55 protein-coding genes and 1 pseudogene (2 of these 56 only partly in view) are annotated in these 54,282 nt (G+C 62.6%); 31 read left to right on the top strand and 25 right to left on the bottom strand.

What is annotated here, in order from left to right:
- The 4 genes in view from ACJ8HH_RS02530 to ACJ8HH_RS02545 are tightly spaced (at most 16 nt apart) and all read left to right on the top strand, a layout consistent with a single transcriptional unit that may run on beyond the window.
- A protein-coding gene (locus ACJ8HH_RS02530) for a MarR family winged helix-turn-helix transcriptional regulator (protein WP_060451397.1) crosses the window boundary here: on the top strand, positions 1-450 show its 3' portion. It extends 75 nt beyond the left edge of the window; 450 of the gene's 525 nt are visible here — the last part of the coding sequence; its start codon lies off the left edge, out of view; its stop codon occupies positions 448-450.
- Positions 447-1,778 carry a c-type cytochrome gene (locus ACJ8HH_RS02535; RefSeq protein WP_060451398.1) on the top strand — a complete coding sequence of 444 codons (1,332 nt, stop codon included), beginning with the start codon at positions 447-449 and terminating at the stop codon, positions 1,776-1,778. The genes ACJ8HH_RS02530 and ACJ8HH_RS02535 overlap by 4 nt, the downstream gene beginning before the upstream one ends.
- 16 nt (positions 1,779-1,794) lie before the next feature.
- Positions 1,795-2,247 (top strand): (2Fe-2S)-binding protein, encoded by a 453-nt coding sequence (locus ACJ8HH_RS02540; RefSeq protein WP_033653460.1) that lies wholly within the window; start codon positions 1,795-1,797, stop codon positions 2,245-2,247.
- A gap of 2 nt (positions 2,248-2,249) precedes the next feature.
- Positions 2,250-4,493, top strand: coding sequence for a xanthine dehydrogenase family protein molybdopterin-binding subunit (locus ACJ8HH_RS02545; protein ID WP_060451399.1), 2,244 nt, complete (start codon positions 2,250-2,252; stop codon positions 4,491-4,493).
- A gap of 39 nt (positions 4,494-4,532) precedes the next feature.
- On the opposite strand, the gene ACJ8HH_RS02550 is transcribed toward ACJ8HH_RS02545, so the two are convergent.
- The 6 genes from ACJ8HH_RS02550 to lsrK all read right to left on the bottom strand — a co-directional run bounded on the left by ACJ8HH_RS02550 (position 4,533) and on the right by lsrK (position 10,084).
- The gene (locus ACJ8HH_RS02550; protein WP_060387426.1) at positions 4,533-4,835 is read right to left on the bottom strand and encodes a hypothetical protein; all 303 of its coding nucleotides are present in this window, start codon (positions 4,833-4,835) and stop codon (positions 4,533-4,535) included.
- Positions 4,832-5,467, bottom strand: coding sequence for an AAA family ATPase (locus ACJ8HH_RS02555; RefSeq protein WP_033637564.1), 636 nt, complete (start codon positions 5,465-5,467; stop codon positions 4,832-4,834). The genes ACJ8HH_RS02550 and ACJ8HH_RS02555 overlap by 4 nt, the downstream gene beginning before the upstream one ends.
- 271 nt (positions 5,468-5,738) lie before the next feature.
- Positions 5,739-6,080 (bottom strand): HNH nuclease YajD, encoded by a 342-nt coding sequence (gene yajD, locus ACJ8HH_RS02560; RefSeq protein ID WP_016928619.1) that lies wholly within the window; start codon positions 6,078-6,080, stop codon positions 5,739-5,741.
- A 79-nt stretch (positions 6,081-6,159) separates the two neighbouring features.
- Positions 6,160-7,053 carry a LysR family transcriptional regulator gene (locus ACJ8HH_RS02565; RefSeq protein ID WP_033637565.1) on the bottom strand — a complete coding sequence of 298 codons (894 nt, stop codon included), beginning with the start codon at positions 7,051-7,053 and terminating at the stop codon, positions 6,160-6,162.
- Between the two features lie 59 nt (positions 7,054-7,112).
- Positions 7,113-8,297 carry an MFS transporter gene (locus tag ACJ8HH_RS02570; protein ID WP_033637566.1) on the bottom strand — a complete coding sequence of 395 codons (1,185 nt, stop codon included), beginning with the start codon at positions 8,295-8,297 and terminating at the stop codon, positions 7,113-7,115.
- Between the two features lie 221 nt (positions 8,298-8,518).
- Positions 8,519-10,084, bottom strand: coding sequence for an autoinducer-2 kinase (gene lsrK / locus ACJ8HH_RS02575; RefSeq protein WP_033637567.1), 1,566 nt, complete (start codon positions 10,082-10,084; stop codon positions 8,519-8,521).
- 193 nt (positions 10,085-10,277) lie between these two features.
- Between lsrK and lsrG the strand changes: the two genes are divergently transcribed.
- The 3 genes from lsrG (at position 10,278) to ACJ8HH_RS02590 (ending at position 12,237) form a co-directional block, all read left to right on the top strand.
- Positions 10,278-10,571: a (4S)-4-hydroxy-5-phosphonooxypentane-2,3-dione isomerase gene (lsrG, locus tag ACJ8HH_RS02580; protein ID WP_043146917.1), complete on the top strand. Its 294-nt coding sequence runs from the start codon at positions 10,278-10,280 to the stop codon at positions 10,569-10,571.
- A gap of 86 nt (positions 10,572-10,657) precedes the next feature.
- Positions 10,658-11,563, top strand: a complete 906-nt coding sequence (locus ACJ8HH_RS02585) for an EamA family transporter (RefSeq protein ID WP_033647025.1) — start codon at positions 10,658-10,660, stop codon at positions 11,561-11,563.
- 83 nt (positions 11,564-11,646) lie between these two features.
- The gene (locus tag ACJ8HH_RS02590; RefSeq protein WP_033638700.1) at positions 11,647-12,237 is read left to right on the top strand and encodes a LysE family translocator; all 591 of its coding nucleotides are present in this window, start codon (positions 11,647-11,649) and stop codon (positions 12,235-12,237) included.
- On the opposite strand, the gene ACJ8HH_RS02595 is transcribed toward ACJ8HH_RS02590, so the two are convergent.
- The gene (locus tag ACJ8HH_RS02595; RefSeq protein WP_060451400.1) at positions 12,213-13,040 is read right to left on the bottom strand and encodes a helix-turn-helix transcriptional regulator; all 828 of its coding nucleotides are present in this window, start codon (positions 13,038-13,040) and stop codon (positions 12,213-12,215) included. The two genes, ACJ8HH_RS02590 and ACJ8HH_RS02595, sit on opposite strands and share 25 nt — an antisense overlap.
- Before the next feature lie 69 nt (positions 13,041-13,109).
- Between ACJ8HH_RS02595 and ACJ8HH_RS02600 the strand changes: the two genes are divergently transcribed.
- Positions 13,110-13,328, top strand: a complete 219-nt coding sequence (locus ACJ8HH_RS02600; RefSeq protein ID WP_015377079.1) for a DUF7661 family protein — start codon at positions 13,110-13,112, stop codon at positions 13,326-13,328.
- 9 nt (positions 13,329-13,337) lie between these two features.
- Here the strand turns inward: ACJ8HH_RS02600 and ACJ8HH_RS02605 are convergent, their stop codons facing one another.
- The 5 genes from ACJ8HH_RS02605 to ACJ8HH_RS02625 form a co-directional block, all read right to left on the bottom strand.
- Positions 13,338-14,186 (bottom strand): PA4780 family RIO1-like protein kinase, encoded by an 849-nt coding sequence (locus ACJ8HH_RS02605; RefSeq protein WP_033637570.1) that lies wholly within the window; start codon positions 14,184-14,186, stop codon positions 13,338-13,340.
- Positions 14,187-14,306: 120 nt separating this feature from the next.
- Complete coding sequence (amyA, locus tag ACJ8HH_RS02610; protein ID WP_033647018.1) at positions 14,307-15,797, bottom strand: alpha-amylase; 1,491 nt, start codon at positions 15,795-15,797, stop codon at positions 14,307-14,309.
- A 118-nt stretch (positions 15,798-15,915) separates the two neighbouring features.
- On the bottom strand, positions 15,916-16,572 hold the full coding sequence (locus ACJ8HH_RS02615) for a DUF799 domain-containing protein (protein WP_060451401.1): 657 nt from the start codon (positions 16,570-16,572) through the stop codon (positions 15,916-15,918).
- On the bottom strand, positions 16,569-16,925 hold the full coding sequence (locus tag ACJ8HH_RS02620; protein ID WP_033637573.1) for a DUF4810 domain-containing protein: 357 nt from the start codon (positions 16,923-16,925) through the stop codon (positions 16,569-16,571). The genes ACJ8HH_RS02615 and ACJ8HH_RS02620 overlap by 4 nt, the downstream gene beginning before the upstream one ends.
- 18 nt (positions 16,926-16,943) lie before the next feature.
- On the bottom strand, positions 16,944-17,615 hold the full coding sequence (locus ACJ8HH_RS02625) for a CsgG/HfaB family protein (RefSeq protein WP_033647014.1): 672 nt from the start codon (positions 17,613-17,615) through the stop codon (positions 16,944-16,946).
- A 481-nt stretch (positions 17,616-18,096) separates the two neighbouring features.
- Between ACJ8HH_RS02625 and ACJ8HH_RS02630 the strand changes: the two genes are divergently transcribed.
- Both ACJ8HH_RS02630 and ACJ8HH_RS02635 read left to right on the top strand, forming a co-directional pair.
- Positions 18,097-19,002 (top strand): bifunctional helix-turn-helix transcriptional regulator/GNAT family N-acetyltransferase, encoded by a 906-nt coding sequence (locus ACJ8HH_RS02630; RefSeq protein WP_079656317.1) that lies wholly within the window; start codon positions 18,097-18,099, stop codon positions 19,000-19,002.
- An 84-nt stretch (positions 19,003-19,086) separates the two neighbouring features.
- Positions 19,087-20,385: an SLC13 family permease gene (locus tag ACJ8HH_RS02635; RefSeq protein ID WP_060451402.1), complete on the top strand. Its 1,299-nt coding sequence runs from the start codon at positions 19,087-19,089 to the stop codon at positions 20,383-20,385.
- On the opposite strand, the gene dapF is transcribed toward ACJ8HH_RS02635, so the two are convergent.
- From dapF to bhsA (ACJ8HH_RS02650), 3 genes are all read right to left on the bottom strand, one after another.
- Positions 20,360-21,235 carry a diaminopimelate epimerase gene (dapF, locus tag ACJ8HH_RS02640; protein WP_060451403.1) on the bottom strand — a complete coding sequence of 292 codons (876 nt, stop codon included), beginning with the start codon at positions 21,233-21,235 and terminating at the stop codon, positions 20,360-20,362. The two genes, ACJ8HH_RS02635 and dapF, sit on opposite strands and share 26 nt — an antisense overlap.
- A 113-nt stretch (positions 21,236-21,348) precedes the next feature.
- The gene (bhsA, locus tag ACJ8HH_RS02645; RefSeq protein ID WP_060451404.1) at positions 21,349-21,606 is read right to left on the bottom strand and encodes a multiple stress resistance protein BhsA; all 258 of its coding nucleotides are present in this window, start codon (positions 21,604-21,606) and stop codon (positions 21,349-21,351) included.
- A gap of 193 nt (positions 21,607-21,799) precedes the next feature.
- Positions 21,800-22,057 (bottom strand): multiple stress resistance protein BhsA, encoded by a 258-nt coding sequence (gene bhsA, locus ACJ8HH_RS02650; protein WP_033637578.1) that lies wholly within the window; start codon positions 22,055-22,057, stop codon positions 21,800-21,802.
- Between the two features lie 176 nt (positions 22,058-22,233).
- Here bhsA (ACJ8HH_RS02650) and ACJ8HH_RS02655 point away from each other — a divergent pair, with 176 nt between their 5' ends.
- Positions 22,234-22,878 carry a TetR/AcrR family transcriptional regulator gene (locus ACJ8HH_RS02655; protein WP_033637579.1) on the top strand — a complete coding sequence of 215 codons (645 nt, stop codon included), beginning with the start codon at positions 22,234-22,236 and terminating at the stop codon, positions 22,876-22,878.
- 35 nt (positions 22,879-22,913) lie between these two features.
- Here the strand turns inward: ACJ8HH_RS02655 and ACJ8HH_RS02660 are convergent, their stop codons facing one another.
- From ACJ8HH_RS02660 to ACJ8HH_RS02675, 4 genes are all read right to left on the bottom strand, one after another.
- Positions 22,914-23,732: a MetQ/NlpA family ABC transporter substrate-binding protein gene (locus ACJ8HH_RS02660; protein ID WP_060428277.1), complete on the bottom strand. Its 819-nt coding sequence runs from the start codon at positions 23,730-23,732 to the stop codon at positions 22,914-22,916.
- 19 nt (positions 23,733-23,751) lie between these two features.
- On the bottom strand, positions 23,752-24,420 hold the full coding sequence (locus tag ACJ8HH_RS02665) for a methionine ABC transporter permease (protein ID WP_033653452.1): 669 nt from the start codon (positions 24,418-24,420) through the stop codon (positions 23,752-23,754).
- Positions 24,413-25,438 (bottom strand): methionine ABC transporter ATP-binding protein, encoded by a 1,026-nt coding sequence (locus ACJ8HH_RS02670; protein ID WP_033653451.1) that lies wholly within the window; start codon positions 25,436-25,438, stop codon positions 24,413-24,415. The genes ACJ8HH_RS02665 and ACJ8HH_RS02670 overlap by 8 nt, the downstream gene beginning before the upstream one ends.
- A gap of 265 nt (positions 25,439-25,703) precedes the next feature.
- Positions 25,704-26,147, bottom strand: coding sequence for an acetyltransferase (locus ACJ8HH_RS02675; protein WP_015377088.1), 444 nt, complete (start codon positions 26,145-26,147; stop codon positions 25,704-25,706).
- Between the two features lie 241 nt (positions 26,148-26,388).
- Between ACJ8HH_RS02675 and ACJ8HH_RS02680 the strand changes: the two genes are divergently transcribed.
- The 3 genes from ACJ8HH_RS02680 (at position 26,389) to ACJ8HH_RS02690 (ending at position 29,085) form a co-directional block, all read left to right on the top strand.
- Positions 26,389-27,261 (top strand): oxygenase MpaB family protein, encoded by an 873-nt coding sequence (locus ACJ8HH_RS02680; RefSeq protein WP_197766147.1) that lies wholly within the window; start codon positions 26,389-26,391, stop codon positions 27,259-27,261.
- 163 nt (positions 27,262-27,424) lie between these two features.
- Positions 27,425-28,528, top strand: coding sequence for a suppressor of fused domain protein (locus ACJ8HH_RS02685; RefSeq protein ID WP_038880072.1), 1,104 nt, complete (start codon positions 27,425-27,427; stop codon positions 28,526-28,528).
- A 29-nt stretch (positions 28,529-28,557) separates the two neighbouring features.
- Positions 28,558-29,085, top strand: coding sequence for a cysteine hydrolase family protein (locus ACJ8HH_RS02690; protein WP_049201024.1), 528 nt, complete (start codon positions 28,558-28,560; stop codon positions 29,083-29,085).
- Between the two features lie 33 nt (positions 29,086-29,118).
- On the opposite strand, the gene ACJ8HH_RS02695 is transcribed toward ACJ8HH_RS02690, so the two are convergent.
- Positions 29,119-29,994 carry an NAD(P)-binding domain-containing protein gene (locus ACJ8HH_RS02695; RefSeq protein ID WP_197766148.1) on the bottom strand — a complete coding sequence of 292 codons (876 nt, stop codon included), beginning with the start codon at positions 29,992-29,994 and terminating at the stop codon, positions 29,119-29,121.
- Positions 29,995-30,273: 279 nt separating this feature from the next.
- On the opposite strand from ACJ8HH_RS02695, the gene trpS reads away from it, so the two are divergent.
- From trpS to urtE, 15 genes are all read left to right on the top strand, one after another.
- Positions 30,274-31,281 (top strand): tryptophan--tRNA ligase, encoded by a 1,008-nt coding sequence (trpS, locus tag ACJ8HH_RS02700; protein ID WP_033646992.1) that lies wholly within the window; start codon positions 30,274-30,276, stop codon positions 31,279-31,281.
- A 117-nt stretch (positions 31,282-31,398) separates the two neighbouring features.
- A complete protein-coding gene (gene phnC, locus ACJ8HH_RS02705) occupies positions 31,399-32,232 on the top strand; it encodes a phosphonate ABC transporter ATP-binding protein (protein WP_060418331.1) in 834 nt (277 codons plus the stop codon).
- A 41-nt stretch (positions 32,233-32,273) separates the two neighbouring features.
- Positions 32,274-33,206: a phosphonate ABC transporter substrate-binding protein gene (phnD, locus tag ACJ8HH_RS02710; RefSeq protein ID WP_025302014.1), complete on the top strand. Its 933-nt coding sequence runs from the start codon at positions 32,274-32,276 to the stop codon at positions 33,204-33,206.
- Between the two features lie 78 nt (positions 33,207-33,284).
- Positions 33,285-34,148, top strand: coding sequence for a phosphonate ABC transporter, permease protein PhnE (gene phnE / locus ACJ8HH_RS02715; RefSeq protein WP_033637590.1), 864 nt, complete (start codon positions 33,285-33,287; stop codon positions 34,146-34,148).
- Positions 34,145-35,044, top strand: coding sequence for a phosphonate ABC transporter, permease protein PhnE (phnE, locus tag ACJ8HH_RS02720; protein WP_033637591.1), 900 nt, complete (start codon positions 34,145-34,147; stop codon positions 35,042-35,044). The genes phnE (ACJ8HH_RS02715) and phnE (ACJ8HH_RS02720) overlap by 4 nt, the downstream gene beginning before the upstream one ends.
- Before the next feature lie 108 nt (positions 35,045-35,152).
- The gene (locus tag ACJ8HH_RS02725; RefSeq protein ID WP_060451406.1) at positions 35,153-35,617 is read left to right on the top strand and encodes a DUF1456 family protein; all 465 of its coding nucleotides are present in this window, start codon (positions 35,153-35,155) and stop codon (positions 35,615-35,617) included.
- A gap of 177 nt (positions 35,618-35,794) precedes the next feature.
- Positions 35,795-38,362: a putative mucin/carbohydrate-binding domain-containing protein gene (locus ACJ8HH_RS02730; RefSeq protein WP_197766149.1), complete on the top strand. Its 2,568-nt coding sequence runs from the start codon at positions 35,795-35,797 to the stop codon at positions 38,360-38,362.
- 223 nt (positions 38,363-38,585) lie between these two features.
- Positions 38,586-40,415, top strand: coding sequence for an allophanate hydrolase (atzF, locus tag ACJ8HH_RS02735; RefSeq protein WP_197766150.1), 1,830 nt, complete (start codon positions 38,586-38,588; stop codon positions 40,413-40,415).
- A 2-nt stretch (positions 40,416-40,417) separates the two neighbouring features.
- A complete protein-coding gene (uca, locus tag ACJ8HH_RS02740; protein WP_197766151.1) occupies positions 40,418-44,038 on the top strand; it encodes an urea carboxylase in 3,621 nt (1,206 codons plus the stop codon).
- Between the two features lie 14 nt (positions 44,039-44,052).
- On the top strand, positions 44,053-44,763 hold the full coding sequence (locus tag ACJ8HH_RS02745) for a GntR family transcriptional regulator (RefSeq protein ID WP_033646979.1): 711 nt from the start codon (positions 44,053-44,055) through the stop codon (positions 44,761-44,763).
- Between the two features lie 35 nt (positions 44,764-44,798).
- Positions 44,799-46,067 carry an urea ABC transporter substrate-binding protein gene (urtA, locus tag ACJ8HH_RS02750; protein ID WP_033646977.1) on the top strand — a complete coding sequence of 423 codons (1,269 nt, stop codon included), beginning with the start codon at positions 44,799-44,801 and terminating at the stop codon, positions 46,065-46,067.
- A 56-nt stretch (positions 46,068-46,123) separates the two neighbouring features.
- Entirely contained in the window at positions 46,124-47,704 is a 1,581-nt protein-coding gene (gene urtB, locus ACJ8HH_RS02755; RefSeq protein ID WP_060451409.1) for an urea ABC transporter permease subunit UrtB, read from the top strand.
- A complete protein-coding gene (gene urtC / locus ACJ8HH_RS02760; RefSeq protein WP_033637598.1) occupies positions 47,704-48,780 on the top strand; it encodes an urea ABC transporter permease subunit UrtC in 1,077 nt (358 codons plus the stop codon). Before urtB ends, urtC begins: the two co-directional genes overlap by 1 nt.
- Positions 48,777-49,583: an urea ABC transporter ATP-binding protein UrtD gene (gene urtD, locus ACJ8HH_RS02765; protein WP_033646969.1), complete on the top strand. Its 807-nt coding sequence runs from the start codon at positions 48,777-48,779 to the stop codon at positions 49,581-49,583. Before urtC ends, urtD begins: the two co-directional genes overlap by 4 nt.
- A gap of 12 nt (positions 49,584-49,595) precedes the next feature.
- Positions 49,596-50,294 (top strand): urea ABC transporter ATP-binding subunit UrtE, encoded by a 699-nt coding sequence (urtE, locus tag ACJ8HH_RS02770; protein WP_033653440.1) that lies wholly within the window; start codon positions 49,596-49,598, stop codon positions 50,292-50,294.
- Positions 50,295-50,301: 7 nt separating this feature from the next.
- On the opposite strand, the gene ACJ8HH_RS02775 is transcribed toward urtE, so the two are convergent.
- Entirely contained in the window at positions 50,302-50,535 is a 234-nt protein-coding gene (locus tag ACJ8HH_RS02775) for a type II toxin-antitoxin system RelE/ParE family toxin (RefSeq protein ID WP_306463662.1), read from the bottom strand.
- 48 nt (positions 50,536-50,583) lie between these two features.
- The gene (locus tag ACJ8HH_RS02780) at positions 50,584-50,847 is read right to left on the bottom strand and encodes a type II toxin-antitoxin system ParD family antitoxin (RefSeq protein WP_033646967.1); all 264 of its coding nucleotides are present in this window, start codon (positions 50,845-50,847) and stop codon (positions 50,584-50,586) included.
- Positions 50,848-50,982: 135 nt separating this feature from the next.
- Here ACJ8HH_RS02780 and ACJ8HH_RS02785 point away from each other — a divergent pair, with 135 nt between their 5' ends.
- Entirely contained in the window at positions 50,983-51,495 is a 513-nt protein-coding gene (locus tag ACJ8HH_RS02785; protein ID WP_033646962.1) for a DUF2165 family protein, read from the top strand.
- Between the two features lie 22 nt (positions 51,496-51,517).
- On the opposite strand, the gene ACJ8HH_RS02790 is transcribed toward ACJ8HH_RS02785, so the two are convergent.
- The 3 genes and pseudogenes from ACJ8HH_RS02790 to ACJ8HH_RS02800 all read right to left on the bottom strand — a co-directional run.
- Positions 51,518-52,030 carry a GNAT family N-acetyltransferase gene (locus ACJ8HH_RS02790; protein ID WP_033646959.1) on the bottom strand — a complete coding sequence of 171 codons (513 nt, stop codon included), beginning with the start codon at positions 52,028-52,030 and terminating at the stop codon, positions 51,518-51,520.
- Between the two features lie 41 nt (positions 52,031-52,071).
- A complete protein-coding gene (locus tag ACJ8HH_RS02795; protein ID WP_043146941.1) occupies positions 52,072-53,289 on the bottom strand; it encodes an FAD-dependent oxidoreductase in 1,218 nt (405 codons plus the stop codon).
- Positions 53,290-53,366: 77 nt separating this feature from the next.
- Positions 53,367-53,507 (bottom strand): annotated as a pseudogene (locus tag ACJ8HH_RS02800) (DUF4865 family protein); the annotation flags it as partial.
- Between the two features lie 123 nt (positions 53,508-53,630).
- Between ACJ8HH_RS02800 and ACJ8HH_RS02805 the strand changes: the two are divergent.
- Positions 53,631-54,282, top strand: the 5' portion of a protein-coding gene (locus tag ACJ8HH_RS02805) for a LysR substrate-binding domain-containing protein (RefSeq protein ID WP_033646956.1). 218 nt of this gene lie beyond the right edge of the window; 652 of the gene's 870 nt are visible here — the first part of the coding sequence; its start codon is at positions 53,631-53,633; its stop codon lies off the right edge, out of view.

A 54,282-nucleotide genomic window follows, 5' to 3' on the forward strand; every position in this document is an offset into this window, starting at 1 on the left:
ATGGACCAGTCGGTAAAAATGACCAATCTGACGCGCCCGCACTGGCTGGCGCTGAGCGCGATTGCCGATTTGGGTGATGGCTGCACCCTGAAAGACGTTTCCCAGCATTTGAACGCCGAAGTCTCGACGATGTCGCGTGCGTTACTGTTTTTGGAAAAAAATCGGCTGATCGCTCGCGATGCCCTGTCTGAAGATAAGCGCGCTAAAGGCGTGAGAATGACCGTGGCCGGGCAGGAGATGCTGGCGCAGTTGGATCACTCCAGCCAACAGGCACGGCAAAAGCTGCTCAACGGCATTTCGGCCGGCGATCTGGAGGCTTTTTACCGCGTATTGTTTGGCATCAAACATAACGCGATAGCGATGCTCGAACAGGAAAATCTATTGCCGGACGAGTTTGCGCTGTTGGCGGAGGAGCGCGCGGGAGCGATGAAGCCGGAAGGTGAAGCGTGAACGGCCGCTGGCGGAGAGCACAACAGCTGTGCGTTATCGCGTTGGGGATCTTCTCCTGCCCGGTCTTCGCCAGCCAAAATGACCAACAGGTCATCGCACGCGGAAAATACCTGGCGATCGCCGCAGATTGCGCGGCTTGTCACCGCGGCAGCGCCCAACAGGACGCCCCCTACGTCGGCGGTTATGCCATCGCTTCGCCGATGGGCGATATCATCGCCAGCAATATCACGCCCGCCAAAGGAACCGGCATTGGCGACTACAGTGAGCCAGAGTTTCGCCGCGCGTTAACGCAGGGCATCCGGCGAGACGGCCAACCCTTGTATCCCGCCATGCCCTATACCGCTTATCGGGGGCTGAGCGATGACGATCTGCACGCGCTGTATCGTTATTTCATGGCCGGCGTCGCCCCGGTCGATCGCGCGGTGCCTGAGACCCAACTGGCGTTCCCTTTTTCCTGGCGTTATGCGATCCACGGCTGGAACTGGCTGTTTCTGAAAAAAACGCCCGTCGATGAAGACGTGAAAAAAGCGCGTGGTCGCTATCTGGTGGATGTTTTGGGGCATTGCTCGGCGTGCCACAGCCCGCGCAACGCGATGATGGCCGAACGCGACGATCGCTATCTGGCGGGCGGGGAGGCCGGCGGTTGGATCGCGCCGAATATCACCTCGGATCCCGTCAGCGGCATCGGCGGCTGGAGCAGGGAAGAGTTGGTGCAGTATTTGCGTACCGGGCGCAATGACAAAGCCCAGGCCGCCGGCGGCATGGCGGAGGCGGTGGAGCACAGCCTGCGTTTCCTGAGCGACGACGATCTCGACGCCATCGCCGACTGGCTTAAACAGACGCCGCCGATCGCCACCGCGCAAGGAACGAAAGCGGCCTATGCCTATCAGGGAGGCGGTGAAGGCCGTGCCGCCGGGCAGGCGCTGTATGCCGCTGCCTGCGCCAGTTGCCATCGCCTGGGCGGCGAAGGCGCCTACGACGGCCATTTCCCTTCTTTGACAAACAATTCCACCGTAGGCAGCGAGCAGGCCAATAACCTGATCATGGTGATGCTGCATGGCGTGCAGCGCCAGGGAGAGACGCTGCAAACCTGGATGCCGGGATTCGCCGACAGCCTGGATGACCGGCAACTGGCCGAGCTGGGCAATTACGTATTGCAGCAATTCGGCAATCCGGCGGTCAGGATAACGCCGCAGCAAGTGGCTCAGCTGCGGGCTGGCGGTGAGAAACCGTGGTTGATCGCGTCACTGCCTTATGTGTTTTGGGGCGGGGTATTGCTGGCATTGATCGTCATCGGGGCGTGGGTGAAACGTCGGGTGAAGCGTTGAGCGAGGAGAGAGTGGCATGAAGTTCAATCTGAACGGCCAGGCGGTCGAATTTAACGGCGAGCCGGATACGCCGCTGCTGTGGGTGATCCGGGAACATTTTAAGTTAACCGGCACCAAGTTCGGCTGCGGTATCGGCGCCTGCGGCGCCTGTACGGTACATGTCGACGGTAAGGCAGTGCGTTCATGTTGCTATCCGCTGCAATTGGTACGCGATCGGCAGGTGACCACCATCGAAGGATTGTCCACCGATCGCAGTCATCCGGTGCAGCAGGCCTGGATTGCAGAGGATGTGCCGCAGTGCGGCTACTGCCAATCGGGCATGATCATGGCGGTCAGCGCGCTGTTGGCGGAGCACCCGAAGCCGGACGACCGGCAGATAGATACCGGCCTGACCAATCTGTGCCGCTGCGCCACTTATCACCGTATCCGCGCGGCGGTGCACCGCGCCGCCGACAAGGGAGAACCCTAAGCATGGTGATCACCCGCAGAACCTTGCTAAAAGGCAGCGCGTTGGCGGTGGCCGCCATGCTGTTGCCGATATCGACGCGCAGCCTGGCAGCCGTGGTTTCGCAGGATGCGGCGCCGCCCGACGGTCAGTACGAATTGAACGATTGGATCTGGATCGATAGCGGCGGCCGCATCGTCATCGGCGTGTCGCAATGTGAGGTCGGGCAGGGGATTTACACCGGCCTGGCCGAAGTGGTGGCGGCGGAAATGGATGCCGATTGGGCGCAGGTGACGGTGAAGTTCGTCACCGGCCGCGATGCCTACCGCCAGGTTGCCGGGGGCGAGGCTTTCGCGCAGTTTGTCGCCGCTTCAACCTCCATGACCAAATTTTATCAGCGCACCCGGCTGGCCGGCGCGCAGGCGAGAGACTTTTTTCTGCGGGCCGGTGCGCGACATCTCGCACTTTCACCGCGGCAGTGCCGTACGGAGAAAGGTTGGGTGATTGAGGAGGGCGGGCAGCGCAAGGTCGCCTATGGCGATCTGGTGTGCTATGCCGCCGAGCTGCCGTTGGATCCGCAGCCTGCTTTAAAGAGCGAAGCGCAAGAGCAAGAGAGTTTCATCGGCAAGCCGCTGTTGCGGGTCGATACGTCGGAGAAAGTGGACGGCAGCGCGATTTACGGTATCGATATTGACCTGCCGGAGATGCTGATCGGCGTCCCCTGGATGGTGCCCGATCTCAGCGGAAAGCTGGTCGCCGTGCGTAATGAACGGCAGATCCGGGCCATGCCGGGCGTAGTGGAGCTGGTGCTGACCCGGCAGTGGTCGATGAACAACATGGTCGGATTGGATCACGATATGTCGCTCAATACGGTGATCGTGGTGGCGGCGAGCTACTGGCAGGCCAAAAAGGCGGCGGATTTGCTGGAGGTCGACTGGCTGCCGGGCGCAGGGCAAGCGCTGACCGATAGCGCGATTGCGGCGGAGAATCTGGCGATGCTGGATGGCGATACCTTGGTGTCGGCGGTCGATCGCGGCGAGGCGCCGGCGTTGATTCGTGGCGCTGAACAAGATTCGCGCTTGCATGAGGCGCGTTACGGCGCGCCTTATGTGGCGCATGCCACCCTGGAGCCATGCAACGCCACCAGCCATTATGAAGAGGGCCGTATCGAAACCTGGGGCCCTTTCCAGGGGCAGGACATGGTGCGCAACGTTCTGGCGAAAATGTTCGGGCTGAAGCCGACGGATGTGGTGGTGAATACGACCTACCTGGGGGGCAGCTTTGGGCGCAAATATCTGCCGGATGCCGTAATGCATGCTACCGCCGCCTCCCGGGCGGTGGGGAAACCGGTCAAGGTGATCTATCCGCGCGAGATCGACATGCGGCATGAATATTATCGTCCGGCCTGCATCAGCCATTATCGGGCGCTGCTGGATGAAAACGGCTACCCGCAGGCGCTGTGGGCGCGCTATGCCGGGCAGTCGCTATTCTGGCAAATGCGGCGCGAAACGGTACACGAGGCCGGGGGATGGGATGAAAGTATGGTGGAGTGCGTTTACAGCACGCCGTATCGCATCCCTCATCTGAAGGTGGAGGCCGGCATCGTCGAACAGCCGATTTCCCTGAGCTATCTGCGTGGCGTCGGCAGCGTCGCCAGCCTGTTCTTTTTGGAAAGCTTTATCAGCGAACTCAGCCATAAGGCCAAGCGGGACGAGTATCAGTATCGGCGGTATCTGCTGCAGGGCAACCCAGAGGCGTTGCGCGTACTGGAGGCTACCGCGGCGGCGGCGGGTTGGCAGCGCGAACCGCCGCCGGGCGTTTATCGCGGGATGTCGTGCAATATTTGGCTCGGCCGCAATAACGCTTTCACCACTTACGTCGGTTTGGTGGTTGAAATCGCCATTCAGGAAGGGCGGCTGCGGGTGCTCCGCGCGGTATGTGCGATTGACTGCGGCAAGGTGATAAACCCGAACCTGGTGCGCGCCAACGTAGAGGGCGGCATCGGCTTTGCGCTGACCACCTGTCTGCACAGCGAACTGCACTTTGAACGGGGCGGCGTGGTGGAAGGGAATTTCGATCTTTATCCACTGCTGGCGATCGCCGAAATGCCCAAAGTGGAAGTGGTGGTGCTCGACAGCGCGCGTGCGCCGCAGGGATGCGGAGAAGTGTCGACTGCGGTGGTCGCTCCGGCGATAGCCAGCGCGCTGCATAAGGCCACCGGCAAAACCTATCGTACGATGCCGTTCCCACGCGAGTTCTCCTCGGTGTAACGGCTCGCCGGCGATGGCCAGCCGGCGGCTGCCGCGCGGTCAGAGCTTCTTCAGCAGCGCCAGCAGCTGCGCTTCGCTTTTCTCCGCCAGCCCGTCGATGGCCAGCTTGATGATGTCGGAGCGGGTAATGCGCACGATGCCGCTGCGCGCCGCCTGGACGATCACTTCATCGATGGCTTCAATGTGGCTGTCCGTCAGGCTGACGGAAATCGCCTTATAGGTGCGCTTGCGGCCGGCCGGTTTGGCTTCCGGCGCGGGCGCCGCGACCGGCAGCGTGTGCGAGGTGGCGCTGTTGATGAATTCGTCTTCCGACATGCGGTGGGTGGGGGCGCGCTTCTTCACAGGATCACCTCTTTCACCAGGCATTCAATTTCGCTCTGCGCCTTTTCGTTGTTCGCCTCATGCACGGTGATGGCTTCGCCCCAGGCGTCGCGGTAAATCTTGCGGTCGCACAGGCGGTGGCTCACCAGGGTGAACTCCGGGTATTCGCTCAGCACCTGCGCCGCTTCGTTGGCTTCATTGATGAAGATGTTGGTCGGGCACATGTTCAGCACGATGTAGCCTTTGACCTTCTCGTTGTATTCCTGCGCGGTGGAGAACATCTCCGACAGATAGCCGATGGTGTCGAGATCCATCTGCGAAGGGCGCAGTGGCGAGAGGAACAGATCGGCGGCCAGCAGCCCGGAGCGCAGTTCGGCGCTGTCGCGGCCGGCGGTGTCGACGATCACGTAGTCGTAATGGCGATCCAGTTCCAGCAGCGTTTCCTTGATTTTGCCCGACGCGGCCACCACCGGAATGTGCGGCAGCCCCTCAACGTTCTGACGGTCGTTGTACCAAGTCATGATCGATTTCTGGTCGTCGGCATCGACGATGATCGCCGTCTTGCCTTGCTTAAGAATCAGATACCCGGCGATATTCACCGCTTTCGTCGATTTGCCGACGCCGCCTTTTTGCGAGCCAATCAGGACAATCATGCTGCCATCTCTCAAGTTATTAAGCTGATAACTTATTAAGTTAATGTGCTTATTAGGTTGATAATCAAACAGGTTAACAAGAACAACTCGCGAACAATATGCACCAACTGCGGCGGCTTGCCAAGCCAGTATGTCGTTAACTGCGCAGCTTATTTTGCGCTGGATGGCCCGGATGGGTAAGTAGGAATTCTCTGGGAAGTGGCGGAACGGAAGAGGGAGTTGTTAATTTAATAGCTTAATAAGTTAGTGGCTCATTAAGCTGTCGGTGGCGTTACTTCTTCATCATCGCCTTCAGGTTGGCGAACGGGTTATGGGTGGCGACGCCGACATCTTTCTGCGCGTCTTCACCGGCCACCACCGTCGAACCGTATTGATCGGCCTCGGTGTATTTCGAGTGCTCGTGGTCGTGGCAGTACAGGCACAGCATTTCCCAGTTGCTGCCGTCTTCGGGGTTGTTGCTGTGATCGTGATCGATGTGGTGCACCGTCAGTTCGCGCAGGTTGGAATAAACGAACTCGCGCGAGCAGCGCCCGCATACCCAGGGGAACAGTTTCAGCGCTTTTTCGCGATAGCCGGTTTCCAGCTTCGCATAGTTTTTGGGGATATAGGCCATGGTGGTCGTCCGTCGTGAATCACTATGCGGCAAATAATACCACACTGCGTGCGGCGACAACGTGCGGCTCATCCTGTCGCTAGCGAAATGTCTCCACCGCCCAGTCGATAAACGCCCGCAGCTTGCCGCTGAGGTGGCGATTGGACGGGTACACCACGTACATCTGCTCCGGCGGCGGCTGCCAGTCGTGCAGCAGGCTGACCAGCTCGCCGCGCTCGAGGTGCGGCTGCGCCATAAACCGATAGATTTGGATGATGCCCAATCCGGCCAGGCTCGCCGCCAGCAGCGCGTTGCCTTCGTTAATGCTGACCGGGTAGCGCTGTTGAATGGCGATCTCTTTGCCGCGTTCGACATAGCGTTGCGGATGGATGCGGTCGTTGACCGGATGGCGGTAGTGCACCATCGGAAAACCCTGTTCCAGATCGCACGGGTGGCGTGGGGCGCCGTGGCGCGCCAGATAAGCCGGGGTGGCGCAGCTGACCCAGTCCAGATCGAACAGACGCCGGGCGATCAGGCTGGAGTCGGCCAACGGGCCGCTGCGGATCACGCAGTCCGCGCTGTCGCTGATCAGATCGATAACGCGATCGCCGATGCTGAGATCGATCTGGATTTGCGGGTAGCGTTCCAAAAAGCCTGGCAGCGCCGGCAACAGCAGCTGGCGGGCGGTGCCGCTGCCGGTATCGATGCGCAGCACGCCCTGCGGAGAATTCTGTGACTCGGTCAGACAGCCCTCCATCTGCTCCAAATCCGCCAGCCATTTCACCGTATTCTGGTAATAGCATTCGCCTTCGCGGGTGACCGACACGCTGCGGGTGGTGCGCTGGAACAGCTTGGTCTGCAGGTGATCCTCCAGATTCTGGATCAGCTTGGTGACCGTCGCTTTCGGCATGCCCAGCGAATCGGCGGCGCGGGTAAAACCGCCGGTTTCCACCACGCGGTTAAATACCCGGATAGCGAGCAAATGATGGTCCATAGGTTCCCAACGTCATGCCCCGGCAGTGGCCGGGGCATGTTTCTGCAGATAGATAATGATTAACACTGTTTAGCGCCAATTGCGCCGGAGCGCAAGCTGAGGCCGAACACCAGCGTGGCGGAGAGGATCAGCGCGCCGCCGAACAGCATGGCGCTGCTGACGCCCTGCCAGTCCACCACCTCGCCGCCCAGCAGTGCGCCGGAGGCCAGTGCGATCTGGATGACGCACACCAGCAGCGCCTGGCCGGCTTCCGGCGCCTGCGGCACCGCGGCGAACATCCAGTTGGTGGCGCATACCGGCACGGCGCCGAACGCCAACCCCCAGACCAACACCATCAGCGTGGCGCCGGCGAGGCCGCTGAGCAGCGGCGAAACGATCAGAATACCCGCCAGCATGGCGGCGATCAGGATAAAGGTGGCGCGCAGGCTGTGTTCCGCCAGGCGCTCGCCGAGGAAGGTGCCCAGCAGGCCGATGGCGCCATAGGCCAGCAGCTGCAGCGAGATCGCCGATGGGCTGAGCACGAACACCTGTTGCAGCAGAGGGCGCAGATAGGTATAGGCGGCGAAGTGGCCGATGAACAGCAGCACGATGGCAATCAGGCCGATGCGCGCCATCGGCAGGCGCAGCGGCAGCACCAGATCGCGCGGCGTAACCGGCCGGGAAGGCGGTACCGACGTGAGTAAACGCAGCTGCGCCAACAGTACGCCGACCGCCAGCGCCGCCCCGCCGAAGAAGGCGGCGCGCCAGCCGAACAGATCGCCGATCAGCGCCCCCGCCGGCACGCCGCACACCGCGCCGACCGAGATGCCGCTGAGGATCAGCGCGGTGGCGCGGCCCTGGCTGGCTTCCGGCACCAGATGGCGGCCGTAGTTGGCGGCGAACGACCAGAAACCGCCGACGCAGACTCCCAGCAGCACGCGGCCCAACAGCATCATCGGGAAGTTGACCGCCAGCGCCGCCACCAGGTTGGACACCATCAGCAGCAACGACAGTCCCAGCATCAGCAGGCGTCTGTCCAGCCGGCCGGAAGCCAGGCTCAACACCGGTGCGGCCACCGCCGCCACGATGCCGGGCATGGTGACCATCAGCCCGGCGGTGCCGGTGCTGACGCCGAGCGAAGGGGCGATGTTGGTCAGCAGGCCGATCGGCAGAAACTCGGTGGTGACCATGACAAAACAGGCGACCGTCAGCGAGAAGATCGCCGGCCACGGGGATGATGCAGGTTTATCTTTATTATTCAGCATAATGCCGCTCGTCTTGGGTGAATGCGCAGGCCGCGCTCGGGGCGCGGTGTGACCGAAGTCACAATCTACGGCAGGCCGAAGCCGCGGATAAATCCGTTTGCGGTGGTTACACTGTTTCTGAGGGGAAACAATCGCCGGCGGCGAGTGAAAACGCGGCTTGCGCCGCGCTACGGGGGAAAGGAATAAAACGGCATAAGGTTATGACCGAATGCCGCTTGCGTTTAAAGCCCCGGCGCTTTCCACAGCGAGGTGGTCAGGCCGTTATCCACCAGCGTCAGCTGATCGGCGTAAACCTGCCGCCAGGTTTCTTTCTGTTCCTGATACAGCGCATGGTGGGTCATGTCGGGTTGATGCTCGCGCTCCCAGCGCACCAGGCGTTCGCCGGTTTCGGCCAGCGACTCGAACAGCCCGGCGCCGACGCCGGCGGCGATCGCGCAGCCCAGCGCGGTGGCTTCTTTCACCACCGGCACCCGCACCGTCAACCCGGTGACGTCGCTGAGGATCTGGCTCCACAGCTTGCCCTTGGCGCCGCCGCCGGCGAACACCAGCGAGCGCGCCTGCACGCCGGAGAAGGCGGCGATCTGCTCCAGGTTGCAGGCGGAGACGATGGCGGCGTTCTCCTCCAGCGCGCGGAACAGCGTCTGTTTATTGCAGCGCTCCGGGTCGATCGACATATTGATGAACGACGGCGCCGCGTGATACCAGGTTTTGAAATGCATGGCGTCGGAGAAAATCGGCATCACGCCGTAGGCGCCCGGCGGTACCCTGGCCGCCATCTCTTCCAGCAGGCTGTAGGCATCGACCCCCAGCCGCTCCGCCAGCAATTTTTCCTCCGCGCAGAAGGCGTCGCGGAACCAGCGCATGGTCAGGCCGGTAAAGAAGCTGATGGATTCCGCCTGCGCCATGCCGGGAATGACGTGGGGGTTGATGCGGATGTTCATTTCCGGATCGATGGCCGGCTCCGGCAGGTTGACGATCTGCTGCCAGAAGGTGCCGCCGAGCACCGCCGTCTGCCCGGCGCGCACGATGCCAAGCCCCAGGCTGCCGAGCTGCACGTCGCCGCCGCCCATCACCACCGGGGTGCCGCGCAGCAGCCCGCTCTCCTGCGCCGCCTGTTCGGTGACGCGCCCCAGCACGCTGCCGGTTTCTTTCACCGGCGACAAAATATCGGCGCGCAGCCCGGCCATGTCGAGCAGCGCCGGCCGCCAGTCGCGGCTGGTCAGATCCAGCATGCCGGTGGTGCCGGCGTTGGAAGGATCGACCGCCAGCTCGCCGCTGAGCATGTTGGCCAGCCAGTCGCTGATCATGGTCAGCGTCGCCGCCTGGCGGTAGATGTCCGGCCGATGGTGCGCCAGCCACAGCAGACGCGGCATGGCACTCAGCGCCAGCGTCTGGCCGGAGTATTGATACACCTCGCGTTCGAAGCCGTGGTTATGCAACTCTTTCAGCTCGCTGACTTCGTGGCTGGCGCGCGCGTCGACGTTGGCGCAGGCCCAGATCGGCACGCCGTTGCGGTCGTACAGAACGATGCCTTCACGCATCGAGCAGCAGGCCACCGCGCGTATCGCCTGCGCCGTCAGCCCGGCGCGCTGCAAGGCCTGGCGAATGCACTGGCAGGCCAGCTGCCAGTTGCGGCTGAGGTCAAACTCCATCGAGCCGGGCACGCCCGGCACCGCCAGGTGTTGCCACTCCGCCTGGCCGTGCGCGATCTGATTGCCCGCCAGATCGAAGATCACCGCGCGAATACTGCCCGTTCCTGCGTCCAGCGCCATCAAGTAGTTATCCATAGCCTATGCTCTCAGGGGGAGGAGTGTTAACTATAGATGCCGCCGCCATACCCCGCCGGGGGAGGAGTGGGCGTCGCCGATGCGATTTGTGAGCCAGGCGGCAAAATTGCCGTTGCGGCAGGGCAATCGACGGGAATAAACCTATGGTTGGAAAGCGCCATGCTACGGCGCGCCGTTCAAACAAGGAGCTGTCATGCACGTCACATTGGTTGAGATCAACGTTAAACAAGACAAAATCGACGAATTTATCGATGTTTTCCGCGCCAATCATCGGGGGGCAATCGAAGAGCCGGGCAACCTGCGCTTCGACGTGCTGCAGGACGAACAGATTCCGACGCGGTTTTACATCTACGAAGCCTATCGCGACGAGCAGGCGGTGGCGGCGCACAAGCAGACCCCGCACTACCTGCAGTGCGTGGAGAAGCTGGAAGCGCTGATGACCGGCCCGCGCAAGAAGACCACCTTTATCGGCCTGATGCCGGAATAATCGCCGGCGTTTGCCGGTGTCCATACGCCTGGTTTGGTTGTAACCTGCAAGCTAAAGCGATTTTCAATGGGATAAGCGGGGCGAGGATGACATTGCGCGATCGGCTGTTGGCGCTGTTGGTGGTGGTGATCTGGGGCGTGAATTTCGTCGTGATCAAGTTCGGTTTACAGGGCATGCCGCCGTTTCTGCTGGCCGGGATGCGTTTTTTGCTGGTGGCGTTGCCGGCGATCTTCTTTATCCCGCGCCCGACGATCCCGTGGAAATGGCTGCTGCTGTACGGCATGACCATGAGCTTCGCGCAGTTTGCCTTCCTGTTTGTCGCCATCAAGGTGGGCATGCCGGCGGGGCTGGCTTCGCTGGTGTTGCAGGCGCAGGTGTTCTTCACCCTGCTGTTGGGTGTCGTGCTGATGGGCGAAAAGCTGCGCGTCAACCATTTCGTCGGCATCGCTATCGCCAGCGGCGGCATGCTGGTGCTGGCGCAGGCCAGCCTGCATAAGCCGGGCAGCGGCGCGGTCCCCCTGGCGGGCCTGCTGCTGACGCTGGCGGCGGCGTTTTCCTGGGCGCTGGGCAACCTGACCAACAAGAAGATCCTGGCCGGTTTCCCGCAGCGCAACATTTTGTCGCTGGTGGTGTGGAGCGCGCCGATCCCGGTCGTGCCGTTCCTGGCCTGCAGCTGGCTGTTCGACGGCCCGCAGGCGGTGCTGAGCAGCCTGGGCCATGTGCAGGTCGGCACCTGGCTGGCGGTTGCCTACCTGGCGTTTGCCGCCACGCTGTTCGGCTATTCGGTGTGGGGCAGCCTGCTGGGGCGCTATGAAACCTGGCGCGTTGCGCCGCTGACGCTGCTGGTGCCGCTGGTCGGGCTGTTCGCCGCCTGGCTGCTGCTGGACGAAGCGCTGTCGCCGGCGCAGTTCGGCGGCGCATTGCTGGTGCTGGGCGGCATGGCGGTCAACACCTTCGGGCTGCCGCGCCGCCGGGCGGCGATCGCGCGTTAAACCGAACAGGGCAATTCTGTTCAATACCTTGTCGACGGCGGTCGGCATTCTGGCGCCTGTGAATACTTTCTCAGGTGACCATCATGAATATCTACCTTTCCATGGCCGCGTTTGCGCTGGCGGCCTCCATCACCCCCGGCCCGGTCAACATCGTCGCATTGAGCGCCGGGGCGCAATTCGGCTTTGGCGCGGCCCAGCGCCACGTGTTCGGCGCCACGCTGGGGTTTACCCTGTTGCTGGTGCTGCTGGGATTGGGCATGCACCAGCTGCTGATCCTGTGGCCGGCGCTGACCCGCTTGATTCAGTGGGCCGGCGTGGCTTTCCTGCTGTTTATGGCCTATCGGCTGGCGTTTGACGACGGCAGGTTGGGCAGCGGCGCGGCGCGGGCGCCTTCCTGCCGCTACGGCGCGCTGATGCAATGGCTGAACCCCAAGGCGTGGCTGGCGTCGGTGGCCAGCCTCGGCGCTTTTGTCGGCGACGGCGACATCCGGCTGCTGTGGCAGTTCGCCGGGCTCTACTTCGTGATTTGCTATGCCTCGGTGGCCTGCTGGGCCTATGTCGGCGCGATGCTGCGCGGCCTGCTCAGGCAGGCGCGCAACGTGCGGCGTTTCAACCGCGCAATGGCGGCGTTGCTGGCGGCCAGCGCCTGCTATCTGCTGGCGGAGGGTTTTTGATACTGCCCCGGCGTGGCGGCCAGCAGCTGTTTGAAGGTGCGCTGGAAGTGCGCCTGATCGGCAAAGCCGCTTTCGCTGGCGGCCGCGGCGATCGGCAGGCCGCTTTTCAACAGCCGATGGCCGTGCTGCACGCGGCGGTTAACCAGATAGGCGTGCGGCGTCATGCCGTAGCGCTGGCGGAAGGCGCGGATCAGGTAAGAAGGGGACAGCGCGGCGGCGCGGCAAATGTCGTCCAGCGTCAGCGGCCGGGTGCAGTGCGCGTCAATAAACGCCGCCGCCGCTTCCAGTCGGGTATGCGGCAGTGTCTCCGGTTGGCGGGCATCGCCCAGCCCGAGCTGCAGGGCGCTGAAATACTCCACCATGGCGATCTGTTTTTCCAGCGCGCTGCACAGCGGATCCGTCAGCAGCGCATAAAGCCGGTTCAGGCCGTGGAACAGCGCCGGATCGCGGCTCAGCGGCTGACTGAACGGAACAAAACGGTCGCCGTCGCCGCCGAGCAGCTCCTGCTGCAGCGCGCCGAGCCAAGCGAGATCGAGATAGAACATGATGTACGACCAACGCCGATCGGCGATGGGGTTGCAGGCATGCGCCTGCTGCGGGTTGATGACAACCAAATCGCCGGCGCTGACCTGCATGCGCCGCTCGCCGTTGACATAGGTGCTGACGCCGCCGGTGATGGCGCCGATGGAAAAGAATTCGTGGCTGTGCAGGCTGTAGCACACCTGACGGCCATCCGCGATGGCGCGGGCTTCGACGAACGGCAACTGCGGATCGCGCCAGAACTGCGGCGTTTTTTCACTCATACGCTTTCCTTTTCACTGCGGCGGCATCACAGTGTTATAGCCTGAAAGCGACGAGAGGGGGAATGGCGGATGATGATTTTTAACGTATTCGGCCGTCTGCTGGGCGTGAAGCGCATCGGGGACGAATGGCGGCTGTTCCGCGTGACGCTGCCGGAGCGCAAGTATGCCCCCAGCTACGATATCGTGCTGCCGGCCGACCTGCGCGAAGAGGAGATCGCCGGCTATCTGGGGGATATTTATCACGAGGCGGCGACGCCGCAGCGGCCGGAGGTGTTTCGCGTCGAATAGCGCGGCGCGTTACTCTTCCGCGTTGCGCGCCATCATGCGGCGTTGATGCTCCTCGCCGGCGGCCTGGATCTCTTCCAGCACCGAGCCGACGTCGGCGCGTTTCAGGGTTTCGCTGAACCGGCCGCTGAGGACGCTGTCCGGCGTCAGGTTGCCTTCCTGATACAGCGCCCAAATCTCTTTGGCGTATTGGCTATCGCGCAGCTCCGGCGCGAACTGGCCGTAATACTCCGCCAGATTGCCGATATCGCGCTCGAACATGCTTTTGGCGTGGTTGTTGGCGGCGGCGTCCACCACCTGCGGCAGATCGATGATCACCGGCCCGTCTTTATCCATCAGCACGTTGAATTCCGACAGGTCGCCGTGGACCAGGCCGGCGCACAGCATGCGCACCGCGTAGTTCATCATCAGGGCGTGATCGGCGCGCGCCTGTTCCGGCGTCAGGATGACATCGCTCAGGCGCGGTGCCACCAGGCCTTCTTCGTCGGTGATCAGCTCCATCAGTAGCACGCCGTCCAGGCAGATATCCGGCTGCGGCACCCGCACCCCGGCCTTGGCCAGCAGATACAGCGCGTCCACTTCGGTGTTTTGCCAGGCTTCTTCCTGCTGCTGGCGGCCGAACTTGGAGCCTTTGCTCATGGCGCGCGCGTCGCGGCTGTTGCGCACCTTGCGCCCTTCCTGATAGTGAACGGCCTGCTTGAAGTTGCGCTTCTCGGCCTCTTTGTACACTTTGGCGCAGCGGATCTCATCGCCGCAGCGCACGATAAACACGTCGGCTTCTTTGCCGCTTTTCAACCGGCGGATGACGTCGTCGATTAATCCGTCATCAACCAGCGGCTGGAGTCGTTTTGGAATTTTCATGCAGCCTTGTACCCTATTTAGGCTCCGGTGTGAATGGCTTGCGCAGTTGATAGCGTAAGTTAGACCCGAAAGGCAAACATTAGTTTTGCCGCCGCTGCATCATTGCGCGGCGGCGGGCGCTTACAGGCTGGCGGCCGGCACCCAGACGCTGACGCTGCCGGCGTTGACCGGGAAATGGGCGCTGCCCTGGTCGTCGGTGGTGATTTCCTCCTGACGGTTGCCGAGGAAATCGCGCCAGGCGGTGTGCGCCAGATCGGCGCCCAGCGCGACCGTCTTGCCGCTTTCGCCGCCGTTGGTCAGCACCACCACGCAGCCGGGGGCCTCGGCGGTGCCGGCGCGGCTGAAGGCCACGCAGTGGCTGTCGTCGAAGTAGTCGGTTTGCGGGCCGTTGGCGAAACGCTGGCGGGCGGCGATCAGCTTCTCCAGCTCCGGGATCGCCGGCATATCAATCTGGTACTCGCCGCCGTCGCGCCCCTTGTCGCGGTAGCTGGCGCCATACAGGTCGGGATAAAACACGCAGGGCACGCCCTGTTCGCGCAGCAGGATCAGCGCGTAGGCCAGCGGTTTGAACCAGGGTTCCACCGGCGCTTCCAGCGACTGCAGCGGCTGGGTGTCGTGGTTGGCGACCAGCGTCACCGCGTGGGCCGGATCGGCGGCGGTCAGGGTATCGGTGAAGATTTGCGCCATGTCGAAGCCGTCGCCCTGTTTCGACGCCTGATGAAACTTCAGGTGCAGCGCCACGTCGAACAGCATCACCTTGCCGTCCACCAACTCGATGTATTGCTGCAGCGCGCTCAGATCGTGCGACCAGTATTCGGCAACGATCAGCAGGTCGCGCTGCGCGCTGTCGCGCACGTGATCCGCCCACTCTTTGAAGAACCAGGCGGGAATGTGTTTGGCGGCGTCCAGGCGGAAGCCGTCGCACGGCAGGCTTTCCAACAGCCAGCGCGCCCAGTATTTGAGCTCCTCCGTCACGGCGGTATTGCGGAACTCCACGTCGGCGCCCATCAGATAGTCGTAGTTGCCCTTTTCGTCGTCGACCTGATCGTTCCAGCCGTCGTCGCCATAGTCGTTGGCGATTTTGAACACCCCTTTGTCGTCCGGCTGCTCAACGTAGTCGACGCCGCTGAAGCATTTGTAATCCCAGATAAACTCGGAATGCACACCCTGGCGGCCGGGGAAGGTGAAGCGGGTGTAGGCCAGCGCGTCGAAGCCCTGGTCGTCGATGTCGTTGCGGTTGTTGGCGTCCACCTTGAACACGTGTACCTGTTCTTTCTCGTCCGCGCCGAGCTTGTGGTTGAACACCACGTCGTAGAGCACCCCCACGCCGTGTTCGCGCAGCGTATTGGCGGCGTGTTCGAGCGCCGCCTTGTCGCCGTATTTGGTGGCCACGCTGCCTTTCTGGTCAAACTCGCCGAGATCGAACAGATCGTAAGTATCGTAGCCGACGGAGTAGCCGCCGGAAGCGCCCTTGCAGGCGGGCGGCAGCCACAGATCGGTGATGCCCAGTTCGGCGAGGTGCGGCGCGCGCTCGGCGGCCTCCTGCCACAGTTTGCCGCCGTCGGGGTAGTACCAGTGGAAGAATTGCAGCAGGGTGGTTTTTTTCGTCATGAGCCAGCGTCCCGGTTAGCCAGAAGGAGAGGAGCAGTTGCCGTTAAAGCATGGGCTACTTTTGGCAAAAGGGACAAGTTTGGCATAGGCGGCCCGAGAAGGCCGCCCGAGAGACGGCTTAACGCTGGCTGGCGTAATGAGGTGAGCGTGGGCCATAAAGAATGGCGCCGTTCTGACCTGTCGCCGATAGCAGGCGGGTGTTGGCGATGGCGCCAACATCAAATCCTTTGTCGCTGATGGTATCGGCGATTTGCGAAATCGCGGCGCTGATCACCATGCCCAGCAGGCCACCGGAGTTGTTGTTGCCTTCGTTGCTGGATGCGGTGGCGGTGCCGGCCCACAGCTGTTTGCCGTTGCGCAGATCGACCAGGCGAGCGACTACGGTAACGCGGGTTTCGCTGCTGATCACCATGTAGCTGGTGCCGTATTGCGTGACATCCAGGTACAGCACGGTGTCGGCGCCGAAAATCTGGTGCAGTTTTTTCGGACTGACGGCGCGGATGTCGTTGGCGTTGGTTAGGCCGTTTTGCAGGAAGGTTTCCTCCACTACAGCGACCGGCAACACATAGTAACCGGCCTCGGCCAGCGGCAAGGTGGCGCTGGCGAGCACGCTGTGGCTGGCTTTGACGTCCGGCGACTGGTTAACCGGCGGCAAGACCAGGATCGACTTCGGCTTGCTCTCATGGAACGCCGCATAGTCATAAGGCGTCTGCTTGGCACAGCCGCTAAGCAACAGGGTGGCGGCAACGGCGAGGAAAGTGAGTACACGTTTCATTTAAAGCTCCCTTTATCCCTGGCCATCAGGAAATTCATAAACGGCGCCGACTCCGGGAACAGCGTTTTTTCCGTGTTGAATTCATTCATGGCTTGTCCGTCGTTGCCGATTTTGCTGTACAGCAGCCCCAGCTGCGCATGCAGACCTGGCGGTACGGCTTTATCCTTGGCGCGGGATTTCTCGACGATCTCTTTCAGCGTGGCGATCTGCTGCTCAGGGCTTTGCCCCTCCTGCTGGTAGTATTGATAGAGAGAAGTCTGGTAGCCATCCCAATTGTAAAGCGTTTTCGGCGCGGCGCAGCCGGCCAGCAGGGTCGCTGCAAACAGCGCCCCGCCCATTTTTTTAGTTATCATCTTTCTGCTTCTATTCCGTTAGTTAGCAGGGCGCCATGCGCCGTTTTCGATACCGGTGACCAGGTTATTGACGGCTTCACGCACGGCCAGATCCAGCACCTTGCCGTTGAGGGTGGAGTCGTAGCTGGCGGTGCCCCCGAAACCGATGATTTCGCGATTGGACAGTTCGTATTCACCGGCGCCCTGAGCGGAATAGACGACTTCTGAGGTCTGTACGTTTACGACGTTCAGATTGACTTTGGCGTAAGCGACCTGTGATTTACCACGGCCCAAAATCCCCCACAGCTGATGATCGCCGACTTCTTTACGGCCGAATTCGGTGACATCGCCGGTAATCACATAGTTGGCGCCTTTCAGCGTTTGCGCCTTCCCTTTAATGCCGGCTTCAGTTTTCAACTCTTCCATGTTGGCGCGATCCAGCACGTTGAAACGGCCAGTCTGCTGCAAATGCGTGATCAGGATAGTCTTGGACTGATTGCCCAGCCGATCGACGCCATCGGAGAAGATGCCGTTCATGTAGCTGGATCGGTTGTCGAATTTGCCGACGGCGATAGGGCTGCGTGGGCCCTGATAAGTGGTGTTGTAGGAAGCCACTTTCGGCACTTCCAAAGAGCGGGAGGATTCGGTCGCGCAGCCCGCCAGCAAAGTGACGGAAAGGGCAACGGAACAGACGGCGAGTGATTTTTTCATTGGCATGCGATCTCTCCATGAGCATAAAACAGCGCGGGAGCAACCCGCGCCCGACGTTGACATAACTAACGTTGCCGCCGTTATGGAAACGCCGCGATCCTGCCATGAATATGTAACAAATTACAACAAGATATCGGCATTAATGCCGCTATTAACATTGTTGTAACCTATTGGAATTCAATGAATTAGTATCGATTTTCTCTTGTCATCACAGCGTTTTCCACGATTGTGCATTTTTTGTCTGGGTTATTGTCTTTTTAATCGCAAACATATGGCCATTAATCCTGAAATATTTTAACTAATCAGTTTGTTGTATTGAGTAATGTTACGTTTTGCATCAACTCCTGTGTTATGCCGGGGTTCATGGCGGCTTGATGATCCGTTAAGGTAGTGAAAATTAGGTAACACTATCAACCAAATGTCATTTTTCATCGGCAGCTAATCGGGGATATCAATTGTGAACATCAGGGATTTCAGAGCATTGGCGCGCAGTTTGGTCAGAGAATTCGGCATGTTGAACAAGCAGAGCAACGGCTCGCGCTTTTCGCCGCTGCAGATCCATCTGATGATCGAAGTCAGCGAGCAGCCGCTGGGCGTCACCGAGGTGGCGGCCCGGCTTTGCATCGACAAGGCCAGCGCCAGCCGGGCGCTGCGCAGCCTGGTGGCCGCCGGCGTGATAGAAACGGTGGATCATCCGGATGACAGGCGGCACAACCTGCATCGGCTGAGTAAAAAGGGCGGCAAGGCGCTGGCCGGCATCGAGAGCGACGCCGACGGTTTTATGCAGGCGGCGCTGGCGCAGTTGGACGACGATGAGCTGGCGAGCACTACGGCGGCGATGAAAAAGATGACCGCGGCGCTGCGCAGCGCGCGCAAACAGCGCGACGCCAACCTGCGGGTACGGCCGATTGCCGCGCGCGACGATGCGGCGATGGCGGCGATCATTCGCGACGTGTTTCGCGAGTACGGCATGGACAAGATGGAAGGGGTCAGCCTGCACGATCCGGATCTCGATCGGCTGACCGGCCTGTATCGCGACAACGGCGGCCACTACTGGGTGCTGGAGCGGGACGGGCAGGTGGTGGGGGGCGTCGGCATGGCGCCGCTGGCGGGCGAAGAGCCCGGCTATTGCGAGCTGCAGAAACTGTTCTTCAAGCCCGGCGCGCGCGGGCTGGGCATGGCGCGCTATATGGTGGTGCAGGCGCTTAAGGCGGCGCGGGCGGCGGGGTATCGCTATTGCTACCTGGAAACCACCGAACAGTTGAAAGAGGCGATCGGGCTGTACTACGCGCTGGGGTTCACGCTGTTGACGGAACGGCGCGGCAACACCGGCCATCACGGCTGCAACGTGTGCATGCTGAAAAATCTGCAGAACGACGATATGTGAGCGGTTTCAAGGTTAGCGCCCGCGCCTTGTGCCACCCTGTTAACCGTTTGATAACAATCACAACGTTTTATCAGGGAGGAAACTATGTTGGGGGATCCGATGGCGCTGTCCGCGCTGGTCACGCTGGTGGTCATCGCGCTATGGGCCAGCGCCCGCTTACCGGAGTATCTGGTCGCGCTGCTGTTCTTCGCGGCGGTGATGGTGTTGCAGCTGGCGCCCGCCGCAGTGACCTTTTCCGGTTTCGCGTCTTCCGCATTCTGGCTGGTGCTCAGCGGTTTCGTGCTGGGCACCGCCATCCGCAGCACCGGCTTGGCGGATCGCCTGGCCAACCGACTCTTGCCGCACCTGGCCGGCTCCTGGCCGCGCCTGGTGGGCGGCGTGGTGGCGATAAGCTACGCGCTGGCGTTTGTCATGCCTTCCAACATGGGGCGCATTACGCTGCTGATGCCGATCGTCATGGCGTTGGCCGATCGCGCCGGTCTGGCGGAGGGCTCGCGCGGCCGCATCGGTTTGGCGCTGGCGGTGGGGTTCGGCACCTTCCAGCTCTCCGCCAGCATCCTGCCGGCCAACGTGCCCAACCTGGTGATGAGCGGCGCGGCGGAAAGCGCCTACGGCAGCCACTTCGCTTATCTCTCTTACCTGCTGTTGCACGCCCCGGTGCTCGGGGTTGCCAAAGGCGCGCTGCTGACGCTGTGCATCTGCGGCCTGTTCCGTGCGCGGCCGCAGCCGGTGGCGGCCGAGGCAGCGCAAACCCCGCTCAGCGCCGCCGAATGGCGGCTAATCGCGCTGTTGGGCGCCACGGTGTTGCTGTGGATGACCGACAGCTGGCACGGCATCGCTCCCGCCTGGATCGGGTTGGCGGCGGCCTGCTTGTGCCTGTTGCCGCGTATCGGGTTTCTCAACGGCGAGCAGTTCGCCGCCGGGGTTAACGTGCGCACCTGCATCTACGTGGCGGGGATCCTGGGGCTGACGGCGCTGGTCAGCCACTCGGGGCTTGGCGATCGGTTGGGCGGTGCGCTGCTGGCGATGATGCCGGATCTGCACGGCAAACCGTTCACCGCATTCGGTTCGCTGGTGGGGATCACCGCGTTGCTGAATTTCGTGGTGACCGCCAACGGCGTGCCGGCGCTGTTTACCCCGCTGGCGCAGGCGCTGTCCGCGGGCAGCGGCCTGCCGCTGCTGACGGTGCTGATGACCCAAGTGATCGGTTACGCCACGCCGCTGCTGCCGTATCAGGCTTCGCCGATCGTGGTGGCGATGGGGATGGGCAAAGTGCCGGCGCGCGAAGGGCTGAAGCTGTGCCTGCTGTTGGCCGCGCTCAGCTTTGTGCTGCTGGTGCCGTTGGACTATCTGTGGTTCAGGCTGCTGGGGTGGATCCCGTAAACAGCCCCGCGCCGCCGGCAAAACAATCTTCGTCCAGCGTCAGGGTGGCGATTCTATGCACCGGTCCGCGCATGCTGACCTGAAAATCGCCGCTGAAGGCGATCTGCAGTTCGCCGCCAGGCATCCGCACGCTAACCCTATCGCCGACTCGTCCCAACTTGCGCATCACGCTGGCGGCGGCGCAGCTGCTGCTGCCGGAGGCGAGGGTAAAACCGGCGCCGCGCTCCCAGATGCCGATGCGCAGCGTCTGGCGATCGACCACTTCCACCAGTTGTACATTGGTGCGTTTCGGGAACAGCGGATGGCGTTCAATCTGCGGTCCGAGCCGATGCACCTGCGCCAGATCAAGTTTCTCCACCGGCACCACGCAGTGCGGGTTGCCCATCGACACCAGCGAAACGCTTAACGTCTCCTCCCTCAGGGGCAGGGGATAGTTCAGCGCCTCCGGCAGATCGATCAAGGCCGGCAGCGCCGCCGGGCTGAAATTGGCGCGCCCCATCTCCACGGTTATCTGATGCGCGTCTTCCGCCACTTGGCAACGCACGTCGCCGCCGGCGGTGTGCACCAGAAACGGCTGATGCCCTACGCGCTCGCTGTCGAACAGATACCGCGCGTAGATACGCAGGCCGTTGCCGCTTTTCTCCGCTTCGGAGCCGTCCGGGTTGATGATGCGCAGGGTGGGATTGACGGCGTCGCCGCTGTCGATCAGCAGGCCGTCGGAACCGATGCCGTAATGCGGGTGGCACAGCAGGCGGATCTGTTCCTGGCTCAGACGATCGGCGACCGAACGGTGGCATACCAGGTAGTCGTTGCCCAGGCCGTGATATTTGTGAAACAGCAGGGGAGTCATGTCGTTGCTCGGCTCAGCAAAAAAAGGTTGCTACAGCTTACAACAGAACGTTGGCGTCAAAACAAACAAAAGGCGGCCTGAGCCGCCCTTTTGCACGATTACCTATCTGGCAATTAATTGTAGATGATCGCGGTACCGTGCAGTTTGTTGTCGCCGGTGGTGGCGATGATCTGGAAGGATTTGGCGCCGGCCGCGTCGGCTTTGGCCGCCAGTTTGTTTTCCAGGCTGCTCAGGTCGGAAGCACCGCTGACGGTAACGACGCCGGCTTTTTGCAGATCGGCCGGTTGAGCGTTGACCAGTTCGGCGGCGGAGCTGCCGAAGGAGACGGAGGCCAGTGCGATGGCGGCGATGGTCATTTTCAGGTTTTTCATGGTCTTATTTCCTATCTATGTTCTTTACGATGTTTGTTTTGTAAGGTCGTTAAATTAATTAACGATCGATAATTTAATTTTGGATGCCGGTTTGACGGATTGCAAGTATTTTTTTAATGCTCGTTAATTAATTTTTTTTGATGCCCTGGCGTCGGGAGCAGAATTTCTCGCGATCCGCTGGTTTAATGTCTTGTTATTGATAGATTTCTGCGGTTCCATGCAGCTGGTTGTTACCACCGGCGCCGATGATGCGGAAGGATTTGGCACCCGCCTGATCGGCTTTGGCGGCCAGGCTGCTTTCCAGCGAGGTCAGATCGGACGCGCCGCTGACGGTGATGACGCCCACTTTCTGCTGGTCTGCCGGTTGGTTCTGGACTAAATCGGCGGCGAAGCTGCCGAAGGAAACGCTGGCCAGAGTGAGAGCTGCTAAGGTTAATTTTAAGTTTTTCATAATGTTAATTCCTTTCCGATAACGGTGAATAGAGGGTTTTAATCCGCTTCGCTAAATTATCTTAACGATCGATAACTAAATGCTAATCGGTTCTCGACGAAGGCGCAATATTTTTTTATAATGATCGTTAATTTATTTGTGCTAACCCTGCCGTGGAGCGGGATAGGAGAGGAACGATGAGCATCAATGAAGAGGTTTGCGGCAAGAAAAGCCGCGGCAGACCGAAACAATTTGATCGCGACCGGGCGCTGGAAAGCGCGCTCGATCTGTTCTGGCGGCACGGTTATGAAGCCACCTCGCTGGCCGATCTGGTGGAAGTGACCGGCGCCAAGGCGCCGACGCTGTATGCGGAATTCGGCAACAAGGAAGGAATGTTCCGCGCGGCGGTGGAACGCTATCTGCAAAAATACACCACCTGCACCAACCAACTGTTGGAGCAGGATCTGCCGGTGGCCGAGATCGTCGAGGCCTACGTACGCTCTTCCGTTGAAGTGTTTACCGACCCCGATACGCCGTCAGGCTGCTTTATGGTGTGCGCCTCGGCCGCGCTATCGTCTGCGTCCGACGACGTCGCCCAGATGCTGCGCAGGAAACATCATGCGCAGGAAGCGGCGCTGAAGGCCTGCTTCGATCGCAAGGTGCAGCAGGGCGAACTGCTGGCGAAAACCGACACCACGCTGCTGGCGAAATACGTGATTTGCACCATTGAAGGCATGTCGGTGCAGGCGCGCGAAGGGGCAAGCCGGAGCGATCTGCTGCGGTTGCTGGAGGCGTTGATGCTGGTGTGGCCGCGGCTCAGCCAGATTGGCAATAAGGTATAACAACCGGCCCGGTTTTTACCGGGCCGTGTAACCCATTACTGATTGACCGGGATCACCGCGCCCTGATATTTCTCGCGGATAAAGTCCTGAATCGGTTTGGAGTGCAGCACCTTCACCAGCGCCACGATCTCCGGCTTGTTCACGTCGGCCTTGTGCACGGTGATGATGTTGGCGTACGGGTTGTTTTCGCCGCTTTCGACCGCGATCGGATCTTTGGTCGGGTTCAGCCCGGCGTCGATGGCGTAGTTGGCGTTGATCACCACCGCGTCGCCTTCGTCGTTGTTGTACATCTGCGGCAGCAGCGCGCCCTCAACGTTGGCCTGGAATTTCAGGTGTTTCGGGTTTTCCACCACGTCGGTGATGCGCGCGTCCACCTTGCTTACCCCCGGCTTCAGCTTGATCACGCCTTCCCGCTCAAAAATAGACAGGATGCGGCCTTCTTCCGCCACCGCGTCGCGCATGATGATTTTGCCGTTTTCCGGCAGATCTTTCAGGCTCTTGTACTTCTTCGAGTAGATGCCGATGGGCTCAATATGGATCGCGCCGGCGCTGACGAAGTCGTAGCTCTTGTCGTCGGCGTGGTCTTTCAGCACCGAGTTCAGATAAGGCACGTGCTGGAAGTAGTTGGCGTCGATGTCGCGGCTGGCCAAGGCGGTGTTCGGCAGGATGTAGTCCTGGAAGCGCTTGATCTGCAGGTCGATGCCTTCCTTCGCCAGTATCGGCTTGGCCTGTTCGAGGATCTCGGCGTGCGGCACGTTGGAGGCGCCGACCACCAGCTTGGTCGCCGCGGCGGCGCCGTAAGAGGCGAGGGTGGCGACGGAGGCGAAAGCCAACATCAGTAGGTGCTTTTTCATCATCGTTTTCCTTGGTTAATTAACGTTTATCGAGCGTTCTTGTCAGGGTGTCGCCGATGAACTGAATGACGAAAACGATCAGCAGAATCGTCAGCGTCGCCACCAGCGTCACGTCACTGTGGTTGCGTTGGAACCCTTCCAGATAGGCCAGGTTGCCCAGGCCACCGGCGCCGATCACCCCGGCCATCGCGGTGTAGCTCACCAGCGCGATCAGGGTGACGGTGATGCCGGAAACCAGCGCCGGCGAGCTTTCCGGCAGCAATACGCGGAAAATCAGGGTGCGGTTTTTGGCGCCCATCGAGCGCGCCGCTTCGATCACCCCTTTGTCGACCTCGCGCAGCGCGATCTCCACCAGCCGGGCGTAGAACGGCGCCGCGCCGACGATCAGCGCCGGCAGGGCCGCGTCCGCGCCGAGAATGGTGCCGATCAGCGACTTGGTAAACGGGATCAGCAGCACGATCAGAATGATGAACGGAATGGAGCGGAAGACGTTGACCAACACGGAGATCAGCGAGTAGACCGCACGGTTCTGCCACAGCTGGCCTTTCGAGGTTAAAAACAGCAGCACGCCGAGCACGATGCCCAGCACCAGCGTGGCCAAACCGGCGATGCCGGTCATGTACAGCGTTTCCCAGGTGGCGTCCCACAGTGAGTCCAGACGCAGGTGGGGGAACAGGGACTCAATCATGTTGGATAACCTCGACGGCGATATCTCTTTCGTGCAGCAGGCTGAGCATGTCGGCGACTTGTTGTTCGTTGCCTTCGGCGTGAATGTACAGTTCGCCGAACGAACCGTTGAGGGTGTGGCTGATCTTGCCGTGCAGAATGTTGATGGTCAGGGCGTAGCGCCGGATCACTTCAGAGATCACCGCCTGATGGGTTTGCACGCCCACGAAGGTCAGCTTGAAAATCGCCCCCGGCAGATGGGCGGTGAGCAGCGGGTTGAAGCTCTCTTCGGTATCCGCATACTGCGACACCTGTTTGACGAACTGCCGGGTGATCGGCTGCTGTGGCCGGGTGAACACATCGAGCACCGGGCCTTCTTCGACGATGCGGCCGTTTTCCATCACCGCCACGCGGTGGCAGATTTTGCGCACCACGTGCATCTCGTGGGTGATCAGCACGATGGTCAATTTCAGTTGGCGGTTGATATCCAGCAGCAGGTCGAGAATGGCGTCGGTGGTCTGCGGATCGAGCGCCGAGGTGGCCTCGTCGCACAGCAGCACGCTCGGGTTATTGGCCAGCGCGCGGGCGATGCCGACGCGCTGTTTCTGGCCGCCGCTGAGCTGCGACGGGTAGGCGTCTTCACGCCCCTGCAGGCCGACCAGCGCGATCAGTTCCGCCACGCGCGGCGCAATCTGCGCCTTGGGCACGCCGGCGATCTGCATGGAAAATGCGATGTTTTGGCTGACGGTGCGCGACCACAGCAGGTTGAAGTGCTGAAACACCATGCTGACTTTCAGGCGCGCCTGGCGCAGGTGGCTGCCTTTGGCGCGGGCGATATCGAAGCCGCCTACGTCAATGCGGCCGCTGGTGGGCGTTTCCAGGCCGTTAAGCAGGCGGATGAGCGTGCTTTTGCCGGCGCCGCTGTAGCCGATGATGCCGTAAATTTGCCCGGCCTCTACCGCCAGACTGACGTTGTCTACCGCCACGACGCGGCCCTGTGTGCTGTCAAAAGTTTTGCAAACGTTCGAAAGAACGATCATAACGAAGCGGATCCTTATCGATACATCACAGCATTCCGTCCAGAGCGCGGTGCGCCGGACAGGGATCGTTCGGCTTTTCGGCGGGCACAACCCGGCGGGGAGTGGCGGACGGAACCTCTGTTGCGGGTGAATACCGGGCAATCCTACCGAGGGTTTATAGTGACAGGAAGAATGTAAATTCTATTACTTATTCTGATTTGATATATAAAACGGCGGGTGAAACAGGGGGGGGAGAAAACCGGCCGCAGGGCGGCCGGCGGGAGGGCTAGCGTTTGTCCAGCTTCATGTGCAGCAGCGGGAACGGGTTGCCCTGGCCGTCGAGCGGCGAACGGCCGGTGATGACAAACCCGTAGTGGCGGTAGAAGCCGCTGGCCTGCGGATTTTGCTCGTTTACGTCCAGCTGCAGCTCATCGTGCAGCGTTTCCGCGTGGGTGAGCAGCGCTTTGCCCACCCCTTTGCCGCGCTGATCGGCGTCGATAAACAGCATCTCCACCTTGTTGCCGTTCAGGCCGATAAAGCCGCAGGGATGCCCCGGCCGCTCTTCGGCCACCCAGACGTTAACCGCCGGCAGGTAGTCGTTCAGCACCAGCGGGAACAGCTGCGCGATGTTGTCTTCGGTTAAAAAATGGTGAGTGGCGCGCACCGAACGCAGCCAGATATCTGCCAATTGCGCGTTGTCTTCCGCCGCGCGTGCTCTGATGGTAATCATCGAACTCTCTGCTATCTAAGTTGGAGGAAAAAAACTAGATAGAGGTTTTGTGGGGTTAGTGCCGAATTAACGTGGGTTAACGCCCTGCAAAGCGCCTCTGCAGTGGATCGAATAGGCCCGCCTTTCTGCCGGCGGTATAATAAATGTAATTCAGTAAGTTAATGCTTTCAACCGCCGCAGGGCGCAATGGGGCGCCCGCCGCGTGATACACTGGCCGCTGAATGAGCGAGAGGGCAGCAGGATGGAAGCGGTACGCGCAGCGATAGAAAAACAGGTGCTCAGCCTGACCGGGCTGGCGCTCGGCGGCGTCGATTTTGAGAACCCGCCCGGCGATCCGGGCTTGTTCGGCCCGCAGTCGGTCATCTGGCAGGTACACCGCGATTTCACCCCGATGCTGTGCGGCGGCGTCAGCGCCTTGCTGCTGCAGATGCTGCACCCGCTGGCGCTGGCCGGGGTGTGGGATCACTCCAACTTCCGCGAAGATATGATTGGCCGCCTGCGCCGCACCAGCCAGTTCGTGTCGGTCACCACCTTCGGCCCGACCGCCGAGGCGCAGCGGCTGATTGCCAAAGTCAACGCTATCCATCTGCGGGTGACCGGCGTCGGCAGCGACGGCACGCCTTATGCCGCCAGCGATCCGGCGCTGCTGACCTGGGTACACGTCGCGGAGAGCAGCCGTTTTCTGGCCAGCCACCTGCGCTACCGCAACCCCCATCTTTCCCGCGATTTGCAGGATCAATACTACCGCGAAGCGGCGCGCGTGGCCGCCGCGCTGGGGGCGACTGCAATTCCTCAGTCCTGCGCGGAGATAGAAGAATACCTGCAGGCGATGCGGCCGCAGCTGGTCTGCGATGAACGCACGCAAGAGGTGGCGCGCATTCTGCTGAAGGCGCCGGCACCGAGCGCATTGGCGCGCCCGCTCGGCGGGGTGGTGATGCAGGCGGGCATCGATCTGTTACCCGATTGGGCGCAGCGGCAGTTCGGTTTTCATCCGGGCGCGCTGCGGCGGCGGCTGGTGCGAACGGGCGCCGCAGGCCTCGGCAAGGTGCTGGGCGCGTCGATGCGCAACGGCTCCTATCAGCGCGCGGTGCGGCGCATCACTCAGCCGTCATGAGCCACAGCCGCTATAATTAGTCTTTGTTTATCTTCGTTTACGGACGCTTTTGAGACTTTTACGGGTGATCCGGCCAGTAATGCGTTTTACACTTGGGGGCAAAGCCACATTCCATTTTTGGCGCGCAGCCGATTCTGCCGCGCCCTGACCCTATTGAGGTGATATGAACGAGTCATACGTGCTTGCTGAAGTCAGCAATGAGAACCAGACGCTGGTTGCGGTGGTTCAGCAAGATCACCGGGCAGCCTATTTTTATATCTATCCCGCCGAAGCCTACAGCGATCGCTATCAGGTGCGCGCCTGCTGGCTGCGCAACCTGGCCGCCGCGCCGCTGCAGGAAGATCGCGCCGCGCTGGAACAAGGGCAGCCGCCGATGCTGGCGGCGGAGTATTGCCGCAACCTGGAAGGCGAAGCGCCGCTGAACCCGGAAGGGTTGATGGTGGTGTGGAGCGAAAGCGACGACGGTGCGGCCCTGTGGTATTACGGCCAACTGCTGGCGGTGATCCCCGGCTGGAGCCTGTATATCGACCATTCGGTGTGCTATTCCGCCAGCTGCATCAAGGAGAGCCCGTTGGCTTATCCGCTCGGCTCGGCCTCGACCAACACCCAGTATGCGCAGGCGGAGAGCACCCGCCAGTTCTGGCGCAGCTGGCAGCGTGAAGAGGGCAATCCGTGGCCGAAGATGCAGCGCGATTTTCAGGCGCGCTATGAGCCGCATTTTGGCCCTTCGGTGAAGTACTACGCCATCGATCAGGGCAAGTGGCCGCCGATGGCCATCACCCAGCACGAGCGCGACGGCATCTATTACTTCCTCACCATGGGGGTCAGCATCCGGCCGATGCCGTGGGTGGAGATCCTGTTCAACGACGAGGCTTCGCGCTATCGCCGCATGGAGATGGCGATCGCCATCGACAGTCAATACATGACCGAAGACAACGCGGTGCAGATGGCCAGTGCGCTGGCTGGTTTCGCGCACGCGCCGTGGGCGCGGCTGACCTGGATCGGCGAAGGGCATACGCTGGAGTCGGACGTGGCGCCGCTGGGCTACGAGGGTTATATTTTATCGTCGTCCTTCTATCCGCATAGTGCGCACCTGGCTCTGCCGCAGCAGTACGGCGATCCGGTGAACCTGTTCTGGGCCAGCCCGGTGTTTACCGCCGAGCGGCAGCTGGCGCACGCCACGCCGAACGGCGGGCACGATCTGGTGAATCGGCTGCGGGAGCAGGGCGTCGACCATATTTTCCGCCCGCGCCAGCCGGTGTGCTGACGCCACTTATCTTCTCTTCGGGAGCCGCCATGACCACCGCGCTGTTGATTATCGATGTTCAGGAGGGATTGTTTACGCCGCCGCCGGCGGATGCCGCGGGCACCGTTGCGCGCATCAATCAGCTGAGCGAGCGCGCCCGCCGGGCGGGCGTGCCGGTTGTCGTCATTCAGCACCACACGCCGGACGACGAGTTGCGGCACGGCAGCGCCGCCTGGCAAGTGCTCGCGGCGCTGAAGGTGGCGCCGGGCGATCACCGGGTGGATAAAACCACGCCGGACTCGTTCCTGCGCACCTCACTGGGCGCGTTACTGATCGCCAACGGTGTATCGCAGCTGGTGGTTTGCGGCTACTCCACGCCGTTTTGCATCGACACCACGGTGCGCAGCGCGGCGGCGCACGGTTATCCGGTGACGCTGGCGGCGGATGCCCACACCTGCCACGACAAACCCTATGCCGACGGTTTGCTGATCCGCACCCACCATAACGAGACGCTGTCGAATATCGAAAGCTTCGGCGTGCCGATCCGCGCCGTTCCCGCGGCAGACATCGTGTTCTGAGAACGGAAAAACGGGGGCCGAGGCCCCCGTTCGTTATTTCAGGCCCGCCCGCCGCGCCGCCACCTTGGCCAGCGCGGCCAAGTCCAGATCCGCATCCCCCTGCGCCATCGCGTCGAGGAAGTTGTCTTTCAGCACCCCGGCGAACGGCATCGGCGTATGGCTGTCGGCCCCGGCGGCCAGCGCCAGCCCGACGTCCTTCAGCCCCAGCGCCAGCCGGAATCCGGCGGGGGAATACTTCTCGGCGGCGATCAGCGCGCCATAGCCCTGATAGGCCGGGGCGGCGAAGACGGTGCTACTCAGCATCTGCAGGTAGTCGGTGCCGGACACGCCGTAGTTGCGCACCAGCGCGCTGCCTTCCGCCATCGCTTCAATGGCGCTGGCCAGCGTAAAGTTGGTGGCGATTTTGACCACGTTGGCCTGCGCCGGATCGGCGCCGAAGTGCCAGGTTTTCTGGCCGAGGGCATCGAACAGCGGCTGCGCTTGCTTCAGCCGCTCGCTATCGCCGGCCGCCAGAATATTCAGCTTGCCGGCGGCGGCCACGTCGACCCGCCCCAGCACCGGCGCGGCGAGATAGCCGATGCCGTGTTCCGCATGCAGCGCCGTCAAACGCTTGGCGAGTTCGACCGAGATGGTCGCCATATTGATATGCAGCGCGCCCGGTTTCATCCGTTGCAGCAACCCGCTGTCGACCACCACCTGTTGCGTGGCGGCATCGTCGGCCAGCATGGTGATCAGCACGTCGGCATCGGCCAGCTGTTCCGGCCGTTCTGCCTGCCGCGCGCCGGCGCTCACCAGCGGCTGCGCCGCCTGCGGCGAGCGGTTCCATACCGTTAAGGCGAAGCCCGCTTGCAACAGGTTGGCCGCCATGGCGCTACCCATCCCACCCAGTCCGGCAAATCCGATCTTCATCATGCGCTCCTTTTTCAGGTTGAAGGTTTTACCCTAGCGCGCCAGGCCAGGAACGCAAATGCCGGAGTGTAACGCCGTCTTACGCGCTATTGACGCGTTGCCGCTGCGGGTATACCTTGATGCCATGAATATATCGATGCACTCCACCCACAATCAGTCATGGTGGCGCCTCTTCTGAGGCGGCACGAGTATTCACATCTCTTATTAATGCCGCCGGTTTGGCGGCATTATTTTTTGTGGCGTTGATCCGGCGGTCTACAGACCTTCAGGAGCACTGTCATGAGCTACACCATTCTTACCGGCGATCGCGCCACCGGCCCACTGCATTTAGGCCACTTCGTCGGCTCGCTGCGCCAGCGCGTGGAACTGCAGCACCAGCATAACCAAACGGTGATGGTGGCGGATCTGCAGGGTCTGACCGACAACGGTAACAACCCGCAAAAAATCAGCGCCAACGTGCTCAACGTGGTGGCCGACTATCTGGCGGTGGGCATCGATCCGCACAAGACCACGATCTGCCTGCAGTCGGCGCTGCCGGCGTTGGCCGAGCTGACGATGTACTACCTCAACCTGGTCAGCGTGGCGCGGCTGGAACGCAACCCGACGGTGAAAAACGAAATCGCCGAGAAGGATTTCGCTCGCAGCCTGCCGGCCGGTTTTTTGATTTATCCGGTCAGCCAGGCGGCGGACATCACCGCCTTTGGCGCCACCCACGTGCCGGTCGGCGAGGATCAGCTGCCGATGCTGGAGCAAACCAATGAGATCGTGCGGCGTTTCAACCACATCGTCGGCCAAGCGATATTAACGGAGTGCCAGCCGTTGTTGAGCAACGTCGGGCGTTTGCCGGGGCTGGACGGGCAGGGCAAGATGTCGAAATCGCGCGGCAACGCCATTCAGCTTGGCGCCGGCGCCGACGAGGTGCACAAGGCGGTGATGAGCATGTTCACCGACCCCGGCCATCTCAACGTCAGCGATCCCGGCCGGGTGGAAGGCAACATGGTGTTCACCTACCTGGACGCCTTCTGCGAAGACGCCGCGCTGGTGGCGGATCTGAAGGCGCACTATCGCCGCGGCGGGTTGGGGGACGTGAAAATCAAACGGCTGCTGGAGGACTGTCTGCAGAGCCTGCTCGAGCCGATCCGTGCCCGGCGCGCCGAATTCATCGCCGATAAAGGCGAGCTGACGCGCATCCTGCAGCACGGCACCCGCCGCGCGCATCAGGTCAGCCAACAGACGCTGCGGCAGGTCAAGACGGCGCTTGGGCTGGACTTCTTCACCCTGGAATGAGGCGAACGCCGGGGCGGCACGCGTCACGCCCTGGCCATAAAACCATCATCCCACTGTCATAAACTTATCCGTTAATAGGTGCCCATAATGATTAGCCACTGAAACCAGAGAAATCATATGGCTCAGGCACTGTTAAAATTGGCACAGCACGACTTTCCAGGGCAGCACGCCGCCGCATCCCGCAAAGTATTGTCGGTAAAGGGACTCGGCAAGGCCTACAAAGCGCAGCAGCGCGTGCTGGATGACATCAATTTCGATCTGCACGCCGGCGAATTCGTGGCGGTGATCGGCCGTTCCGGGGCGGGCAAGTCCACGCTGCTGCATACCCTGAACGGCACCATTCCTTCCAGCTGCGGCGAGATGCTGCACTTCGAAGACGATGGCGCAGCGCAGGATATCGCCCAGCTGGCCGGCCGCCAGATGCGCCAGTGGCGCGCGCGCTGCGGCATGATCTTCCAGGACTTCTGCCTGGTGCCGCGGCTGGACGTGATGACCAACGTGCTGCTGGGCCGCCTGAGCCACACTTCCACTCTGAAATCCTTCTTCAAACTGTTCGATGATACCGACCGCGCTCGCGCCATCGAGCTGTTGCAGTGGCTCAACATGCTGCCGCACGCGCTGCAGCGCGCCGAGAACCTCTCCGGCGGCCAGATGCAGCGCGTCGCCATCTGCCGCGCGCTGATGCAAAACCCGCAAATCCTGCTGGCCGATGAGCCGGTGGCGTCGCTCGATCCGAAAAACACCCGCCGCATCATGGACGCGCTGCAGAAAATCAGCGAAGACGGCATCGCGGTGATGGTGAACCTGCACTCGGTCGAACTGGTGAAAGAGTATTGCTCGCGGGTGATCGGCATCGCCCACGGGAAGATCGTGTTTGACGGGCATCCTTCGCAACTGAACGAACGGATCCTGCACCAGCTGTATGGCGAAGAAGCCAATCAGATCCATTGAAGCACTTTTGACCTTTACCCTTTACACACAAGGCACACCTGATGAAAAAAGTATTGAGTCTGACCACCCTGATGGCCGGCGCGATGATGGTATTTAATGCTGCCGCAGCGGATGCGCCGAAAGAGCTGAACCTGGGCATTCTCGGCGGCCAGAACGCCACCCAGCAGATCGGCGATAACCAGTGCGTGAAGCAGTTCCTGGACAAAGAGCTGAACGTCGATACCAAGCTGCGCAACTCGTCCGACTATTCCGGCGTGATCCAGGGCCTGCTGGGCGGCAAGATTGACCTGGTGCTGAGCATGTCGCCGTCGTCGTTCGCTTCGGTCTACATCAAGGATCCGAAAGCGGTGGACATCGTCGGCATCGCGGTCGACGACGTCGACCAGTCGCGCGGCTACCACTCGGTCGTGGTGGTGAAGGCCGGCAGCCCATACCAGAAACTGGAAGACCTGAAAGGCAAGGCCATCGGCTTCGCCGATCCGGATTCCACCTCCGGCTTCCTGATCCCGAACCAGGCGTTTAAAAAGCTGTTCGGCGGCACGGTCGACAACAAATACAACAACACCTTCTCCAGCGTCACCTTCTCCGGCGGCCACGAGCAGGACATTCTCGGCGTGCTGAACGGCCAGTTCGAGGGCGCGGTGACCTGGGCGTCGATGATCGGCGACTACAACACCGGCTACACCAGCGGCGCGTTCACCCGCATGATCCGCATGGATCACCCGGACCTGATGAAACAGATCCGCATCATCTGGCAGTCGCCGCTGATCCCGAACGGCCCGATCCTGGTGAGCAACTCGCTGCCGGCCGACTTTAAGGCCAAAGTGGTCACCGCCATCAAGAAGCTGGATAAAGACGATCACCAGTGCTTTATCAAAGCGATGGGTGGCAAGCAGCACATCGGCGACACCACCCTGGCGGAATACCAGACCATCATCGATATGAAGCGTGAGCTGACCAAAGGCGACCGTTAATTCCTGGCTGCCTCGGCCGTCCGAATGAAGGGGTTCAGCGTGCTGAGCCCCTTGTTCCATAAAGATGGAAGACCTCTTTTGAATACCGATTTCGCACACTACTACCAACGGATCCGCAGCAAGCAAAAGCGTGAAGCGCTGCTGTGGTCGCTCGGGCTGGTGGCGCTGTACCTGGGCGCCGGCAATCTCGCCGAGTTCAACCTGCACACCGTCTGGGTGTCTATTCCGCACTTCTTCGACTACCTGGCCGAAACCATTCCGACGCTGCATTGGCCTCTGCTGTTCGCCGACGGGCGCACCGAGGGCTCGCTGGCCTACTGGGGTTACCGCCTGAATATCCAGCTGCCGCTGATCTGGGAGACCCTGCAGCTGGCGCTGGCGGCGACCATTTTCTCGGTGCTGGTGGCGACCGTGCTGGCGTTTCTGGCGGCCGGCAACACCTATACCCCGGCCTCGGTGCGGCTGGCGATCCGCACGCTGGTGGCGTTCTTACGCACCATGCCGGAGCTGGCGTGGGCGGTGATGTTCGTGATGGCGTTCGGCATCGGCGCCATTCCCGGCTTCCTGGCGCTGGCGCTGCACACCATCGGCAGCCTGACCAAGCTGTTCTACGAATCGATCGAAACCGCCTCCAACAAACCGGTGCGCGGGCTGGCGGCCTGCGGCGCCACGCCGCTGCAGCGCATGCGCTTCGGCCTGTGGCCGCAGGTGAAGCCGGTATTTCTCTCCTACAGTTTCATGCGGCTGGAGATCAACTTCCGTCAGTCGACCATTTTGGGGCTGGTGGGGGCGGGCGGCATCGGCCAGGAGCTGATGACCAACATTAAACTTGACCGCTACGATCAGGTCAGCATGACGCTGCTGCTGATCATCGTGGTGGTTTCCGTGCTCGACTACGTGTCGGGCGAGCTGCGCAAGCGCGTGGTGGAGGGGGCAAAATGATAGCGGGCACTCCAGCGTCGGCGGAAACGCTGCGCCAGTTGAAACAGCAGCATCCGGCGATCTTCGCGCAGCAGGGGCGCTACCTGCGCACCGTCGGCCTGATAGCATTGGCGATCGTGCTGTACTACGTGTTCTTCTTCCTGGTGTTCGGCATTACCTGGCCGCAGTTTATCAACGGCTGCCAGCAGCTGGGGCGCTATTTCCTGCGCATGTTCGTCTGGCACGACTTCGTCAACTGGCCGTTCATGTACTACTTCCAGCAGATCGGCATCACCATCGCCATCGTGTTCGCCGGCACCATCACCGCGTCGCTGATCGCGCTGCCGCTGTCGTTCTTCGCCGCGCGCAACGTGATGTCGACGCCGCTGCTGCGGCCGATCTCCGTGCTGGTGCGCCGCTTGCTGGACGTGCTGCGCGGCATCGACATGGCGATCTGGGGGCTTATCTTCGTGCGCGCCGTCGGCATGGGGCCGCTGGCCGGGGTGTTGGCGATCGTGATGCAGGACGTCGGGCTGCTGGGCAAACTGTACGCCGAAGGGCATGAGGCGGTGGACAAGTCCCCCAGCCGTGGCCTGACGGCGGTAGGCGCCAACGGGTTGCAGAAGCACCGCTACGGCATCTTCACCCAATCGTTCCCCACCTTCCTGGCGCTCAGCCTGTACCAGATCGAGTCCAACACCCGCTCTGCGGCGGTGCTGGGCTTCGTCGGCGCCGGCGGCATCGGCCTGGTATACGCGGAGAACATGCGGCTGTGGAACTGGGACGTGGTGATGTTCATCACCCTGATCCTGGTGGTGGTGGTGATGATCATGGACAAGGTCTCGTCGATGCTGCGCAACAAGTACATCATCGGCGAAGACATCCCGCTGTATCAGCAAAAAAGCCAAATCGATTGAGAAACCCCTTGCCGATCCCTATACTGCCGCACATTCAAGGTGTGTGGCAGTCATTTCGTTTCGCAATGTGCGCACGTCCCCGTTAGACAAATAAGGCAATGCAATCCCATGATTAACAACGACGTGCTGCGCAGCGTGCGCTATATGCTGAGCATTAACAACGCCAAAATGGTCGAGATTATTAAACTGGACGATTTCGAGGTGGCGGTGTCGGCGATGGACGCTTACGTGATCAAAGAAGGCGAGCCGGGCTACGAGAAGTGCCCGGACGAAGTGATGGCGCACTTCCTCAACGGCCTAGTGTTCTTCAAGCGCGGCAAGGACGACAAGTTCCCGGCGCCGGCGGTAGAGCTGCCGATCACCAATAACCTGGTGCTGAAAAAGCTGCGCGTGGCGTTCGAGCTGAAAGACACCGATATGCACCAGATCTTCACCGCGGTGGACTTCCGTATCTCCAAGCCGGAGCTGAGCGCGCTGTTCCGCAAAGAAGGCACCAAGAACTACCGCCCGTGCGGCGATCAGATGCTGCGCTACTTCCTCAAAGGGCTGGCGCAGCGCGTTCGCGGCGAGTAACGCGCAGCGTTCATCGAGCCTCAGGCGCAATCGCAAGGTTGCGCCTTTTTTATTGCCGCTCTCCCGCCCGCCGTTGTTGTACTGGCTCTCAGCCATCCGCCATCGATGGTGGACGGGCCGCCCCTCCGGTTACTTTCTCATGGTCAATTCAATCCCCCCAACCATGAGGAAAGCAGGATGCCAACCATCACGAAAACCCAATCACTTTACACGTTGACCCGGCCGGTCTGGCTGGATGCGGCAGGCATGAGCAAGGGCATCGATCACGATCGTCAGCACCTGGGCATCATTCTCGCCGCCGGGCAGGTGCTGCGAGTGCGGCAGACCAACGCGGCGTTTACCGGCAAGCTCACGCTGCGCTTGCTGCATGACGACAGCAAAACGGAGGCTGAATTCAGCGTCGGCGCGAGCTGGGTCGAGGCCCAGGTCAATGCCGTTTCGGTGCCGTTTATCGATACGCCGTACGGGCAGGGCGAACCGGCGCTGGAGTTCGAGTATCCGGACACGGCGAAAGCGCTGCCGGTTTATCGCCGTGGCGAAAACGAAGCCGCATTTTTCGCCCGCTGGGACGATCGGGACGCCGAGTTTGCGCTGGTCGATGCGGAATACGCGGTATTGCTGGTGCCGAAAATCAGTAAACCGGCGCTGAAGTCGCTGGGCGAAGCGAAAAACATCGACGGGCTGATCGCCTACTATGACCGCATTTTCACCTTCTACAATGCGCTGACCGGCGTCTCGTTCGAGGCCGAACACGAATCCGATCGCAATATTCGCAACCGCTACTTTATGAAGGCCGATAAACACGGCGCCGGCGCCGCGTATTACGGCGGGCGCTGGACGGCGGAAACCAGCAACTCGGTCAGCAGCTTCTGGCTGACGCCGAAAGACAGCAACTGGGGTAGCCTGCATGAGATCGCGCACGGCTATCAGGGGCACTTTATGGGCGACAAATATTTCTCCACCGGTGAGATGTGGAACAATATTTACGCCGCTTGCTATCAGGACGTGATGCTGGGAGAGCGCAAATACCAGGAAGGGTGGCTGTATAACTACGGCAACGCGGCCGGCGTCGAGAAGAAAATCGTCGATCTGATCGCTCAGGGCACGCCGCTCAACCAGTGGGATCTGCGCTCCAAGCTGTTCTTCGCGATGCTGATGGTCGACAAGGCAGGCAAGAACGCCTTCACGCACTTTAACCAGCAGTATCGCCAAAGCTGCAATACGCCGGGCTTCGTGCCGTCCGAACATGCCTTGCTGGATCTGCTGTCGGCAAGCTTCGCCGCGGCCGGCGAGCAAATCGACGTGACGCCGTTCGTCGAGTTGACCGGCGGCGTGATCACCCAAGCGCAGCGCGATCTCAACGCGTTCAGCCACGCCAAGGCGGTGTACCCGCTCTATCAACTGGTGGATGCGCAGAGTTTGCCGGCGGTGCAGGCACAGCTGAAGCTGGATTCCTCCCTGCGGCTGGTCGATTCCTGTCAGCTCAAGGCGAGCGGCCTGAAAGGCGATGTCGCCCTGAGTCTGGATATCGATGACTTTGCGCAGATCTACGGTGAGGATCTGGTGCTGATGGAAGGGGCGCGCTATGCCTACAAGGTTCGTATCGACGCGCCGACCCTGGCCCTGAATGCGTTGCCGATCGGCGTGTACACCCTGCGGTTGCCGACCGGTAAAGATCGCAAATACCGGCCGACGGCGGGTTACCTGACCGTGAAACAGGGGAAAAGCGCGGTGACGCTTCGCTTCGAGCGCAAAGCCGCTTCGCCGATCGTGTCGCAGGAGATCAATCTGTTGGGCCTGAGCGATGCGGTCTTCGCCACCGTGGTCGTCGATCGCGCCAAAGGGGCGGTGGTGGTTGACGTGACCAGCACCACGCCGCACGCCTACTTCCCGGGTGAAACCTATGCCCGGGTGACGCTGCGCGATCGGCAGGGTGCGGTGCGGTTCAGCAAAGAGGTTCAGGGCACTCAGGCTACGTTAAGTCATGACGAGCTGCCGTTTGCCGAGGGTGATGACATCGAGATTTATCATGTGGAGCCGAGCCGGGTGCGTTTGAATCCGGCGGCGGCCGGCGTCATCGATAACAAAAACAAAACCAACGTGCTGCGTATCGAAACCAGCGGGCTGAAAAACCCGGCGTTGCCCGGCGATCCCGAGCAGGCGCTGCTGACGCGCCTGGAACAGGCGGCGCAGCGTTTGCGTCGGCTGCTGCCGGCCTACTACGCGCCATCGTCGTCGTTCAAGGACGATATTTATCTGGCGATCGGCGCCTTTGCCGAGCCGCAGCGCGAGCCGCTGTTGGCGACCTATCGGGATTGCTTGCCCGCCGACAATACGCCGCCGGACGCTAACGTCGGCAATGCGTTTACCGTGGTTTGCAAAGGGATCGGCGATCGCCAGTTTCTGACCGGCGCCGTCGATCTGGTGAAGAAAACCGTGACCGTGACGCTGTCGGCGGGGATTGCTCACCACTACTTTGCCGACAGCTACGCCTTCCTCAGCGTGACGGATGCGGACGGTAACACCTTGCTCAGCTACGACGTCATCGGCAGCCAAAATCAGCCGGCTAAAACCTGGGTGCTGCCGCTGTCGGGTTATGGCGGTGAGGTGATCCATCTGCGGCATGAAGAGCCGGACAACCGTCTGGCGATCGTTAACGAGATGCAGCACGTGCGGTTGGCGGAGAAGGGCAAGCAACAGACCTACTGCATTACCTCGATCGGTTTGAAACGTATCAACGACTGATCCACATCCCCCTCCCGGGGCGGCGAGCGTCGTCGCCCCGGTTTTCCTCTGCATCATCCCCTTATTGCACTCTTTTTGTTCTCCCGCTGCGCGCCGCTGGTGCAGGCCGTTCGCCGTCGTCGTCATAAGTTTTAATTATAATTTATTGAAATCATGAGATTAAAAATTGGCACGCCGGTTGCTATGTTGAATCCCATCTTGTGTACCAGATGGAATTCAGCCGATGAGCGACCCTGTTGAAACGTGCGGTTTTACCCTCAGTGAATGGCAGCACCATTATCAAACCCGTCCGGCGGGCGAGCGCCTCGCCTGCGTCAGCGCCACGATCGAAGCGCTGGTCGCCGATTTGGATTCAGACGACAACGCCTGGCTGTATCTCGCCACCCCGGCGCAGCGCGAGCGGCAGTATCGGCAACTGGCACAGAGGCTCGAAGCAGTCGCCGGCGATCTCAGCCGCCTGCCGCTGTTCGGCGTGCCCTTCGCCATCAAAGACAATATCGACGTCGGCGGCTGGCCGACCAGCGCCGCCTGCCCGGCGTTCACCTATCAGGCCGCGGCGGACGCCACCGTGGTCGCCAACCTGCGCGCCGCCGGAGCGATCTCCCTCGGTAAAACCAACCTCGACCAGTTCGCTACCGGGTTGGTGGGCACCCGCTCACCTTATGGCGCGGTGGTCAACAGCTTCGACAGCCGCTACGTCAGCGGCGGCTCCAGTTCCGGCTCCGCTTCGGTGGTGGCGCGTGGCCTGGTGCCGTTCGCGCTGGGCACCGACACCGCCGGTTCGGGCCGCGTGCCCGCCGGGTTCAATAACATCGTCGGGCTGAAGCCGACCAAAGGGCGGTTGTCCAACTGCGGCGTGGTGCCGGCCTGCCGGTTGAACGATACGGTATCGGTCTTCGCGCTGACGGTGGCCGATGCCGCGCAGGTGGCGGAACTGGCGAGCGGCTTTGACGCGGCAGATCCGTATTCCCGCCCCGATCCGCATACCGCGCCGGCGGATATCCCCGCCGCGCCGCGTTTTGCCGTTCCCGCCCAGCTGGAGTTTTTCGGCGACGTGCAGGCCGAGCGGGCGTTTCACCGCGCATTGGCGCAGCTGCAGGCGGGCGGCGCCACGCTGGAGCCCCTCGATTTCGCGCCGTTTCGCACCCTGGCGGAGCAGCTGTATTACGGCCCCTGGGTGGCGGAGCGCACCGTGGCGATTGAGCAGGTGCTGGAAGCGAACCCGCAGGCTATCGACCCGGTGGTGCGCGGCATCGTCGGCAACGGCCTGGGCTACAGCGCCTGCGACGCCTACAAGGCGGAATACCTGCGTGCCGAATTGGCGCGGCAGATCGCCCAGCGGCTGGCGCCGTTCGACGCGCTGGTGGTGCCGACCGCGCCCACTATTCGCACCCTGGCGGAGATGGCGCAGGAGCCGGTGCTGTTCAATTCGCAGTTCGGCACTTACACCAATTTCACCAACCTGGCCGATCTGAGTGCGCTGGCGCTGCCGGGGCCGCTGCGCGAAGACGGGCTGCCGGCGGGCATCACCCTGATTGCGCCCGCCTGGCATGACCGGGCGCTGGCGGCGTTTGGCCTGCGCTGGCAACGGCAAAGCGCCTTGCCGCTCGGCGCAACCGGCCGGGCATTGCCGCCGCAGCCCGCGCCGGCGCCGTCTTCGGGACACGTGCGTCTGGCGGTAGTGGGCGCTCACCTCAGCGGTATGCCGCTCAACGTCCAGCTGACGCAGCGCGACGCGGTGCGGGTTGAGCAAACCGTCACCGCCCCCTGTTACCGCCTGTACGCGCTGGCCGATACCGAGCCGCCGAAGCCGGGGCTGGCGCGTGTGGCGCAGGGAGCGGCGATCCGTCTTGAGCTGTGGGACATCCCGCTGGCCCGTTTCGGCGAGTTTGTGGCGGAAATCCCGGCGCCCTTGGGTATCGGCACGCTGCTGCTGGCGGACGGCCGGCGGGTGAAGGGGTTTATCTGCGAAGCCTGGGCGCTGGAAGGCGCCACGGATATTACCGAGTTTGGCGGCTGGCGCGACTATCTCGCCGGCGTTAAGGGGGCATGAACATGTTTACTACCGTACTGATCGCTAACCGCGGCGAAATCGCCTGCCGCGCCATTCGCACCCTGAAACGCCTGGGCGTCGCCAGCGTGGCGGTTTATTCCGACGCCGACCGCAATGCGCCACACGTCACCGAAGCCGACAGGGCGGTGGCGCTCGGCGGCGACAAGGCCGCCGACAGCTACCTGAGCATCGACAAGATCCTTGCGGCGGCGGCAGCCACCGGCGCGCAGGCGATCTACCCCGGCTACGGCTTTTTGTCCGAGAGCGCCGAGTTTGCCGACGCCTGCGAGGCGGCGGGCATCGCCTTTATCGGCCCGACGGCGGCGCAGATGCGCGAGTTCGGTCTCAAGCACCGGGCGCGCGAGCTGGCGGCGTTGGCCGGGGTGCCGATGACGCCGGGCACCGGCTTGCTGGAGAACGTGGAGCAGGCGGTTGCCGCCGCCGCGCGCATCGGCTACCCGGTGATGCTGAAAAGCACCGCCGGTGGCGGCGGCATCGGCCTGACGCGCTGTGACGACGAGGCGGCGCTGCGCGAGGCTTACGACAGCGTCAAACGGCTGGGAGAGCAGTTCTTCCGCGACGCCGGCGCGTTTATCGAACGCTTCGTCGATCGGGCGCGTCACGTCGAGGTGCAGATTTTCGGCGACGGCCAGGGGCGGGTGGCGGCGCTCGGCGAGCGCGACTGCTCGCTGCAGCGCCGCAACCAAAAAGTGGTGGAGGAAACCCCGGCGCCACACCTGCCGGCGGCGACCCGCCAGGCGCTGCATCGGGCGGCGGTGGCGCTGGGCGAATCGGTGAATTACCGCAGCGCCGGCACCGTGGAATTTATTTACGACGCCGCGCGCGACGAGTTTTACTTCCTCGAAGTGAACACCCGCTTACAGGTCGAGCACCCGGTCACCGAGATGGTCACCGGCCTGGATCTGATCGAATGCATGCTGCAGGTGGCGGCGGGCGATGCGCTGGATTGGGCGGCGTTGCAACGCGCGCCGCAGGGTGCGGCGATCGAAGTGCGTCTCTACGCCGAAGATCCGCTGAAAAACTTCCAGCCCAGCCCCGGCGTGCTGACCGAGGTGCATTTCCCCGCCGACGTGCGCCTCGACGGTTGGGTGGCGACCGGCAGCGAAGTCTCGGCGTTTTACGACCCGATGATCGCCAAGCTGATCGTACACGGCGCTGACCGCGCGCAGGCGCTGGAAAAACTGCGCGTGGCGCTGGCGGCGACCCGTTTGCACGGCATCGCCACCAACCTCGATTATCTGCGGCAGGTGATCGCCACGCCGCAATTTCAGCGCGGCGACGTTTGGACGCGCCTGCTGGACGATTTGCATTACCAGCCGCACTGCCTCGAAGTGCTGCAACCCGGCACCTACAGCAGCGTGCAGGACTATCCCGGCCGCCTCGGCTATTGGGACATCGGCGTGCCGCCGTCCGGCCCGATGGACGACTTCGCGTTCCGGCTGGCCAACCGCATCGTCGGCAACCACCCGGCGGCCGCCGGGCTGGAGTTCACCCTGCAGGGGCCGACGCTGCGCTTTCACTGCGACGCCACCATCGCGCTGACGGGTGCCAGCTGCCCGGCCGATCTGGACGGCGAAGCGGTCGCCTACTGGCGGCCGATCGCGGTGCGGGCCGGGCAGGTGCTGACGCTGGGGCGCGCCACGCACGGTTGCCGCACCTATCTGGCGGTACGCAACGGCTTCGACGTGCCGGTGTATCTCGGCAGCCGTTCCACCTTCGCGCTCGGCCAGTTCGGCGGCCACGCCGGGCGCACCTTGCGCGTGGCGGACATGCTGGCGATCGCTCAACCGGAATTGGCCGCCAGCACCACGCCGGCGCCGATCGCCGCGCCGCAGGCGATGGACGACAGCCTGATCCCGCACTACGGCGACCAGTGGCACATCGGCGTGCTGTACGGGCCGCACGGCGCGCCGGACTTTTTCACCGCCGAATCGATAGACGCCTTCTTCGCCACCGACTGGCAGGTGCATTACAACTCCAATCGCCTCGGCGTGCGCCTGTCGGGTCCGAAGCCCGAGTGGGCGAGAGAGGACGGCGGCGAAGCCGGTTTGCATCCTTCCAACGTGCACGACTGCGAGTACGCCATCGGCGCGATCAACTTCACCGGCGACTTCCCGGTCATCCTGACCCGCGACGGGCCGAGCCTCGGCGGCTTCGTCTGCCCGGTGACCATCGCCAAGGCCGAGCTGTGGAAAGTGGGGCAGGTGAAGCCGGGCGACCGCATCCGGTTCCATCCGATCGGTTTTCGCCAGGCGCAGTCGCTGGAACAGGCGCAGCTCGGCAGCATCGAAGCGCTGGCGGCGGTGAAGGCCATCACCCTGCCGCCGCCGGATCTGGCTCCGGCGGATACCGTTTCCGCCGCGGTGCTGGCGGCGCTGCCGGCGGCGGAAGGGCGCCCGGCGGTGGCGTATCGCCAGGCGGGAGACGGCTACATCCTGATGGAGTACGGCGACAACGTGCTCGATCTGGCGCTGCGGCTGCGCATTCATCTGCTGATGCAGTCGCTGCGCCAGGAGGCGATACCGGGCGTGGCGGAGCTGGCGCCGGGCGTGCGTTCGCTGCAGATCCGCTACGACAGCCGGCTGATAAGCCAGGCCGATCTGTTGCAGCGCCTGCTGGCGCGCGAACGGGCGCTGGGGGACGTCAGCCGCCTGAAGGTGCCGACGCGCACCGTCTGGCTGCCGATGGCGTTCGAGGATTCGGCCACGCTGGGGGCGGTCGATCGCTATCAGCAGACGGTGCGCGCTTCGGCGCCCTGGCTGCCGAACAACGTCGATTTCATTCAGCGTATCAACGGCCTGAGCCGACGCGAGCAGGTGCGCGACATCCTGTTCGACGCCAGCTACCTGATCCTCGGATTGGGAGACGTTTACCTCGGCGCACCCTGCGCGGTGCCGCTCGATCCGCGCCATCGCCTGCTGAGCTCCAAATACAACCCGGCGCGCACCCACACCGCCGAAGGGACGGTCGGCATCGGCGGCATGTACATGTGCATCTACGGCATGGATTCGCCGGGCGGTTACCAGCTGGTGGGGCGCACGCTGCCGATCTGGAACAAATTCCTCAAAAACCCGCAGTTCACCGCCGGTGAGCCCTGGCTGCTGCGCTTCTTCGATCAGGTACGCTTCTACCCGGTCAGCGAGCAAGAACTGGACGAGCAGCGCGAAGCGTTCCGCGAAGGGCGCATGCAGGTGCGCATCGAAGAGAGCGAGTTCGACTTCGCCGCCTACACCGATTTCCTGGCCGACAACGCCGGGGCGATCGCCGACTTCCAGCATCGCCAGCAGCAGGCGTTCAGCGCCGAAGTGGCGCGCTGGCGCAGCGATGACGACGAGGCCGAGGCGCAGCTGTTGCCACCGGTTGAAGAAGACGCGATCGACGGCGATCTGGTCAGCGCCGATCTGAACGGCAGCGTGTGGAAGATCCTGGTGGAGCCGGGGCAGGCGGTGGCGGCCGGGCAGCCGCTGATCGTGGTCGAGGCGATGAAGATGGAATTGGCGGTCACCGCGCCGCGCGCCGGGATCGTCAAACGCATCAGCTGCCGGCAGGGGCGGCCGGTCGGGCCGGGCGACGCCCTGCTGTGGCTGGAAAAAGCGATCTGAATGGAGGGGCGAGGATGCAAATCACCAACGGAGAGCACAAGGCGCGGCCGGAGGGGCTGGCGGAGCGCATTTATCTGCAGCTCAAGGCCGACATCTTCGAGTTTCGCCTGCTGCCGGGCGATCGCTTCAGCGAAAGCGACGTGGCGCAGCGCATGGCGGCCAGCCGCACGCCGGTGCGTCAGGCGCTGTTTCGACTCGAGCGCGAAGGCTATGTCGAGGTGCTGTTTCGCAGCGGCTGGCAGGTGCGGCCGTTCGATTTTGCCTACTTCGAAGAGCTGTACGACTTGCGCATCGTGCTGGAACAAGAGGCGGTGAAACGGCTGTGCGAATGGCCGGCCGGGGAAACGCCGGCCGCGCTGGCGGCGCTGAACCGTTTTTGGACCGAAGCGCCGCGTCTGGCGGACGGCCAGGTGGTGTCGCAGCACGACGAGCAGTTTCATCAGGCGTTGGTGGCCGCGGCGGGCAACGGCGAAATGGCGCGCATCCACCGCGAGCTGACCGAAAAGATCCGCATCATTCGCCGGCTAGATTTCACCCAGCAGGCGCGGGTGGACGCTACCTACCGCGAACACGCCGCCATTTTGCAGGCGATCCTGCAGCGGCAAAGCGGGGTGGCGCAAGCGCTGCTCGGCGAGCATATCGCCGTCAGCAAGGCAGAGGTACGAAAAATAACGCTGCACATGTTGCACCAGGCGCGGGCCCAGCAGCCGGCGCGCTCGGCGTAACGATTTTGATTTCACACACATCAGGAGTTTGAACTATGCAACGTCGTCGTTTTATCAAAGCTTTTGCGCTGTCCGCCGCCGCGCTCGGCCTGGGCCTGGCCTGGAGCGCGCAGGCCGCCGACACCATCAAGGTCGGCATTCTGAGTTCGCTCTCCGGCACCATGGCGATTTCCGAGACGCCGCTGAAGGATGTGGCGCTGATGACCATCGACGAGATCAACGCCAAAGGCGGGGTGCTCGGCAAAAAGCTGGAGCCGGTGGTGGTGGATCCGGCCTCCAACTGGCCGCTGTTCGCCGAAAAGGCGCGCCAGCTGCTGAGCCAGGACAAGGTGGCGGCGGTGTTCGGCTGCTGGACTTCGGTGTCGCGCAAGTCGGTGCTGCCGGTGTTTGAGGAGCTGAACGGGCTGCTGTTCTACCCGGTGCAATACGAAGGCGAAGAGATGTCGCCGAACGTGTTCTATACCGGCGCGGCGCCGAACCAGCAGGCGATCCCGGCGGTGGAATACCTGCTGAGCGAGGACGGCGGCGGCGCCAAGCGCTTCTTCCTGCTGGGCACCGATTACGTCTATCCGCGCACCACCAACAAGATCCTGCGCGCCTTCCTGCACAGCAAAGGCGTACAGGACAAGGATATCGAAGAGGTCTACACGCCGTTCGGCTACAGCGATTACCAGACCATCGTCGCCAACATCAAAAAATTCGCCGCCGGCGGCAACACCGCGGTGATCTCCACCATCAACGGCGACTCCAACGTGCCGTTCTACAAAGAACTGGCCAACCAGGGCGTCAAGGCCACCGACGTGCCGGTGATCGCCTTCTCGGTCGGCGAGGAAGAACTGCGCGGCATCGACACCAAACCGCTGGTGGGCAACCTGGCGGCCTGGAACTACTTCGAATCGCTGGATAACCCGACCAACAAGCAGTTTGTCAGCCAGTGGAAAGCCTACGCCAAGGCGCACAACCTGCCGAATTACGCCACCGCGGTGACCAACGATCCGATGGAGGCCACCTACGTCGGCCTCCACATGTGGGCGCAGGCGGTGGAAAAGGCCGGCACCACCGACGTCGATAAGGTGCGCGCGGCGATGGCCGGGCAAACCTTCGCCGCGCCGTCGGGCTTCACGCTGACCATGGACCAGACCAATCACCACCTGCACAAGCCGGTGATGATCGGCGAGATCGAGGGCAACGGCCAGTTCAACGTGGTGTGGCAGACCGAAGCGCCGGTGCGCGCGCAGCCGTGGAGCCCGTATATCGCCGGCAACGACAAAAAACCGGATTACCCGGTGAAAGGCGGCAAGTAACGTCACTCAGCGCCGGCGCGGCCCAACGCCCGCCGGCCCAACAGAAGAGGCAGCTGATGCAATCTCCGTTTTTATCCTCTCTGCGCGTCGGGCTGTGGCTGCTGTGCGCCTGGCCCCTGCTGGCGCAGGCCGGGCCGGCCGATGAGTTTGCGGCGGCCAACCGTGCGCAGCAGGCCAAGTTGCTGCAGGCATGGGCGGCCGAGCCGGACGCCGCGCGCCTGCCGCTGCTGCAGGGGCTGCAGCAGGAAACCGTGGCGATCGACGGGGCGAAGCGCGCCTTTATCCGCCAGGGCGATCGCTATCTGCCGCTCGAGGGCGAGGCGGCCCCGGTTGGCGAACCGAAGAAGGTGTGGCTGAACAACCGGCTGCGCATTCTGATCGCCAACGCGTTGTCGGCGCAGCGGCTGGTCAGCACGGACGCGGCGGTGCGGCTGCAGGCGGCGACCGCGCTGCAGCGCGAAGCGCAGGGCGAGCAGTTGCCGCTGTTGACCCGGCGGCTGGCGCAGGAGAAAGACCCGCAGGTACGCGACGCGCTGAGCATTGCGCTGGCGAACCTGCAATTGACCGACGCCAGCCCGCAGGTGCGCTTCAATGCGGTGCGGCTGCTGGGGGAATCGGGCGAGCCGGAAACCCGCGCGCGGCTGCAGGCGTTGACCGACGCCGCCCACGAGCCGGACGCCGCGGTGCGCGCCGAGGCGCAACGCAGCCTGCAGCGGGTGCAGCATCGCCTGATGATCGGCGATCTGCTCGGCCAGGCGTTCAGCGGCCTGTCGCTCGGCTCGATCCTGCTGCTGGCGGCGCTCGGGCTGGCGATCACCTACGGCCTGCTCGGCGTCATCAATATGGCGCACGGCGAAATGCTGATGCTCGGCGCCTATTCCGCTTACCTGGTGCAGGGGCTGTTTCAGCAGTTTGCGCCGCACTGGCTGGCGCTCTACCCGCTGGCGGCGCTGCCGGTGGCGTTCGCCATCACCGCCGGGATCGGCATGCTGCTGGAGCGCACGGTGATCCGCCACCTGTACGGCCGGCCGCTGGAAACCCTGCTGGCCACCTGGGGCATCAGCCTGGTGCTGATCCAACTGGTGCGGGTGCTGTTCGGCGCGCAGAACGTCGAGGTCGCCAACCCGGCGTGGCTGTCGGGCGGCGTGCAGCTGCTGCCGAACCTGGTGCTGCCGTGGAACCGTATCGCGGTGATCGCATTCGTGCTGTTGGTGCTGGCGCTGACCTGGCTGCTGCTGAACAAGACCCGGCTCGGCATGAACGTGCGCGCGGTGACGCAAAACCGCGCGATGGCGGCCTGCTGCGGCGTGCCCACCGGGCGGGTGGACATGCTGGCCTTCGGGTTGGGATCCGGCATCGCCGGGCTCGGCGGGGTGGCGCTGTCGCAGTTGGGCAACGTCGGGCCGGAGCTGGGGCAAGGTTACATCATCGATTCGTTCCTGGTGGTGGTGCTCGGCGGCGTCGGCCAGCTGGCGGGGACGGTGGCGGCGGCCTTCGGCCTCGGCATCGTCAACAAGATCCTCGAGCCGCAGATCGGCGCCGTGTTGGGCAAGATCCTGATCCTGGTGCTGATCGTTCTGTTTATTCAAAAGCGTCCGCAGGGGCTGTTCGCCCTCAAGGGCAGGGTGATTGACTGATGAGCCAACCATTGACCGTAACCGGCGTGCAGAAAGCGCCCCGGCTGGCGTTGAGCATCGGCGCGCTGGCGTTGCTGGTGCTGCTGGTGATGCCGTTCTTGACGCTGTTGCCGGCGGATCATCCGCTGGCGGTGTCTACCTATACCCTGACGCTGGCGGGCAAGATCCTGTGCTACGCGGTGGTGGCGGTGGCGCTCGATCTGGTGTGGGGCTATGCCGGGCTGCTGTCGCTCGGCCACGGGCTGTTCTTCGCGCTCGGCGGCTACGCCATGGGCATGTACCTGATGCGGCAGGCGGCGGGCGACGGGCTGCCGGCGTTTATGGCGTTTCTCTCCTGGAATGAGCTGCCGTGGTTCTGGAGCGGCACCCAGCATTTCGCCTGGGCGCTGTGCCTGATCGTGCTGGTGCCGGGCCTGCTGGCTTTCCTGTTCGGCTACTTCGCCTTCCGCTCGAAAATCAAAGGGGTGTATTTCTCGATCATGACCCAGGCGCTGACCTATGCCGGCATGCTGCTGTTCTTTCGCAACGAAACCGGCTTCGGCGGCAATAACGGCTTTACCGGTTTCACCACGCTGCTCGGCTTTCCCATCACCGCCGCCGGCACGCGGGTGGCGCTGTTCCTGGCGACGGTGCTGCTGCTGGCCGCCAGCCTGGCCATCGGCTTTGCGCTGGCGCGCAGCAAGTTCGGCCGGGTGCTGACCGCGGTGCGCGATGCGGAAAACCGGCTGACCTTCTGCGGCTACGATCCGAAGGGCTTCAAGCTGTTCGTCTGGACGCTGTCGGCGGTGCTGTGCGGGCTGGCCGGCGCGCTCTATGTGCCGCAGGTCGGCATCATCAACCCCGGCGAAATGTCGCCGACCAACTCGATCGAGGCCGCCATCTGGGTGGCGCTCGGCGGGCGCGGCACGCTGGTGGGGCCGCTGCTCGGCGCCGGCATCGTCAACGGCGCCAAGAGCTGGTTCACCATGGCCATTCCCGAATACTGGCAGTTCTTCCTCGGCCTGATGTTTATCGTCGTCACGCTGTTTCTGCCCAAAGGGGTGATCGGCCTGCTGCGCCGGAGGAAAACCTCATGAAAGCGATGCAAGTGACCGACGAGCTGTTTACCCACCCGCTGCCGGCGGATAAATACCGGCAGCAAACCGATCCGGTGCTGCAGCTCGACAACGTCAACGTCAGCTTCGACGGTTTTCGCGCGCTGACCGATCTGTCGCTGCGCATTGGCGTCGGCGAACTGCGCTGCGTGATCGGCCCCAACGGCGCCGGCAAGACCACGCTGATGGATGTGATCACCGGCAAGACCCGGCCGGACAGCGGCAGGGTGTTTTACGATCAGACCGTCGATCTGACCCGGCTGGCGCCGATGCAGATCGCCCACGCCGGCATCGGCCGCAAGTTTCAAAAACCGACGGTGTTCGAGGCGCTGACGGTGTTCGAAAATCTGGAGATCGCGCAGAAAACCCGCAAGTCGGTGTGGGCCTGCCTGCGCGCCCACCTGAGCAGCGAACAGCGCGATCGCATCGACGAGATGCTGAAGACCCTGCGGCTGGGGCATGAACGCCACCGGCCCGCCGGGCTGCTGTCCCACGGGCAAAAACAGTTTCTCGAGATCGGCATGCTGCTGGTGCAGGAGCCGCACCTGCTGCTGCTCGACGAGCCGGCGGCCGGCATGACCGACGCCGAAACCGACTACACCGCCGAACTGTTCCGCGAGCTGGCGGGCAAGCATTCGCTGATGGTGGTGGAGCACGATATGGGGTTTGTGGAAACCATCGCCGATCGCGTGACGGTGCTGCACCAGGGGCAGGTGCTGGCGGAAGGATCGCTGGCGCAGGTGCAGGCCGATGAACGGGTGATTGAGGTATATCTGGGGCGCTGAGGAGGCGTAATCATGCTGCAGGTAGAAGAATTGAATCAATATTACGGCGGCAGCCACATTCTGCGCGGCCTGTCGTTCGAGGCGCGCATCGGCGAGGTGACCTGCCTGCTGGGGCGCAACGGCGTGGGCAAGACCACGCTGCTGAAATGCCTGATGGGATTGGTCCCGGCGCGCAGCGGCAGCGTGCGTTGGCAGGGCGAAACCATCACCGGTAAAAAGCCGCATCAGCGGGTGCGGGCGGGCATCGCCTATGTGCCGCAGGGGCGGGAGATTTTCCCGCGCCTGACGGTGGAGGAAAATCTGCTGATGGGGCTGGCGCGCTTTTCCGGCGCCGCTGCACGCACGGTGCCGGATCCGATCTATGAACTGTTTCCGGTGCTGCGGCAAATGAAGGATCGGCGCGGCGGCGATCTCTCCGGCGGGCAGCAGCAGCAGTTGGCGATCGGCCGGGCGCTGGCCTGCCGGCCGCAGCTACTGATCCTCGACGAGCCGACGGAAGGGATCCAGCCTTCGGTGATCAAGGAGATCGGCGCGGTGATCAAACAGCTGGCGGCGAAGGGCGATATGGCGATCCTGCTGGTGGAGCAGTTCTATGACTTTGCCGCCGACCTGGCGGACAGCTATCTGGTGATGTCGCGCGGCAGCATCGTGCAGCGCGGCGCCGGCAGCAATATGGAACAGGACGGTGTACGCGGGCTGGTGGCGATTTGACGTTGGATCAGCTGAAAAAGGATCGGTTGAGCGGATCGCGGGAATGATGCAGCACTCTGATGATATTCACCTCTCGCCTGTGCTGACGAAAATAAATCAGGTGGTTGGCGACGGGCAATACCCCTAGGCCGGGGCCGATTGCATCGATGTTTCTGCCGAGTCGGGGGTGGCTAAGGTTATCGAAAGCCTGTGCAGGTGGCGCAGATAATCTTCGGCCACCTGTAAGCCAAAGTGCGCCAATCCGTAAAAATAGATCTCTTCCATATCGCCAAGGCTTTTGGGCGGACGGTTACTTTCCTGCGCATCCTTTTGCTTTGCTCCGTATTCTTTCCATGAACACATCACGATCCCATTCGACGGCTTCGCCGCTGTGCTCTCCTTCGGCAATCAGGCGCCTAAGCTCTTCCAGTTTTGAGGCGGCGGTACGTTCGCGCAAAGTGCGCACGGATTCGCGGATGACTTCGCTGGGCGTGCGGTAATCGCCGCTGGCCACCAGGTCTTCGACGAAGCTACGCAGTTCGTCACCCAGATCTACCGTTAATGTTCTGCCCATTGTTCCCCCTCACTTTCGGCTATGCTGCGTCATTGTAAGATTAGTTCTTACATTGTGCACGTCAAACTCTCAGGATCTCGACTGCGGCACCGCCATGAGGGCGGAAGCCGCAAGTTTATTAATTAAGGATAACCCATGAACGAAATCACTGTGTCACGCCTCGGTTGCATCGTCCTGTCCCTGTTTCCGGCCCTGTGGGGGCTGTTCAGCCTGTTGAACAATACGGCGGATTTCGCCGGCACCGCGCGCAACGCGGTGGGTCCGCTGCTCGCCATGCAGGATACCTATCAGACGCCGGGGTTGATGTGGCGCGCGATCGGCGCCGACTGGGCCTGCATGTTGGGGTTGGCTGTCATCACCACGCTGGAAACGCTGGCCGGCCTATTCGCGGCCGTAGGCGTGGTGCTGATGATCGGGCGATTTAAAGGCCCTTACGCCGCCTTCGCCAAGGGCAAAATCTGGGCGATGCTGGGGGCGCTTTGCGCGATCGCGGTGTGGGGCGTCGGCTTTATGGTGGTCGCCGGCGACTGGTTTATGGCCTGGCAGGCCAAGAAGGATCCGCTGGCGGTGCAGCTGGGGGCGCTGATCTACCTGGCGCCCAATGCGTTTGCCTTGCTGTTCCTGATGCTGCAGCGGGAGCCGCGCTAAACGACGGCGGAGCGGGGCGCGGTTACAGCGCCTTGCTCATATACCAGATGCCTATCGAGCCCTGGGCGCTGGTGTAGCAGGTCTCGCCACAAATGCTCAATCCCTGGCGCTGATAAAAGCGTTGGGCGCCGGTGTTGCGTTGCAGCACCTCCAGCCACAGCGTCTTCTGCCGGCGCTCGATGGCCCGCTGCTGCACCTGTTCGAACAGGCGCTGGCCATAGCCGTTTCCGGCATGGCCCGGCAGGAAATAGATTTTCTGCAGCTCTGCGCCGCGGGTTTGCGTTGGCGCCAGCAAGCTGTCGACGTTGAGCCGCGCATAGCCGACCAGGGCGTCATTCTCATAGGCCAACAGCCAGCACACGTCGGGATCGCGCAGCGTCCGTTCCAGCGCGGAGACGGCAAAATCCTCGGCCAGAAAGGCCTCCAGCTCGTGCGGGTAGCGCCACAGCTCACCGAAGTGCGCGCGATAGGTGCGGATGCCGATATCGCGCACCTGGGTTAAATCTTCCAGCAATGCCTGACGGACGGTGAACATGAATGAACCTCATCGAAGCGGGAACCGATGAGTATAGCGGGTTAACTTTCAAGATGCCGCGGCGTTTCGCGGCGAAAACCCAGGCCGATGATGCGGCCGAACAGGCGCGGCAGCCAGCGGCTATTGCCGACGCGGGCGATCAGGCGCGAACCGCCCGCCGCGCGGCGTTCGCCCGGCTTGCGCTGGCTCATTTTGATCTGCAAAAACTGGATGGCCCGGGTGGGGAATTCGCGCCGGCGTTGCACGCTCAGCAGATGCTTCAGCTGCAGCCGATGCTGGCGCAGCGGCGGGATCAGGGCGTTGGCGGCGGCCACCGCGTCCTGAATCGCCAGGTTGACGCCCACGCCGCCGATCGGCGACATGGCGTGCGCGGCGTCGCCGATGCACAGCACCCCCGGTTTGGCCCAGCTATCCAGACGATCGATGCGGATGCTCAGCAGCTTCACCTGATCCCACTCGACGATCTCCTGCAGGCGATCGTCCTGGAATGGCGCCACCTCGGCGAGGTGCAGCAAAAATTTCTCCAGGCCGCTGCGGCGGATCGCGTCGAAGCTGCCTTTATCGATCGAGTAGCCGCACTGCCAGTAGTCGCCGCGGTCGATCATGATGAAGTTCTGCTTCGGCCCGGTATGGCCCATCGACCAGGCCGGATCGCCCGGCTGCTTGCTGAGCTTCATCCACAAGACGTCGCGCGGGGCGCCGAAGGAGCGGCTGCTGAGCGCCGCCTGCTCGCGCACCACCGAGTTGCGGCCGTCGGTGCCGATCACCAGCTGGCTGCGCACGCGGATCGGGCCTTCCGGCGTGTCGGCCAGCACGCCGCATACCTGGCCGCGGTCGTAGAGCAGCTTATGAACCTGCGTCGAGGTGAGCAGCCTGAAATGGGGGAATGCGGCGGCCTGCTGTGCCAAAAAGTTGAGGAACTCCCACTGCGGCATAAAGGCGATAAATTTGCAGCGCGTCGGCAGGCGGGTGAAATCCGCCAGCTTGATGTCGCGCCCGGCGACTTCGGCGTGCAGGGATTCGGCGCGCTGGTGCGGCAGCGCCAGCAGTTCGTCGAGCAGGCCCAGCTGGTGCATGACTTCCAGCGTCGACGGGTGAATGGTGTCACCGCGAAAATCGCGCAGGAAGTCGGCGTGCTTCTCCAGCACCGTCACGTCGATCCCCGCCCGCGCCAGCAGATAGCCGAGCATCAGCCCGGCGGGGCCGCCTCCCACGATGCAGCAGGTGGTGGCGTAAGGTGTGATCGGTGATGACGGCATGGCGGTTGACCCCGGAGAGCGGCCCGCATCCCGCGAGCCGCAAGTGAATGGTTTAATGTTGATAATGATTATCAATATCAAGTTTGGCTGTCAACCCGCGGCGCAGTGTGGTCAAAGGGGGCGGACAGATGGCCGACGCGGAACAGCTGGCCGTTGTGCGGCTGTGCCTGCGGCGGTTCACGCCATAAATCCAGCCGCACTAACCGCCACTTGGCGGGCTGCGGCATCGCGAGCATAAGGATTCTCCGCAAAGACGTTGACCGGGAGAGCGTGACACGCCATCTTTATCAGTAAAATCGGTATTATTTTTATCGATGGTTCAGAAAATCAGGATGGTCAGCATGAGGCGAATAACGTTCGATCTCGAGGATTTGCGCAGCTTCGTCACCGGCGTCGAGCTGGGCAGCTTCGCCAAGGCGGCTGAACGGCTGGGGCGTTCGACGTCGGCGGTCAGCGCTCACCTGAAAAAGCTGGAACAGCAGCTCGGCGCGCCGATCCTGCGCAAGGCCGGGCGCGGCATGGTGATGACCGAGGCGGGGGAAACGCTGCTCGGTTACGCGCGCCGCCTGCTGGAGCTCAATGACGAAGCCGCCGCCGCGGTGCGCGGGTTGGATTTGCAGGGCACGGTGCGGCTGGGGCTGCAGGAGGATTTCGGCGAGACGTTTCTGCCGCAGGTGTTGGGCAGCTTCGCGCGCGCCAATCCGAAGGTGCGCATCGAGGCGCGCATCGCGCGCAATGCCGAGCTGATCGACTGGGTGCTGAAAGGCCAACTGGATCTGTCGCTGGCGTGGGATGGCGGTTTGAGCACGCCGTTTCATCAGGCGCTGGGGCAGCGGCAGCTGCACTGGATCGCCTCGCCCGGCTTCGCGCTGGCGCCCTGGCGAGAAGGGGATGAGCCGTTGCCGTTGGTGATGTTTGACGCGCCTTGCCTGATGCGCAGCGCGGCGACGCAGGCGCTGGATCGCGCCGGCATACCCTGGCGCATCGCCTTTA

This window comes from Serratia sp. CY32780 (assembly GCF_052169135.1).
GTDB classification, from domain to species: domain Bacteria; phylum Pseudomonadota; class Gammaproteobacteria; order Enterobacterales; family Enterobacteriaceae; genus Serratia; species Serratia sarumanii.

What these genes read in the sequence shown, in the direction of transcription:
- ACJ8HH_RS02540 (WP_033653460.1), top strand. Translation starts at nt 1,795, where the DNA reads ATGAAGTTCAATCTGAACGGCCAGGCGGTCGAATTTAACGGCGAGCCG.
- ACJ8HH_RS02545 (WP_060451399.1), top strand. Translation starts at nt 2,250, where the DNA reads ATGGTGATCACCCGCAGAACCTTGCTAAAAGGCAGCGCGTTGGCGGTG.
- ACJ8HH_RS02555 (WP_033637564.1), bottom strand. Translation starts at nt 5,467, where the DNA reads ATGATTGTCCTGATTGGCTCGCAAAAAGGCGGCGTCGGCAAATCGACG.
- yajD (WP_016928619.1), bottom strand. Translation starts at nt 6,080, where the DNA reads ATGGCCTATATCCCCAAAAACTATGCGAAGCTGGAAACCGGCTATCGC.
- ACJ8HH_RS02565 (WP_033637565.1), bottom strand. Translation starts at nt 7,053, where the DNA reads ATGGACCATCATTTGCTCGCTATCCGGGTATTTAACCGCGTGGTGGAA.
- ACJ8HH_RS02570 (WP_033637566.1), bottom strand. Translation starts at nt 8,297, where the DNA reads ATGCTGAATAATAAAGATAAACCTGCATCATCCCCGTGGCCGGCGATC.
- lsrK (WP_033637567.1), bottom strand. Translation starts at nt 10,084, where the DNA reads ATGGATAACTACTTGATGGCGCTGGACGCAGGAACGGGCAGTATTCGC.
- lsrG (WP_043146917.1), top strand. Translation starts at nt 10,278, where the DNA reads ATGCACGTCACATTGGTTGAGATCAACGTTAAACAAGACAAAATCGAC.
- ACJ8HH_RS02585 (WP_033647025.1), top strand. Translation starts at nt 10,658, where the DNA reads ATGACATTGCGCGATCGGCTGTTGGCGCTGTTGGTGGTGGTGATCTGG.
- ACJ8HH_RS02590 (WP_033638700.1), top strand. Translation starts at nt 11,647, where the DNA reads ATGAATATCTACCTTTCCATGGCCGCGTTTGCGCTGGCGGCCTCCATC.
- ACJ8HH_RS02595 (WP_060451400.1), bottom strand. Translation starts at nt 13,040, where the DNA reads ATGAGTGAAAAAACGCCGCAGTTCTGGCGCGATCCGCAGTTGCCGTTC.
- ACJ8HH_RS02600 (WP_015377079.1), top strand. Translation starts at nt 13,110, where the DNA reads ATGATGATTTTTAACGTATTCGGCCGTCTGCTGGGCGTGAAGCGCATC.
- ACJ8HH_RS02605 (WP_033637570.1), bottom strand. Translation starts at nt 14,186, where the DNA reads ATGAAAATTCCAAAACGACTCCAGCCGCTGGTTGATGACGGATTAATC.
- amyA (WP_033647018.1), bottom strand. Translation starts at nt 15,797, where the DNA reads ATGACGAAAAAAACCACCCTGCTGCAATTCTTCCACTGGTACTACCCC.
- ACJ8HH_RS02615 (WP_060451401.1), bottom strand. Translation starts at nt 16,572, where the DNA reads ATGAAACGTGTACTCACTTTCCTCGCCGTTGCCGCCACCCTGTTGCTT.
- ACJ8HH_RS02620 (WP_033637573.1), bottom strand. Translation starts at nt 16,925, where the DNA reads ATGATAACTAAAAAAATGGGCGGGGCGCTGTTTGCAGCGACCCTGCTG.
- ACJ8HH_RS02625 (WP_033647014.1), bottom strand. Translation starts at nt 17,615, where the DNA reads ATGAAAAAATCACTCGCCGTCTGTTCCGTTGCCCTTTCCGTCACTTTG.
- ACJ8HH_RS02635 (WP_060451402.1), top strand. Translation starts at nt 19,087, where the DNA reads ATGTTGGGGGATCCGATGGCGCTGTCCGCGCTGGTCACGCTGGTGGTC.
- dapF (WP_060451403.1), bottom strand. Translation starts at nt 21,235, where the DNA reads ATGACTCCCCTGCTGTTTCACAAATATCACGGCCTGGGCAACGACTAC.
- bhsA (WP_060451404.1), bottom strand. Translation starts at nt 21,606, where the DNA reads ATGAAAAACCTGAAAATGACCATCGCCGCCATCGCACTGGCCTCCGTC.
- bhsA (WP_033637578.1), bottom strand. Translation starts at nt 22,057, where the DNA reads ATGAAAAACTTAAAATTAACCTTAGCAGCTCTCACTCTGGCCAGCGTT.
- ACJ8HH_RS02655 (WP_033637579.1), top strand. Translation starts at nt 22,234, where the DNA reads ATGAGCATCAATGAAGAGGTTTGCGGCAAGAAAAGCCGCGGCAGACCG.
- ACJ8HH_RS02660 (WP_060428277.1), bottom strand. Translation starts at nt 23,732, where the DNA reads ATGAAAAAGCACCTACTGATGTTGGCTTTCGCCTCCGTCGCCACCCTC.
- ACJ8HH_RS02665 (WP_033653452.1), bottom strand. Translation starts at nt 24,420, where the DNA reads ATGATTGAGTCCCTGTTCCCCCACCTGCGTCTGGACTCACTGTGGGAC.
- ACJ8HH_RS02670 (WP_033653451.1), bottom strand. Translation starts at nt 25,438, where the DNA reads ATGATCGTTCTTTCGAACGTTTGCAAAACTTTTGACAGCACACAGGGC.
- ACJ8HH_RS02675 (WP_015377088.1), bottom strand. Translation starts at nt 26,147, where the DNA reads ATGATTACCATCAGAGCACGCGCGGCGGAAGACAACGCGCAATTGGCA.
- ACJ8HH_RS02680 (WP_197766147.1), top strand. Translation starts at nt 26,389, where the DNA reads ATGGAAGCGGTACGCGCAGCGATAGAAAAACAGGTGCTCAGCCTGACC.
- ACJ8HH_RS02685 (WP_038880072.1), top strand. Translation starts at nt 27,425, where the DNA reads ATGAACGAGTCATACGTGCTTGCTGAAGTCAGCAATGAGAACCAGACG.
- ACJ8HH_RS02690 (WP_049201024.1), top strand. Translation starts at nt 28,558, where the DNA reads ATGACCACCGCGCTGTTGATTATCGATGTTCAGGAGGGATTGTTTACG.
- ACJ8HH_RS02695 (WP_197766148.1), bottom strand. Translation starts at nt 29,994, where the DNA reads ATGAAGATCGGATTTGCCGGACTGGGTGGGATGGGTAGCGCCATGGCG.
- trpS (WP_033646992.1), top strand. Translation starts at nt 30,274, where the DNA reads ATGAGCTACACCATTCTTACCGGCGATCGCGCCACCGGCCCACTGCAT.
- phnC (WP_060418331.1), top strand. Translation starts at nt 31,399, where the DNA reads ATGGCTCAGGCACTGTTAAAATTGGCACAGCACGACTTTCCAGGGCAG.
- phnD (WP_025302014.1), top strand. Translation starts at nt 32,274, where the DNA reads ATGAAAAAAGTATTGAGTCTGACCACCCTGATGGCCGGCGCGATGATG.
- phnE (WP_033637591.1), top strand. Translation starts at nt 34,145, where the DNA reads ATGATAGCGGGCACTCCAGCGTCGGCGGAAACGCTGCGCCAGTTGAAA.
- ACJ8HH_RS02725 (WP_060451406.1), top strand. Translation starts at nt 35,153, where the DNA reads ATGATTAACAACGACGTGCTGCGCAGCGTGCGCTATATGCTGAGCATT.
- ACJ8HH_RS02730 (WP_197766149.1), top strand. Translation starts at nt 35,795, where the DNA reads ATGCCAACCATCACGAAAACCCAATCACTTTACACGTTGACCCGGCCG.
- atzF (WP_197766150.1), top strand. Translation starts at nt 38,586, where the DNA reads ATGAGCGACCCTGTTGAAACGTGCGGTTTTACCCTCAGTGAATGGCAG.
- uca (WP_197766151.1), top strand. Translation starts at nt 40,418, where the DNA reads ATGTTTACTACCGTACTGATCGCTAACCGCGGCGAAATCGCCTGCCGC.
- ACJ8HH_RS02745 (WP_033646979.1), top strand. Translation starts at nt 44,053, where the DNA reads ATGCAAATCACCAACGGAGAGCACAAGGCGCGGCCGGAGGGGCTGGCG.
- urtA (WP_033646977.1), top strand. Translation starts at nt 44,799, where the DNA reads ATGCAACGTCGTCGTTTTATCAAAGCTTTTGCGCTGTCCGCCGCCGCG.
- urtB (WP_060451409.1), top strand. Translation starts at nt 46,124, where the DNA reads ATGCAATCTCCGTTTTTATCCTCTCTGCGCGTCGGGCTGTGGCTGCTG.
- urtC (WP_033637598.1), top strand. Translation starts at nt 47,704, where the DNA reads ATGAGCCAACCATTGACCGTAACCGGCGTGCAGAAAGCGCCCCGGCTG.
- urtD (WP_033646969.1), top strand. Translation starts at nt 48,777, where the DNA reads ATGAAAGCGATGCAAGTGACCGACGAGCTGTTTACCCACCCGCTGCCG.
- urtE (WP_033653440.1), top strand. Translation starts at nt 49,596, where the DNA reads ATGCTGCAGGTAGAAGAATTGAATCAATATTACGGCGGCAGCCACATT.
- ACJ8HH_RS02780 (WP_033646967.1), bottom strand. Translation starts at nt 50,847, where the DNA reads ATGGGCAGAACATTAACGGTAGATCTGGGTGACGAACTGCGTAGCTTC.
- ACJ8HH_RS02785 (WP_033646962.1), top strand. Translation starts at nt 50,983, where the DNA reads ATGAACGAAATCACTGTGTCACGCCTCGGTTGCATCGTCCTGTCCCTG.
- ACJ8HH_RS02790 (WP_033646959.1), bottom strand. Translation starts at nt 52,030, where the DNA reads ATGTTCACCGTCCGTCAGGCATTGCTGGAAGATTTAACCCAGGTGCGC.
- ACJ8HH_RS02795 (WP_043146941.1), bottom strand. Translation starts at nt 53,289, where the DNA reads ATGCCGTCATCACCGATCACACCTTACGCCACCACCTGCTGCATCGTG.